The sequence below is a fragment of the Microbacterium testaceum StLB037 genome (assembly GCF_900104345.1).
GTDB classification, from domain to species: domain Bacteria; phylum Actinomycetota; class Actinomycetes; order Actinomycetales; family Microbacteriaceae; genus Microbacterium; species Microbacterium testaceum_A.
In genome coordinates, this window is record NZ_FNJN01000002.1 from 565,489 (window position 1) to 622,014 (window position 56,526).

A 56,526-nucleotide genomic window follows, 5' to 3' on the forward strand; every position below is an offset into this window, starting at 1 on the left:
GGAGGCCAGGGCGATGTCGACGCCCCGGGTCACGGCATCCGGAGCCGCCCGACGCAGCGCCCACGCCACGCCCAGGGGATAGCCCGCCCAGTCGAGGCCGCCGGCGGCGATCCGCGCATCGAGCTGCGAGAGCGGGACCTCGACCGCCGCGTCGGCGAACGTCGAGCGCACGCGGATCACGTCGTCGTCGCGCAGGGCAACGGCCGCCGCGGTGCGCTGGGCGATCGCGAAGGGGAAGACGAAGCCCTCGTTGTAGTCGGTGTGCTCGCCGATGAGGTTGGCGCGGCCGGGGGCCGACCAGACTCCGACCTCGGGGGCGTCGGTGAGGGTGGCGAGAAGGGCGCGGGCGTCGTCGACGGCGGTCATGCCGTCACCTCCGGAACGGTGTCGAGGGCGGCGCGCAGGCGTTCGGCCTGCGACTCGGGGGTCACGTCGCCGATCCAGGCGCCCATGGCGGCCTCGGATCCGGCGAGGTATTTCAGTTTGTCGGCGGCGCGACGCGGAGAGGTGATCTGCAGGTTGAGGCGCACGGCATCGCGGCCTCGTCCGACCGGCGCCTGGTGCCAGGCGGCGATGTAGGGCGTGGGGGTGTCGTACAGGGCGTCGATCCCCCGCAGCAGGCGCAGGTAGAACGGGGCGAGCTCGTCGCGCTCGGCGTCGGTCGTCTCGGCGAGGTCGGCGACGTGACGGTGCGGCAGCACGTGCACCTCGACGGGCCAGCGGGCGGCGAACGGGACGAACGCCGTCCAGTGCTCGCCCCGCAGGACGACGCGCTCGCCGGCCTGTTCGAACTCGAGGATGCGCTGGAACAGGTCGTTCGAGCTGCGCGCGATCGTGTCGAGCAGGCGGTGCGTGCGCGGGGTCACGTACGGGTAGGCGTAGATCTGCCCGTGCGGGTGGGGCAGGGTGACGCCGATCTCCTGCCCCCGGTTCTCGAAGGGGAACACCTGGCGGATGCCGGGAAGAGCCGACAGCGCCGCGGTGCGATCGGCCCAGGCCTCGATGACGGTGCGGGCGCGCGTGCGCGAGAGCGAACCGAACGACCCCTCGTGCTGGGGGCTGAAGCACACGACCTCGCAGCGGCCCACCGAGGTGCGGGTGCGGCCGAGGCCGAGGTGCTCGAGGTCGTCGTCGCTGCGGGGCGGGTCGACGGCGGCCGGGGCGTCGCCGATCGCCGCGTCGAGGGCGGGCCCGAACGAGGGCGACTTGTTTTCGAAGACCGCCACGTCGTAGAGCGAGGGGATCTCGGACGGGTTCGTCGGCGTCTGCGGCGAGAGCGGGTCGAGGTGCGCCGGGGGCAGGAACGCGCGGTTCTGACGATTGGATGCCACGGTGATCCAGTCGCCGGTCAGCACGTCCTGACGCATGGTGGCGGTGGCGGGACGCGGGTCGAGCGTGCGGGCGTCGATCGCGCGCTCGGCGCCGAGCGTGGTGCCGGGGTCGTCGAAGTACATCAGTTCGCGGCCGTCGGCCAGGTGCGTCGTCCGCTTGACGACGCCGGCGCCGAGGGGCACGACGGAGGAGCTGTCCGTGTTCACGATAACACGTTACATCCGGGGCGTGATATCGTCAACACGGAGGGGGCGTGATGCGCGTATCCATGGCCGATGTGGCCGAGAAGGCCGGCGTTTCGGCGCAGACGGTGTCGCGCGTCGCCAACGGCAGCCCCCGCGTCGACCCCGCCACCCGGGCGCGCGTCGAGAAGGCCATGGCCGACCTCGGCTACCGCATGCACCGGGCCGCCCGGGCCCTGCGCACCGGGCAGACGTCCACGATCGGCCTGGTCGTGTCGACCCTCGCCTCGGTCGGCAACTCCCGCATGCTGCAGGCGATCTCCGAGGCCGCCGCCGCCCGCGACTACGCGCTCGCCGTGGTGACCGTCGGAGAACGCGGCATCCGCGACGCCTTCGCCCGGCTCCGCTCGCAGGGCGTCGACGGCGCCGTCGTGCTGAACGAGGCGACCGAGCTCGCGCGCGACGCGGCGCCTCCCACCGATCTGCACCTCGTCGTGGTGGACTCTCCGCCGGACGAGCGCTTCTCGATCGTGCAGACCGACCACGCCGGGGGAGCGCGCGCCGCGACGGAGTATCTCCTCTCCCTCGGGCACTCGACGGTGCATCACATCGCCGGGCCCGCGCGCTCCTTCGCGGCGACCGAGCGCGAACGCGGTTGGCGCGAGGCCCTCGCCCACGCCGGAGCCGTGGCGCCCGAGCCGGTCCGGGGGGATTGGACCTCGGCATCCGGTCACTCGGCCGTCAGTGGTCTCGGCGGCGCCCGCGCGATCTTCGTGGCGAACGACCAGATGGCGCTCGGCGCCCTGCGCGCCCTCGCCGACGCGGGTCGGCGGGTGCCTGAAGACGTCGCCGTCGTCGGCTTCGACGACATCGTGGATGCCGCGGAGTTCCGCCCGCCGTTGACCACCGTGCGCCAGGACTTCGACGCGCTCGGCCGTCGCGCTGTGGCCGCCCTCGTCGCGGCGATCGAGGGTGGGGAGCCGATCGTCGAGTCGGTCCCCGCGGCGCTGGTGGTGCGCGCGAGCAGCGCCGCGCTCTGACCGGCAGGGTGGTATACCGAAGTCCTCGCTCGGGCTCGCCGTCGACTGACCACTCCGTCGGTCTCCTCCGCCCTCGCTGCCCGCGGCTCCGGCGCGGTTCGGCGCACCGTCCAAGACGTCCTCGCGCCGTCGCGCCTGGCGTCGACATCACGTGGTTTGGGGCGAATTCCGGCATTCGGGGCGGGAAACACACGCCCCGAACGACATAGTGCGCCCCAAACCGCGCCCTCGCCCCGCCTCCGAACCGCCCGCCGCCCCGCGGCATCCGGAAACGAAGAACGCCCGCGGATGCCGGAGCATCCGCGGGCGCCTCTCGTGGGGAGAGTCTGTTACTTCTTCACGGGGATCGACTGCGACTCGAGGGCGCCGATCGTGGCGTCCTGACCCTTCTGGAGGGCGTCGGCGAGGGTGCCGCTACCGCTCACCGCGGCCTTGAAACCGTCCGAGACGTCGGCGTAGGTCTTGGTCATGGTCGGACCCCAGGTGAAGTCAGGGGTGACCTCGGTGGCCGCCTTCGCGAAGACGTCGTAGATCTTCTGGCCGCCGTAGAAATCGACGCCCTTCGCGAGCGAGGGGAGCTTGAGACCCTCGGTCGTGGCCGGGTAGATGTTGGCCTCTTCGTTCAGGGCGGTGAGCGCCTCCTGCGACGTGTTCAGCCACAGCGCGAACTTCGTGGCCTCGTAGGCGTGCGTGCTGCCCTTGAGGACGGCGATCGACGAGCCGCCCCAGTTGCCCGAGACCGCGTCCCCGGCCTTCCACTGCGGGAGGTCGGCGACGGCCCAGCCGCCGGCGGTGTCGGGAGCGCCGCTCGAGATCGAGTTGGCACCCCAGACGGCGGAGTTCCACGTCCACACCTTGCTGGAGTTGTAGGCGTTGTTCCACTCGTCGGTCCACGCCGGGTACGTCGAGACGAGGTCCTGGTCGATGAGCGACTGCCAGTAGTCGGCGACCTTCTTCGAAGCGGGGTCGGTCAGCGAGACCGTCCAGCCGTCGGAGTCGTTGCCGAACCACTGTCCACCGGCCTGCCAGACGAAGCCGGCGAACTGGTTGATGTCGGACTGCGAGAAGTTCGTGATGTACCCGCCGAGTGCGCGGACCTTCTTGGCCGCCTCGGTGTACTCGTCCCACGTGGTGGGGATCGCGATCCCGTTCTTCTCGAACAGGTCCTTGCGGTAGAACAGCGCCATCGGGCCGATGTCCTGCGGGATGCCGTAGACGGCGTTGTCCTGGCCGAGGGTGGCCTGGTTCCACGCCCACCCGACGAACTGGTCCTTCGCGGCCATCACGTCGGCGCAGCCCGCGATGTTCTCGACGCAGTCCTGCACGAGGAAGTTGGGGAGGGCGTCGTACTCGATCTGGCCGAGGTCGGGCGCGTTGCCGGCCGCGATCTGGTTGAAGAAGTTCTGGTAGGTGCCGTTGTTGCCGTTGGGGCCGGTCTGCACCTTCACCTGGATGTCGGGGTTCGCCGAGTTCCACATGTCGACGACCTTCTCGATGCCCGGGATCCACGAGGTGAACTCGAGCGTGACGGGTCCGTCCGAGGGGGCGCAGTCGGCCGCGGCCGCGGCGCCCGAGCCGGCGCTGTCGCCGTTTCCGCCGCCGGCGCAACCGGCCAGCAGGAGAGCCGACAGGGCGACGCCCGCGGTCGCCGTGAGGATTCTGTTCTTCATGGAATGCCTTTCTCTGGGTGCCCGGGTGGGCCATTCCGCCCGGGGTGAGGGGCGGCCGGAGCCGCCGAGGGTTTACTTCAGGGCGCCGGTCCCGAGACCGTTGCGCCAGAAGCGCTGGAGGAGCAGGAAGATGACGATGAGGGGGATGACCGACAGCAGGGCGCCGATCAGCACGAGACCGCGGAGCTCCGGGATCTGGTTCAGCTGGTTGTTCCAGCCGTAGAGGCCGAACACCACCGGGAAGAGCTCTTCGCTGCGCAGCATGATCAGCGGCAGGAAGAAGTTGTTCCAGATCGCGACGAACTGGAAGAGGAACATCGTCACCAGGGCGGGGCTCATGAGGCGCAGGCTTACGGTGAAGAAGGTGCGGATCTCGCCCGCGCCGTCGAGACGACTGGCCTCGAGCAACTCGTCGGGCACCGACGAGGCGGCGAAGATGCGCGCCAGGTACACCCCGAACGGGCTGACCAACGACGGCAGGAACACGGCCCAGAAGGTGTTGGTGAGCTGCACCTGGCTGAAGATGAGGAACAGCGGCAGGGCCAGGGCGGTCGCGGGGACGAGCACGCCGCCGAGGACGACGTCGAAGATGATCTCGCGGCCCGGGAAGCGGTACTTCGCCAGCGCGTATCCGGCCATCGCCGCCAGCAGCGTCGCGACCGCGCCGCCGAGACCGGCGTAGAGCAGCGAGTTGCCGAGCCAGCGCAGGAAGATCCCGTCACGGTAGGCGAACAGGTCGCCGATGTTCGAGAACAGCCGCATGTCGGCGAACCACAGCGGGTTCGTGGTGAGGATGTCGCCGGTGCTCTTGCTCGAGGCCACCAGCAGCCACCACAGCGGCAGCAGGAAGTAGACCGTGAACACGGCCATGATGAGCATCGCCGAGGTGCGCGAGACCAGTGGCTCGCGGATGGCGCGCGAGCGCGGGGAGTCCGAGCGCGGAGCGCCGGAACGGCCGACGCGGGGGCGGGAGGTGGTGACGGCGCTCATGCGTTGCCCTTCTTCTGCATCCACTTCATGAACCCGAACGACAGCACGAAGGTGGTGACGGCGAGCACCACCGAGAAGGCCGCGGCGAGGTTGGAGTTGGGGATGGATGCCGTGGCGTAGACGGTCATGTTCGGGGTGAAGGTGCTGGTGACGGCCGAGCTGAACGAGCGGAACACCTGGGGTTCGGCGAGCAGCTGCAGGGTGCCGATGATCGAGAAGATCGCGGTCATGACGATCGCGGGCCGTACGAGGGGGATCTTGATGGACCACGCGATGCGGAACTGCCCCGCGCCGTCGAGGCGGGCCGCCTCGTAGATCTCGCTGGGGATCGACAGCAGCGACGAGTAGATGATCAGCATGTTGTAGCCGACGTAGACCCACGTCACGACGTTCGCGATCGACCACAGCACGAGGTCGGCACCGAGGAAGTCGACCTTCTCGGTGAGGGCGGTGAAGGGCGACAGGTTGGGCGAGAACAGCGAGCCCCACATGATCGCGGCGATGACGCCCGGAACGGCGTACGGGACGAAGAAGGCCAGCCGGAAGAAGCGCTTGCCCTTCAGCAGCGGCGAGTCCAGAAGCAGGGCGAACAACAGAGCGAGTCCGAGCATGATCGGCACCTGCACGACGCCGAATTCGAGCATGCGCAGCATCGAGGCCCAGAACGCCTCGTTCTGGAACACGAGCGCGTACTGCGAGAGCCCGCCGAAGACGAGCTCGGCTTTGCCGAATGTGCCTTCGCGCCGCACCACGAGCAGCGACTGCCCGATGGCGAAGATGATCGGCAGCACGTAGAAGAGAGCGAACAGGATGCCGAAGGGGGCGAGCAGGATCGCGATGGAGCCCTTGTGCAGCACGCGCGGGCGGCGGCGGGGGCGCGCGGCCCCGGTCGCGCTCGCGCGCTTCGTGCCCGTCGGGGCGGGGGCGGTGGTGGTCACGAGGCCTCCTCGATGATGCGGACGGCACCGCCGGCGACGGCGACCGAGCCGTCGATGGCTTCGCCGCTGATCGCGTCGCGGCCGTGCGCTGCGATCTCGACGGTGTCGGTGGTGTGGTTGATGACGAACAGGAACGCGCGCTCGGCGTCGGCGCGGCGGATCACCTCGACCCCGGGGCGGGTGTCGACGGTGCGGATGCCGGCGGCCTCGGCCGCACGGGCGAGCAGTGCGCGGTAGGCCGACGGTTCGGGGAGGGTCGCGAGGTACCAGGCCTCGCCGTCGCCCACCGCGCGGCGGGTGCGGGCGGGGAGTCCCGCGGCCGGGCCGTCGCCGAAGCGGGCGTCGACCTCGGCGTCGACGGTGCGCAGGCGCTCCGACCACACGGTGCCGGTCGAGCCGTCGTCGAGGGTGACCGACTGCGCCGGGCCGAGGGGCGAGAACTCCTCCGACACGATGCCGAGCAGGTCGCGGAACGCGCCGGGGTACCCGCCGAGACGGACGCGGTCGTCCTGGTCGACGATGCCGCTGGCGAAGGTGATCACGGCGGTGCCGCCGTCCTCGACGAAGCGCGCGATCGCGGCGGCGTCGGCGTCGCGCACGAGGTGCAGCGCGGGCACGATGACGAGGCGGTAGTCCGAGAGGTCGGCGGAGGCCGAGACGACGTCGGTGGAGATGCCGGCCGCGACCAGGGCGGCGTGCGCGGCGTGCACCTGGTCGAGGTAGCGCAGGTCTTCGCTGGGGCGCCCCTCGTTCTCGAGCGACCACCAGCTCTCCCAGTCGAACAGGACGGCGGCGTCCGACGCCACGCGCGTTCCGGCGACCGGCTGCAACGAACGCAGCGTCCGCCCGACCTCGAGCACGCTCCGCCACTGGGCGGTGTCGGTGCCCGCGTGGGGGAGCAGCGCCGAGTGGAACTTCTCGGCGCCCTGTGCCGACGCGCGCCACTGGAAGAAGCAGATGCCGTCGGCTCCGCGCGCCACGTGCGAGACGACGTTGCGCAGCAGCTCGCCCTCGCCCTTGGCGAGATTGTGCGGCTGCCAGTTGACCGCGCCCGTCGAGGTTTCCATGAGCAGCCAGGGTGTGCCGCTCGCCAGGCCGCGGGTGAGGTCGGCCGCGAACGACAGCTCGGCGAGCGGGTCGGGGAGGCGGCGGTCGAGGTAGTGGTCGTTGGCGATGACGTCCATCTCGCCGGCCCATGAGAAGTAGTCGAGAGCGCGGATGTGCGCCGTCACCATGAAGTTGGTGGTGACAGGGGCGGTGCTGCGCTCGCGGATCACGCGCGCCTCGGCGCGGTACAGCTCGAGCTGCTGGTCGGACGAGAAGCGCTGGAAGTCGAGCAGCTGTGCGGGGTTGCGCAGCGACAGTGCGGCCATCGGCGGGAGGATCTGGTCCCACGCGCTGTAGCGCTGGCTCCAGAACGAGGTGCCCCAGGCCGTGTTGAGGGCGGCCACCGTGCCGTAGCGGGCCTCGAGCCACTCGCGGAACGCGACCGCGCTGGCGTCGCAGTAGCAGAGGGCGTTGTGGCATCCGAGTTCGTTCGAGACGTGCCACATGGCCAGGGCGGGGTGATCGGCGTAGCGCTCGACCACGCGGCGGCTGAGCTCCGCGGCGTACCCGCGAAAGACGGGGGAGCTGGGGCAGTAGGCCTGTCGACCGCCTGGGAAGCGGCGTGTGCCGTCCTCGGCCACGGGGAGGATCTCGGGATGCCGCGTGGTCACCCAGGGCGCGGGGGAGGCGGTCGCGGTTCCCAGGTTGACCCGGATGCCGTGCGCGTGGGCGAGGTCCATGACCTCGTCGAGCTCGTCGAAGGTCCAGACGCCGGGGGCGGGGTTGATCCACGACCACCCGAAGATGTTGACGGCGACGAGTCCGACGCCCGCCTCGACCATGAGCCGCATGTCGTCGTCCCACACGGCGCGGTCCCACTGCTCGGGGTTGTAGTCGCAGCCGAAGACGAGACCTTCGCGGGTCAGGGCCGACAGAGCGTCGCCCGTGCGGGTCAGATCGGCCGGACGATCGCTTTCGCGATTGATCGGGGCCAGATGGTCGACGGCAAGCATCCGGGAGGCGCTCCTTTGCGGGATTCTGTGAACGTGCACACATTTGTCCGCCGGTTCTTCCCGACAGAATGTGTGAACGTGCACATAGTGACACGGCGTCGCGCGATCGTCAACTTCCGCGGCCCGATAGGGTGAGGAGCATGACGCCTCCTCCGCCCGGGCGCCGGCGTAGCACCGTGCACGACGTCGCCAAGGTCGCGGGGGTCTCGCGGGGTACCGTGAGCCGCGTCCTCAACGGCGGCTACGTGTCGGACCACGCCCGCGAGGCCATCCAGGCGGCCATTCGCGAGGTGGGCTACGTGCCCAACAACGCCGCACGAAACCTCGTGCGTCAGCGCACGCAGGCGGTCGGATTCATCGTGCACGAGCCGCACTCGCTGTTCCTCGAAGACCCCAACATCGGCGGAATCATGCTCGGGGCCAACACCGCCCTGTCGAACGCCGACTACCAGATGGTGTGCGTCGTGGTCGATACGGACCGCGACACCGAAAGGGTCGCGCGCTACCTCAGCGGTGGCTTCGTCGACGGGGCGGTCATCGTCTCGGCGAGACACCACGACCCGATCACCGATGTCGTCGAACGACTCGGGCTCCCCGTCGCCTACGTGGGCCACCCTCCCGGCATCCGTCGCCCCTGGGTCGGCATCGACAACCTCGGCGCCGCCCGGGCCATCACCGAACGCGTGCGCGCATCGGGACGCCGTCGCATCGGCATGATCGCCGCGGCTCTCGACCGCGACTCCGGCAGCGACCGGCTCGCGGGCTTCCGCGAGGCGCTCGGCGAGGACTTCGACGAGTCGCTGGTCGAGCCCGTGCCGCTCTACGCCTTCGCCGACGGCGAGGCGGGGATGCGACGCCTGCTCGAGCGCGCTCCCGACATCGACGCGGTGTTCGGAGCTTCGGATGCCGTGGCCGCCGGCGCCGTGCAGGCCCTTCGCGCGGCCGGTCGCCGTGTGCCCGACGACGTCGGCGTGGTCGGCTTCGACGACAGCGCGTGGGCGGTGCGCACCGACCCGCCGCTCACCACGATCGACCAGCCCGCAGAGGGGCTGGGTGCCGCGGCCGCCGAGGCCGTGCTGCTGCAGCTCTCGGGCGGGGTCGCCGATGCCGGCGGCATCCTGCTCGACGCCCCGATCGTCTGGCGCGCCTCGGTCTAGAGGCGCTCACCGTCGCCGCCGGTCGCGGTCGTCGGGTTCGGGGCGTGATCGTCCGTTTGGGGCGCGGAATTCCCCGCCCCAAACGCAAGAACCCGCCCCAAACCGCCCTCCGGGCCGGCGTCAGCGCTCCTCGCGCCATCCCTCGTCGAGGATCCGGAAGCCCGCCTCGATCGTGGCCTCGGAGTCGTCGTTCTCGAAGGCGAGGATCTGCAGTTGCAGCACCATCCGCGCGTACACGCGCACCGCGGCATCCGGTGTCTCACGCCCCGTGGTCTCGGCGATGGCCTGCGCGAGGGCGTCTTCGTGGCGGACCCACATGCGCGCGGCGTACTCGCGAAGCGCGGGGGTGTCGGAGATGAGTGCCATGAACCGCCGCCGGTTGTCGCCGGTCGGGTCGAAGGCCAGGCCGAAGAGTTCGCGGCGATAGAGGTCTCTCAGCGCCTGCGACACCGTGGTTCCGGGGGTGCGGTCGCGTACCGCGCCGACGAGCAGGTCGCGCTGGGCGTCGTCCTCGTCGAAGACGAGAGCTTCTTTCTGCGGGAAGTGCGCGAACACCGTGGTCGGTGACACGTCGGCGGCCTCGGCGACCTCGCGGATGCTGACCTCGTCGAAGCCACGCTCCACGAACAGGATCGTCGCCGCGTCCGAGATGGCCTTGCGGGTCGCCGCCTTCTTGCGCTCGCGGCGGCCGATCGTCTCGTTCATGACCGCCACGATACCGGATCGACTCAAAAACCGTCTTGACACCAAAACGGGTACGGGTACAGTTACGGCGTGACTTCACCTTCGCTTCCCCCTCAGTCGGGCCGACGCGCCTGGATCATGCTCGTCGTCATCACGACGCTCACCACCGCCGGCATGACCGTCGTGCTGCCCGTCCTGCCCTTCGTCGTGCTCCGTTACGTGTCGAACCCGGCCGACCTCGCCGTCTGGGTCGGCATCCTCGAGACCGTCAACGCGCTGTGCGCGTTCCTCGTCGCCCCCTTCCTCGGCCGCATCTCCGACCGCTTCGGTCGTCGACCGGTGATCATCGTCGCCGGATTCGGCGCCGCCCTCGGCTTTCTGCTCTTCGGTATCGGCGGGGCGATCTGGGTGCTGCTGCTCGGCCGCATCGTTCAGGGCGTCACCGCCGGCGACCTTCCCGCCCTCTTCGCCTACCTCGCCGACATCACCCCGCCCGACAAGCGCGCGCGTCGCTTCGGCGTGCTCGGCGCGACCGCCGGCATCGGCACGATGGTCGGCCCGGCCCTGGGCGGCACCCTCGCCGCGATCGACGTCGACCTCCCCGTCTTCGTCACCGCGGGCCTCGCGTTGACGGTCGCGATCCTCAGCATCTTCCTCCTGCCCGAGAGCCTCGCGCCCAGCAAGCGCATCACCTCGCTCGACCTGCGGGCCGTGCACCCGTTCGCGGTGTTCCGCGGGGTCTTCCGTCGGCCCGAGCTGCGCGGGATCATGATCGGCCTGGTCCTCGTGGGGCTGCCGTTCGGGTTCTTCGTCAACAACTTCAGCGTCCTCGCTCTCGACGCCATCTCGTGGACTCCCACCGCGATCGGCCTGCTCACCGCGTGCGTCGGCATCATCGACATCGCGATCCAGGGCGTTCTGCTCGGCTTCCTGCTGCCGCGTATCGGCGAGCGCGGCGTCGTGGTCAGCGGCATCGTCACCCAAGCGATCGGGCTCGTCGCCCTCGCCGGGGTCGCGTCGCTCCTCGCGCAGCCGTGGCTGTTCATCGTGGGCGCCCTGACGCTCGCGGCGGGCCAGGGCGCGGCTCAGGCGACCATGGACGGTCTGCTCTCCAACGCCGTCGGAGACGACGAGCAGGGCTGGATCGCCGGGGCCGCGCAATCCCTGAACGCCGGGGTCGGAACGGTCGCCCCGCTGGTTGCGGGCCTGCTCTACGCCCACGTCGCCCACGCAGCGCCCTACGTGCTGGGCGCTGCGCTCATGATCGCCGCCGCCGTGGTCATCGGCCGGACGCGCTTCTCCAGCCCCTCCCTGCGGACGAAGGCTCCGGATGCTGCGGAGCCCGTGCTCGCGCCGGAGTGACGCTTCCGAGCGGGGATGATTCCGGATGCCGTGAGCCGCGGCATCCGGAATCATCTACGCCGAAGGGCCCCAGGGCATCGGACGCTCGGGGTCACGCGAGCTGTCGTCGGGGATGTGGGGGAGCGCCTCGCCGCCCGCGCGGATGCAGAGCCAGCGCAGTTCGCGGTCGCTGTCGGGGAGAGCGCGCCAGGTGCGCCACACGTTCTGCCCGACGCGCACGACGCTGCCGGGGCCGACGTCGACGACGTCGTCGTCGAGGCCCATCTGACCGCGCCCCTCGAGGAACACGTACAGCTCCTCGACGCGGGTGTGCGTGTGCCAGTACCCGGCCTCCTCACCGGGGGCGAGGGCGTTCGCGGTCATGCCGATGAACTGCATCGTCAGCTCGTGGTCGACCACGCGGCGCCCGTCGCGCGAGCGGGCGGGGGCGAAGCCGCCGAAGTGGTCGCCCCAGGCGTCGAGCCCGCCGATTTGGGTGATCTCGTAGTCGCTCATCGGGTCTCGCTCTCGGGGTCGGTCAGTTGCCAGCCGTCGTCGGTGCGGCGGTAGATCGTGCGCAGGTGCCTGCGGTCGGGGGAGCCCTGCCAGAACTCCACGCGGTCGGCGACCAGGCGCCACAGCCCCCACTCGCCCGGGCCGATGCCGTCGCGAGCGGCGGCCGAGCGCGCGGCGAGATCCGCCGCCGACTCCTCAGCCGAGGCCTCCACCACGCGCCCGCGCACGCGAACGCTGCGCAGCACCGCCGGCCACCAGAAGGTCAGCGCCGCGGCGGGATGCGCGGCCAGCTGCGCCGCTTTCGCGGAGGCGCGTGGCCCGGCGAAAGCCCACCCGTCGGGCCCGAGGTCTTTGAGGATCAGCGTGCGGGCGTCCGGGACGCCGTGGGCATCGACCGTCGAGAGCGTGGCACCGTGCGCCTCGGCCACGCCGGCGTCGACGGCCTGCCGGATCCACCGTTCGAAGAGCTCCTCCGGCTGGTCGGGAAGGGGCTCGGCATCCGGGGTCGGTGGGGTGCCGGTGAGAGAGGGGAGCGAGCGGAGCCACGTGGCCATCGTCATGCCCCCATCCTGCTCCTCGTCGGGCGTGCTGCGCGCCGGCGGTGCCACGAGAACAGGACGCCGCAACGAGAACAGGCCGATCCGCGCGGGACCGGCCTGTTCTCGGCGCACGCGCCTGTTCTCGTGACGCGTTACTCCTCGAGCTGACCGAGCGACGGCTCCGCGACGAAGCGCGCGACCGGATCGACGGCGTGCTCCAGCTCGAGGACGACGATCTCGTTCGCCCCGGCACGCGTTGCGGGACCGGGCACGTACAGCGTGTTCTGAGGGACGTTGTTCCAGTAGCGGCCGAGGAAGAAGCCGTTGACGAAGGCGTATCCCTTGCCCCACGACGTGGTGTCGAGGAACAGGTCGACGGGGGCGTCGAGCTCGAACGACCCGCGCAGCAGAGCGCGCCCGACCGTGCCCGTGCCGCTTCCCACGGCGGTTTCGAGGGCGACGGGGGTCGCGGTCCACCCGGTGAGCGCCTCGCCGTTGAGCGTCACGGAGCCGACGAGACCCTTCGCCTCGCCGAGGCGGTCGGCGTAGTTCACCCGGCCCTGGTCCTCGACGAGGACGGTGAGCCGTGCGCCCGCGGGGATCGTGAGTGCGCGCTCGTGCAGAGCCCGCGACAGTCGACCCACCGGGGTGCCGTCCACGTGCACCCACGCGAGGTCGCGGATCTCGTCGAAGACGAGGGCCGCGGGCGCGGCGAACGCGGGGAGGTCGACGTCGTAGCGGACGAGGGGACCGAGGTGGGCGATCTGCTCGAAGCTCGGCGGGTCGTCGGCGATGGCGGCCGCGTTGAGGGGCGGCATCCAATCGCCCTCGCCCGAGAGGGCGACCTCGAGAGCGGGAGCCTCGGGCCGGGGGCCGGGAACCTGCTCGGGGACGGGGGCGTACTTGGCGATGACCTCGCGGAAGGCGTGGAACTTCGCCGTGGGGTGTCCCGATTCGTCGATCGGGGCGTCGTAGTCGTACGAGGTGACGATGGGGTCGTAGCGGCCCTTGTCGTTCGCGCCGTTCGTCGTGCCGAAGTTCGTCCCGCCGTGCACCATGTAGATGTTCACCGAGGCCCCGGCGGCGAGCAGCACGTCGAGGTCGTGGGCGGATGCCGCGGGGTCGGTCGTGTGGTGGATGCTGCCCCACCAGTCGAACCAGCCGTCCCAGAACTCGCTGCACATCAGCGGTCCGGTGGGCTGGTGCTCGCGGAGGGTCGCGAGCCGTTCCTCGGAGCGCGAACCGAACGAGCCGGTGAGGTGCAGCCCGGGAAGGCTGCCGGCCTCGAGCATCCACGGCATCGGCTGGTCGACGGTGGTCAGCGGCACCGTGATGCCGGCCTCCTCGGTCACGCGGACGAGCTCGCGCAGGTAGGTCTTGTCGGAGCCGTACGCGCCGTACTCGTTCTCGATCTGCACGAGCACGACGTTGCCGCCGCGGTCGATCTGGCGCGGGGCCACGATCTCGTACACGCGGCGGAGGTACTCCGACACCGCCTCGACGAACTGGGGTTCTGAGCGGCGGATGCCGATGCCCGGCGTCGAGGTCAGCCACACCGGCAGTCCGCCGTTGTGCCACTCCGCGCAGATGTAGGGGCCGGGTCGCACGATCGCGTGCAGGCCCTCGGCGGCGATGAGGTCGAGGAAGCGGCCCAGGTCGTTCCAGCCCGTGGCATCCCACTCACCGCGCACCGGCTCGTGCGCGTTCCACGCGACGTAGGTCTCGATGGTGTTGAGGCCCATCGCCTTCGCCGTGCGGATGCGGTCGGCCCAGTGCTCGGGGTGGATGCGGAAGTAGTGCAGGGTGCCGGAGATGACCTGGTGGGGCTTCCCATCGAGCAGGAAGTCGGTCTCGCCGATGGAGAAAGTCGTCACGATGTCTTTCGGTATCAGTCGTTGAGGCGCGCGGTCAGGCGCACCCACGCGAGGGCGGGGAGGGTGAAGCGCAGGATGCCGTCGGAGCCGGCCTCGACCGCGAGGGCAGCCGGTGCGACGGGCTCGCCGTCGGCGGAGTTCGTGGTGTGTCGATCTCCGCCCTCGGGGACGGTGACGATCACGGCCTCGACGTCGGAGACGCGGCCGAGGTCCAGCTCGACCGGGGTCGCCGACTCGAGGTCGCGGTGGGCGAGGAACACCGAGACGATGTCGCCGTCCACGGTCGCGACCGTGTCGACGGCGTCGACGCGCCCGTGGCGAGCGGTGTCGATCGTGGCACCCTCGACGCGGGGGACGACGACGCGACCGGATGCCGCCTTCGCGGTGAGGGCGAAGGGGTGGAAGGTGGTCTGGCGCCAGGCGACCCCGCCACCGGGCTCGGTGCGGATGGGGGCGATGACGTTCACCAGCTGGGCGAGGTTGGCCATCGACACGCGGTCGGAGCGGCGGATGAGAGTGATGAGGAGGGATCCGACGACGACCGCGTCCGTGACGGTGTAGTCGTCCTCGATCAGGCGCGGCGCGATGGGCCAGTCGCCCGTGAAGACGCGCGGCTTGTCGACCTCGTTCCACCGCGTCTGGTTCCAGACGTTCCACTCGTCGACGCTGATGCCGACCGGACGTCCGTCCGGGGTTGTCGCCCCGACCTCGTCGATGATGTCGGCGACCTCGCCGATGTAGCGATCGAGGGCCGCGCCGCTGGCGAGGAAGCTCGCGGGGTCGGCGGGGTCCTCCTCGTAGTACGCGTGCACGGAGATGTGGTCGATCAGGCCGGCGGTGTGACGGAGCACCGTGCGCTCCCACGCGCCGAAGGTCGGCATCTCGTGGTTCGAGCTGCCCGCGGCCACGAGCTCGACCGTCGGGTCGATGAAGCGCATCATGCGCGCCGTTTCGGCCGAGAGGCGACCGTACTCGTCGGCGGTCTTGTGGCCGATCTGCCAGGGACCGTCCATCTCGTTGCCCAGGCACCACAGGCGGATGCCGAAGGGGTCTTCCCGGCCGTTCTCACGCCGGCGATCGCTCAGGGCGGTGCCCGAGGGGTGGTTCGCGTACTCGAGCAGGTCGGCCGCCTCGGCGACGCCGCGCGTGCCGAGGTTCACAGCCTCCATGACCTCGAGGCCCGCGGCATCCGCCCATTCGGCGAACTCGTGCAGACCCACCTGATTGGTCTCGGTGCTGTGCCAGGCGGCATCCAGCCGGACCGGACGCTGCGAGCGAGCGCCCACGCCGTCCTCCCAGCGGTAGCCCGACACGAAGTTGCCGCCGGGATAGCGCACGACGGTGGCGCCCAGTTCGCGAACGAGCTCGAGCACGTCGGCGCGGAAACCCTCGGTGTCCGCGGTGTCGTGGCCGGGAGAGTGGATGCCGTCGTACACGCAACGGCCCATGTGCTCGACGAACGAGCCGAACAGGCGGCGGGGGACGGCGGCTCCGACCGCGGTGCGGTCGACGACGATGCGGGTGGGGGAGGTCATTCGGGTCTCTCCTGGCGAGGGAATGGAAGGGGCGGGCCGCATGCGTGCACGCGACCCGCCCCGGGAACTTCTTACTTGTTGACCGAGAAGCCCTGGTCGTTGCCGTACTGGACGAGCTGGTCCTGCCACGCGGTCAGGCCCGCGTTGAGGTCGCTCTTCTTCGAGTAGGCCTGGCCCACGGTGTCGCCGTAGATGCTGTTGGCGTACACCTGGAACGGCAGGTAGCTCCAGCCCTCGCGGACCTCGCTCGAGGCCTGCGTGAGGACCTGGTTGATCTGCTGGCCGCCGAAGTAGTCCGACTTCTTGTCGACGAAGGCGGGGTCGCTCAGCTGAGCGGTGGTGGAGGGGAATCCACCCGACTCGGCGAAGATCTTCAGGCTCTCGTCATCGTTGTTGAGCCACTTGAGGAAGCCGGCCGCGAGGGCGGGGTTCTTGCTCTGCTTGGTCACGGCCTGGCCACCGCCGCCGTTCTCGGCCGTCACGGCCTTGCCGTCGTAGGTGGGGATGGGGGCCACGGCCCACTTGCCCGAGCCGTCCTTCACCGAGGACTCCAGCACGCCGGGCATCCAGGCGCCGATGACGAGCGAGGCGATCGAGCCGTCACCGAGGCCCTTGAACCACTCGTCGCTCCAGCTGGGGGTGTCCGAGAGCAGGCCGCCCTCGATGAGACGGTTCCAGTTGTCGGCGAACTTCTTCGAACCGCTGTCCTGCAGGTCGATGGTGACGTCGGTGCCCGAGGTCTTGAACGGGGTGCCGCCGGCCTGCCAGATCATGCTGGTGGTGAAGCCGGAGTCGCCGGTGTCGGCGGTGATGTACTTGGTCGGGTCGGCGGCGTGCAGCTTCTCGGCCGCGGCGACGTACTCGTCCCACGTGGTCGGAACGGCGATGCCGAACTGGTCGAAGACCGACTTGTTGTAGAACAGGGCCATGGGGCCCGAGTCCTGCGGCAGGCCGTAGAGCTTGCCGTCGAAGTTGACCGAGCCCCAGGGGCCGGTCGCGTAGTCGCCCTTGAGATCGGCGAACCCGTACGACGACAGGTCGAGCAGCGAGTCCGAGAGGGCGAACTGCGGGAAGGCGTAGTACTCGATCTGGACGACGTCGGGGGCACCCGAGCCCGCCTTGATGGCGTTCTGGAGCTTGGTGTACTCCTCGGTGTTGGTGCCGGCGTTGACGTAGTTGACCTTGACCTTGGGGTACTTGGCCTCGAACGCCTTGACCTGGGCCTCGGCCGAGGGGGTCCAGGACCAGTACGTGATCTCGCCGCCGGCCTCGAGGGCCTTCTCGATGTCGTCGGCCGATCCGCCGGCGGCGCCGCCGGCGTTACCGCCCGAGCACGCGGTCAGGGCGCCCACCGTCAGGGCGGTGGCGGCGACGGCGAAGACGGCCCGCCGAGCGGCGGTGCTCTTGCGCATGAATGTCATCGGTTCCTTCACTTCGTTGTTGTGGAGTCGGGGCGGGAGCCCCGGGGTGTTGTGGTTTCCGGGGCAGGACGCTCCGGTTGTGCGGTGTTGCGGGTTTCCGGGGCGATGCCCCGGTCAGGGGGAGCTCGGGTGGATCACTCCTTGACGCTGCCGGCGGTCAGACCCGACTGCCAGAAGCGCTGGAGCAGCAGGAACGCGGCGACGATCGGGATGATCGAGAGCAGCGATCCGGTGATCACGAGGTTGTAGATGGGCTGCGCGGCGACACCGGTCGCCTGCGCGTTCCACTGGTTGAGGCCGACGGTGAGCGGGTACCACGCGGGGTCGCTCAGCATGATCAGCGGGAGGAAGTAGTTGTTCCAGGTCGCCACCACCGCGAACAGCAGCACCGTGACGATGCCGGGCGTGAGCAGGCGGATCGAGATGGTGAAGAAGGTGCGGAATTCTCCGGCCCCGTCCATGCGGGCGGCCTCGAGCAGCTCGGTGGGGATGGCGTCGGTCGCGTAGACCCAGATCAGGTAGAGGCCGAACGGGCTGATGAGCGACGGGATGATGATCGCCCAGGGGGTGTTGGTGATCCCGAGCTGGCTGAACAGCAGGAAGGTCGGCACGGCGAGGGCGGTACCGGGGACGGCGATCGCACCGAGCACGACGGCGAACACCGCCTTGCGGCCGCGGAAGTTGTACTTCGCCAGGCCGTAGCCCGCGAGCGTGGCGAGGAGCGTCGCTCCGCCGGCGCCGACGACGACGTAGAGCAGCGTGTTGCCGAGCCAGCGCAGGAAGATCCCGTCGCGGTAGGTCAGGGTCTGCGCGATGTTGTCGAACAGCGCGAAGCTGTTGCCCGGCCCGAGGCCGAAGGTGCTGAACAGGTCGGGCTGGGTCTTGGTGGCGTTGATGACCAGCCACGCGAGGGGCACGAGCGTGTACAGCAGGTACAGCGCCATCACGATGGTGAGGACGACCGATTTCTTGCTGTGCGTGGGCGAGGTGCGCGCGAAGCGGCGGCGGGCGCCCTGTCGTTCGGTGGTCACGGCGACGGTGTCGGTACGGGGTGCGGTCGCGGTGGTCATCGCGCCTCCTGACGGGAGCCGCGCAGCTGCACGACGTAAGCGATGACGGCGGTGATGACGCCCATGATGATGGCGATCGTGGCCGCGTAGTTGTACTGCTGGCCGGCGAACGAGAGGTTGTACGCGTACATGTTCGGCGTGAAGAACGTCGAGATCACGTTGGGCGCGAGCGGCTTGAGGATGTTCGGCTCGTTGAAGAGCTGGAAGCTGCCGATGATCGAGAAGATGGTCGCGATGACGACCGCGCCGCGCACGGCCGGGATCTTGATCGAGAAGATCGTGCGCCAGGCGCCCGCTCCGTCGATGGATGCCGCTTCGTACAGCTCGTTGGGGATGGTCTTCAACGAGGAGTAGAAGATCAGCATGTTGTAGCCCACGAACTGCCACGTGACGATGTTGCCGATCGACAGCAGCATCCATTCGGGCAGGAAGGGCTGCACGAACTGTCCGCCCAACAGGTCGTTGAGGTTGCGCGTCAGGCCGAACTGGTCGCCGTAGATGTAGCCCCACATCAGCACGGCCACGACGGCGGGCACCGCGTAGGGGAGGAAGATCACCATGCGGTAGAAACCGGCCGCGTGAAGCCGTGCGCTGTCGATCGCGAGGGCGGCGCCGAGGGCCAGCAGCAACATGATCGGCACCTGCACGACGAGGAAGATCAGGACGCGCCCGAAGCCGTCCCAGAACTTCGCGTCGCCGAAGGCCGCGATGTAGTTGTCGAGACCGACGAAGGCGTTGCCGCCGATGAGCTGGTCGCGGAACAGGCTCAGGTAGACCGAGTACGCCAGCGGCGCCAGGAACACGAGGGCGAAGACGAGGGCGAACGGGGCGACGAACAGCCAGCCGCGGTCTTCGATTCGGGAGCGCCGCTTGCGCTGGGGGGTGCGCAGGGCGGGCGGGGGTGCCGCAGTGGTCGTCATCGTCCGGTGCCTCTTCGTTGGTGCGCATTTCGGTCGGGTTGGCCGAGATGTTGACGTAAACATAACTCGACCCCGCTAGTGTGTCAACGTCAACATCCCAAGGGGGCATGCATGAGCGAGACGACGACGACGTCGACCGCGATTCCGACGCGCGAGCGTCGACGCGAGGTGTCGATGGCCGACGTGGCCGCGGCCGCGGGGGTGTCGGGACAGACCGTCTCGCGCGTCGCCAATGGTCGCACGAACGTCGACCCCGACACTCGCCAGCGGGTGCTCGACGCGATGTCCACGCTGGGGTACCGCCCGAACAGTGCCGCGCGGGCGCTGCGGTCGGGGCGCTTCCGCAGCATCGGCGTCATCATGTTCTCGCTGAGCTCGTACGGCAACACGCGCACCCTCGATGCGCTCGCGTCGGTGGCCGCGGCATCCGGATACTCCATCACCCTCATCACCGTGCAGTCGGCCTCTCAGTCCGACGTGTCGGGCGCGTTCCTGCGCCTTCACGAGCACGCGGTCGACGGGATCGTCATCCTCATCGAGACGCATCGACTCGGCGAGAACGAACTCTCTCTGCCGACGGGGCTGCCGGTCGTCGTCGTGGACTCGAGTGCCGACTACCCCTACGCCGTCGTCGACAACGACCAGGCCCAGGGGGCGCGTCTGGCCACCGAGCACCTCCTCGACCTCGGCCACGAGACCGTGTGGCACCTGTCGGGTCCGCCCGAGTCATTCGCCGCGGAGCGGCGGCGCGACGCGTGGCGCTCGGCGCTCGAGGACCGCGGATGCCGTGTGCCCGAGGTGCAGATCGGCGACTGGACCGCCGACTCCGGGCACCGGATCGGTCAGGCGCTCGCCCAGGATCCGGCCGTGACCGCGGTCTTCGCCGCGAACGACCAGATGGCCCTCGGGGTGATCCGCGCGCTGCACGAGGCGGGTCGCGTCGTGCCCCGCGACGTCAGTGTCGTGGGCTTCGACGACATGCCCGAGGCGGCGAACTTCTGGCCGCCGCTCACCACCGTGCGCCAGCGCTTCGAGCGCGTCGGCGAAGAGGCGATGAGCGCCCTGATCGCCGACATCGAGGGCGAGGGCGGCGAGCACGCCCGCACCCTCGTTCCGACCTCCCTCGTCGTTCGCGCCAGCTCTGCGCCGCGCCTCTGAGTCGCGCGCGGGCGCGCGCCGCGCGGGCGGCGAGCCCGCACCCTCGTGCCGTGCGTCGCAGTCGTCGGTGCCGGCTCCGCGTCGCGCACCGCCGTCGTTCGCACCGGCTCTGAGTCGCGCGCCGCGTGAGCGGCGTCACATTCTGGGGAAACGTTGCGGCAATCCATAGTGCTCCCTTAGGCTCGGTGTTGACGTCAACATGTTGACGTCAACATCCCCACCTGAGGTCGCACCGCTGCGGCCGGATCGGAATGACGATGAAGTCAGCTCGACTGTTGTCGATGACCTGCGCCGTGGCCCTCGCCGCCGGCGCGATCACCGCCACGGCCGCCGTGGCCCCCGCGCCCGCCGAGGCGGCGACCGCCGCCCCCGTGCGCATCACCCCCAACCCCGCCACCGCCTCCGAGAAGCCGTTCGAGGGGTGGGGCACGAGCCTCGTCTGGTTCGCCAACGCGACCGGGAACTACCCCGCCGACGTCCGACAGAAGCTGTTCGACGCCGTGTTCGGCGAAGACGGGCTCAACCTCAACATCGCGCGGTACAACATCGGCGGAGGCAACGCCTCCGACGTGCCGTCGTACCTGCGCCCCGGCGGAGCGGTCCCCGGCTTCTGGAACCCCGATCTCCCGGCGACGGACGCCAACGGCGCGATCACCTCGAACTACGCCGACCGCGCGCGCTACAAGGCGGCCTGGAATCCCGACGACCCGAACGCGTACGACTTCTCGAAGGACTCCGCCCAGCGCTGGTGGCTCGACGCCCTCAAGGACAAGGTCACCCACTGGGAGGCCTTCAGCAACTCCCCGCCCTACTTCCTCACCCAGAGCGGGTACGCCTCCGGAGGCATCAACAACGCTACGAGCGAGCAGCTCGCGCCAGCCGACATGGACAAGTTCGCCGGCTACCTCGTGAACGTCGTCGACGAGCTCGAGAAGAAGCACGGCATCACCTTCGACACGATCGACCCGTTCAACGAGCCGAACACGAACTACTGGCAGACCCAGATCCCCAACGGCGCGACTTGGCCGACGGGCGGTCGCCAGGAGGGCGCTCACATCGGGCCCCAGGCGCAGGATGCCATGGTCAAGGCGCTCGCCGCCCGCCTCGCGCAGCCGAGCACCACCACCGACGCCGTCATCTCGGCGATGGATGAGACCAACCCCGGCATCTTTGCCACCAACTGGAACGCGTGGTCGGCTCAGTCCAAGAGCCTGGTCGACCAGCTGAACGTCCACACCTACGGCACCGACGGCCGGCAGGTCGTGCGCGACATCGCCAAGGCCGCGGACAAGCCGCTGTGGATGAGCGAGGTCGAGGGCAACTGGACCGCCCAGAACAAGGGCTTCGTCACCGACGACATCGAGAACGGCATCGGCATGGCCCAGCACATCGTGGGCGACCTGCGCGAGCTCGAACCCGACGCGTGGGTGTTCTGGCAGCCGGTCGAAGACCTCTACAACATGGAGAAGGTCGAGAAGCTCAACTGGGGCAGCGTCTTCATCGACTTCGACTGCAACGCCCAGGGGATGTCCGAGCGGCGCCTGAAGGACGGCGACGCCGACCCCTCGTGCCAGGTGCTGACGAACGAGAAGTTCAACACGGTGCGCAACTTCACCCACTACATCGCGCCCGGCGACCACCTCATGGCGACCGACAATGCCCAGTCGACCGCGGCGATCGACGAAGACGGTCAGGGCGCGACGATCGTGCACGTCAACTCCGAGGCCTCGGCCCGCACCGTGCAGATCGACCTGCGCGACTTCGGTACCGTCGCACCCGGGGCGACCGTGACCCCGATCGTCACGACCCAGTCGACGGCCGACGCGCCGACGCTCAACGCGCTCGCGAAGGGGCAGCCGGTCGCGGTGGACGCGGCATCCCGAACCGCGACGCTCACCATCCCCGCCAAATCCGTCGTGACGTTCGAGATCGACGGTGTGTCGGGAGTGTCCCCCGACGCGGCGGCCTTCCGGGACGGACAGACCGTTCAGCTCTCCGGCCTGCAGAGCGGACTCGCGCTCGACGGCGCCTCGACGCTCGCCGTGCGCACCGCCGCGACGACCACCGACGCGGCTCGCGCCCAGTCGTGGACCGTTCGCACGATCGACGGGGCAGGCACGAACCGCCACCGCTTCACGCTTCAGAACGGGTCGGGGAAGTTCCTCGCCTCGAACGGCACCAACACCGCCCTGGTGGATGCCGACCCGGCCGCGGCCGCGACGAATCCGGCGTTGCAATGGATGGCCTCGACGACCGACGGCACCTACTACTCCCTGTTGAACGTCGCGAGCGAACGCGTGCTCGACGTCAACGGGGCGAGCACCACCCCCGGTGCGTCCGTGGGCCTGTGGACCTCCAACGGCGGGGGGAACCAGCAGTGGCGCATCGCCGGCACCGCGGTCATCGGCGCCGAGCCGGTCTCGGCGGCGACCGCCGTGGGCGTGAGCCCCACCCTGCCCGGCACCGTCACCCTGCGTTACGCCGGACGGACGCTCCGCAGCGCCGCGGTGACCTGGCAGACGGACGGCGTGGACTTCTCGCGCCTGGGCACCGTCCAGGTGCGCGGCACCGGTACCGACCTGTTCGGGGCGCCCTTCGAGGCGACCGCGACGGTCGAGGTGGGTCCGTACACGGCCACGCGCCCGGCATCCGTCACCGTTCCCGCCGGGAGCGCGCTCGACGTGGTGAAGAGCCAAGCCGACGGCAGCGTCCAGGCCGAGCTCAGCCCCTCGGGCTCCGGATTCTGGGTGCCCGTGCAGTGGGCCTGGGACGGACTGACCGATGCGGCGTTCGCCGCGACGGGAACCGTCACCGTCACGGGCGTCGCGACGGGACCGAGTGGGGAGAAGCTCGACGCGCGACTGACGGTCATCGTCACCGCGGCGTCGGAGCGCAACGTTGCCCCGCAGAGCCAGCCGTCGGCGACCTTCACCGAGAGTTCGCAGTACGGCGTCGCCAACACGATCAACGGCAGCTCCACCGACAAGGGCTGGTCGAACTGGCGGTCGGGGACGAAGAACGACCAGGACACCCTGAGCTACGTGCTGAAGCAGCGCGAGACGCTGACGCACGTCGCGGTGCAGTTCTACCGTGACGGCAACACGCTGAGCTGGCCCACGACGATGCGCGTGGACCGTCGGGTCAGCGGCGGCTCGTGGATCGAGGGCGACCTGGTTCCGGTCCCCACGCCCTCGAGCGGTGCGCCCCGGGTCGACGTCCCGGTCGTCGGTGCCGCCGACGAGGTCCGCGTGGTCATGAACGCCCGGTCGCAGACCCACATGATCGTGTCGGAGGTCGAGATCTTCGCCGCAGCCCCGGCTCCGGCCGGCATCGCCGACCTCGCCCGCTTGACGGTGGGCGATGAGCCGGTCGCAGGGTTCGCCGCGGACACGCTCGACTACACCGTCAGCTCGACCGGCGCGGCGTGGCCGACGCTGCACGCTCTGGCGGTCGACGAGGACGCGAGCGTCGTCGTGACCCAGCCCGGCGCCTCCGCGGGCGCCGCCACCGCCCGTGCGGCAGCCGTCGCCGCGGCGGACAACGTCGGGACCGTGCAGGTCACGGCCCCCGACGGCACCTCGCGCACCTACTCGGTGACCGTGGATCGCGTCGTCGGCGTGACCTCTGTCGCTCTGACGGGTGAGGCCCGCGTGGGCTCCACCCTGCGGGCGGCCGCCGTGACCGACCCGGCCGATGCCGGAACGGCGTTCGTGTGGATGCGCGACGGGGTCGCCATCGACGGCGCCACCGCCGACGGGTACGCGCTGACCGCGGCCGACGAGGGTCGACAGATCACCGTCCAGGTGACGGCGACGGCGGCCGGCTTCACTGAGGGTCGTGCCGTGTCGTCGGCGGTCGTTCCCACGGCTGCCGTCACGGACCCCGGCTCCGGCGGTGGCTCGGGCACTCCGGGCGCGGGAGCGGGCTCCGGATCGGGAGGATCGGGTGCCGGAGGCGGCGCCGGGTCACCGGCGGGCTCCGCGAACAACGCCGCAGGGTCCTCGACGGCGAACGGTCGCGACCTGGCGACCACCGGTCAGAACACCGAGGGGGTGGCCGGGCTGGCCGTCGGTGCCCTCCTGCTGCTCCTGCTCGGTGCGGGTGCGGTCGTGCTGCGCCGCCGCTCTCGCGCGTGACCCTCTGAACCCGAAGGCCGTGACGGCCGCCTCCCCGCGACCGTCACGGCCTTCGGCATTCCCGGGTGGCGGGGTGGCGGCATCCCTCCCCCTCGGCGCACATCCGTGCAACCCCGACCTTCTTGACCCGCGGGCGAGAGAAGATTGACCGTCCGCAACGATCCCCACTGAGGAGACCCATGCACGTCAACGCCTACGCGGCGTCGTCCGCGACCTCACCCCTCGAACCCACGACCATCGAGCGCCGCGACGTCGGCCCGAAGGACGTCCTGATCGACATCGCCTACGCCGGCATCTGCCACTCCGACATCCACACCATCCGCGGCGAGTGGGGCGACGTGCCCTACCCCCTGACCGTCGGCCACGAGATCGTCGGTACGGTCGCCGAGGTCGGTTCCGAGGTCACCAGCCACAAGGTCGGCGACCGCGTCGGCGTCGGCTGCATGGTCAACTCGTGCCGCGAGTGCGAGAACTGCCTCGCGGGCGAGGAGCAGTACTGCGAGAAGGGCAACATCGGCACGTACGGCGCCAAGGACGTCGACGGCACGATCACCCAGGGCGGCTACAGCGAGAAGATTGTCGTCGACGAGCACTTCGTGCTGCGCGTTCCCGAGTCGATCCCCTACGAGAAGGCCGCGCCGCTGCTGTGCGCCGGCATCACGACGTACTCGCCGTTGAGCCACTGGAACGCCGGCCCCGGCAAGAAGGTCGCCGTCGTCGGCCTCGGAGGACTCGGCCACATGGCCGTCAAGATCGCCCACGCCATGGGCGCCGAGGTCACCGTGCTCTCGCAGACGCTCAGCAAGAAGGACGACGGCCTGAAGATGGGCGCCGACCACTACTACGCGACGAAGGATGACGAGACCCTCGAGAAGCTCAAGAAGAACTTCGACCTCATCATCAACACCGTCAGCGCTCCGCTCGACCTCAAGCAGTACCTGGGCCTTCTCGCCCTGAACGGCACGATGGTCAACGTCGGCGCCCCGCCGGAGCCCCTGCCCATCCAGGTCTTCACTCTGTTCACCAACCGTCGTTCCTTCGCGGGTTCGTCGATCGGCGGCATTCGCGAGACCCAGGAGATGCTCGACTTCTGCGCCGAGAACGGCATCGCGCCCGAGACCGAGCTCATCTCGGCCGACCAGATCAACGAGGCCTACGAGCGCGTGCTGAAGAGCGACGTGCGCTACCGCTTCGTGATCGACGCGAAGACCTTCGCCCCCGCCTGATCCCGGCTTCGGCCCCGGATGCCACGGCCCCGACGTTCCACGGAGCGTCGGGGCCGCGGCGTTCCCGGCTCTCCTCCCGCCCCGACGTTCCGCCGAGCGTTCGGGGTCGCCACATCCTCCGCCCTTCCCCCTCCCCTGCCCCGATAAACGCTATTCCTCCGCGTAAACGCGGTGTCGCAGCGTGTCTCGTGAGGAACCGCGTTTATCGGCATGGGTGGGGCCGTGGCCACCGCCGCGGCGCCCCGCACCGCCGCGGCGCCTCCGCTTCGCCGCGGCGCCCCGCTCTGCCGGACCCGTGCGCTGCGCAAACCCCGGACACGCGAAAGCGGCGCCGCCCCGAGGGACGACGCCGCTGACGAACCGTGCGGATCAGGCCTGGCCGAGCGCCGCCGAGACGACCGCCCGCGCCTCTTCCTGCACCTCGCGCAGGTGGTCCTCGCCGCGGAGCGACTCGGCGTACAGCTTGTAGACGTCCTCCGTGCCCGAGGGGCGTGCGGCGAACCACGCCGACTCCGTCTGCACCTTCAGCCCGCCGATCGCGGCGCCGTTGCCCGGCGCGTGCGAGAGCTTCGCGGTGATGGACTCACCGGCGAGCTCGGTAGCCGACACGGCATCCGGAGACAGCTTCGACAGCGCCGACTTCTGCGCGGGCGACGCGGGCGCATCGACCCGCTGGTACGCGGACGATCCGAACTGCTGCTCGAGCTCGGCGTAGCGCTGCGAGGGGGTCTTGCCGGTGACGGCGAGGATCTCGGCGGCCAGCAGGCAGAGCAGGATGCCGTCCTTGTCGGTCGTCCACACCGTGCCGTCCTTGCGCAGGAACGACGCACCCGCCGACTCCTCGCCGCCGAACGCGACGGAGCCGTCGAGCAGGCCGGGGACGAACCACTTGAACCCGACGGGCACTTCGAGCAGCGTCTTGCCGAGGGCGTCGGCCACGCGGTCGATGATCATCGACGACACGAGCGTCTTGCCCACGGCGGCGTCGGCCGGCCAGTTCGGGCGGTGCGAGAACAGGTAGTCGATGGCGACCGCGAGGTAGTGGTTCGGGTTCATCAGGCCCGCGTCGGGGGTGACGATGCCGTGGCGGTCGGCATCGGCGTCGTTGCCGGTGAGGATGTCGTACTCGTCGCGCGCGGCGACGAGCGACGCCATGGCCGAGGGCGAGGAGGGGTCCATGCGGATCTTCTCGTCCCAGTCGAGCGTCATGAACTTCCACGTCGGGTCGACCTCGGGGTTCACGACGGTGAGGTCGAGGCCGTAGACCTCGGCGATGAGCGCCCAGTACTCCACCGATGCCCCGCCCAACGGGTCGGCGCCGATGCGGACGCCGGCGCTCTTGATGGCGTCGACGTCGATGATGGATGCCAGATCCCTGACGTACGCGTCGCGGAAGTCGTACTGGCCCAGGCCGTCGAGGTCGATGTCGGCGTGCCGCGTGCGATGCACGCCCTCGAGCTCCGCGGCGATGAGCTCGTTCGCGCGGTCGGCGATCCAGCCCGTCGCGTCGGTGTCGGCGGGTCCGCCGTGCGGGGGGTTGTACTTGAAGCCGCCGTCGCGCGGCGGGTTGTGCGAGGGCGTGACGACGATCCCGTCGGCGCGGCCGGGGTCGGAGGCCGCGAGGTCGCGGTTGTACGTGAGGATCGCGTGGCTGAGCGCGGGGGTCGGCACCCACGCGTCGCGGGAGTCGACGCGCACGTCGACGCCGTTGGCGACCAGCACCTCGATCGCGCTGCGTTCGGCCGGCAGCGACAGCCCGTGGGTGTCGCGACCGAGGAACAGCGGACCGGTGATCCCCTGCGCTGCGCGGTAGTCGACGATCGCCTGGGTCGTGGCGAGGATGTGGTCTTCGTTGAAGCTGGTGCTCAGCGACGAACCGCGGTGACCGCTGGTGCCGAAGGCGACGCGCTGCTCGGGCACCGCGGCATCCGGCTTGCGGTCGTAATACGCCGCGATCAGTTCGTCGATGTCGATGAGATCGGATGCCTCTGCGGGCTGCCCTGCGCGACTGCTCATGCGCCCAGTCTGCCCGCTCCCTCCGACATGCGCACACGCTGTGACGCATTCTGAGAGAATCCGTGGTCGCGTCGCGGGCGGTCGCCGGTCGATGCGGTCCGCAACGGTGGCGCGGGCCCGCTGTCGCGGCATCCGGAATCTTCCCCCAGGTCTAGGCTGGACGCCGTGCTGCCCGACACAGAGACCGTGCCCGCCCGCCGTACCTATAGCTACCTGGGCCCGGCCGGCACGTTCACCGAGGCGGCCTTGGCGCAGGTGCCTGAGGCGCGCGATCAGATCTGGCGTCCCGTGCGCAATGTCGGCGAAGCGCTCGCCGACGTCGTCGAGGGGCGGTCGGATGCCGCGATGATCGCCATCGAGAACTCCGTCGACGGCGGCGTCTCGACCGCGCAGGATGCCCTGGCGACCGTGCCGGGCCTGCGCATCGTGGGCGAATACCTCGTGCCGGTGAACTTCGTGCTCGTCGGTCGCCCCGGAGCCACCCTCGCCGACGTCTCGCTCGTCGCCGCCCACCCGGTCGCCTACGGGCAGTGCCTTGGATGGCTCAGCAAGAACCTCCCCGCCCACGCGCACCTCCCCGCCGAGAGCAACGTCGCGAGCGCGCTGGGCGTGCTCGACGGGACGAGTGCGGCGGATGCCGCGGTGGCGGCCCCCGGCATCGTCGCCCACCACGACGTCTCGGTGCTGGCCGAGAACATCGGCGACAACCCCAACGCGGTGACGCGTTTCGTTCTCGTCAGCCGCACGGTCGCTCCGGCTCCGCCCACCGGTGCCGACAAGACCTCGCTCATCGTCGAGCTGCCCGAGGACCACCCGGGTGCCCTGCTCGAACTACTCGAGCAGTTCGCCACGCGCGGGATCAACCTGAGCCTGTTGGCATCCCGCCCCATCGGCGACGCCCTCGGCCGGTACCGCTTCGTGATCGACGCCGACGGTCACGTGCTCGACGAGCGCATGGCCGACGCCCTGCTGGGGCTCCGCCGGTTCAGCCCGAAGGTCATCTTCTTGGGGTCGTACGCCCGCGCCGATCGCGCGATCGTGCGCTACCCGCAGCGCTACAGTGACGACGTGTTCGTCGAGGCGCGCGACTGGCTGCGCGGCCTGCTGAGTGGTGAGCCCGAGGCCTGACCCGTCGCCAGGCCCCTGTGTTCGTCGACGGGCCTAGAGCCCGCGTCGGTGACCGGGGGCCCCGAGAGGCCTCGCCGCCCCGCGCGCCCTAGGTCCCCGAGCTCGTCGACGGGACCAAGACCCGCGTCGGTGACCGGCGAACTCGACAGGCTCAGCCGCACCGACAGCCGCGGCGACGCCGCCGAGCGTCAGGCCGCGACGGTCGCCGGAGCCGCAATCAGCTCGAGGGTCTGCACGCGGCCTTCGGAGGTCTCGCCGTCGTAGGCTCCCGCCACCGGCGACACCATGATCTCGTCGACGCCGTGCTGTGCGGCGAACGCGCTCAACTGCGCGCGCACGTCGTCGCCGGTGCCCACGAACCACTTCTGCCGGGTCGAGGCCATGATCGATTCGGCCATCGCGTCGAACGGCTCGGCCTTCGCCTGCTCGACCGTCTCGAGCGGCACCATGGGGCGGTTCGTGCGCAGGCGCGCCATCATGCGCAGCTGCGGCAGCGCGCGGTCCTCGGCCTCTTCGGCGGTCGGCGCGGCGACGACGTTGGCGGTGACGAACGTGCGCGGGCCCTCACCCGACTCGTTGGGAACGAACTGGTCGCGGTACACCCCGAGTGCGTGGGTGAGCCCCTCGCCCGAGAAGTGGTTCGCGAAGACGTAGGGCAGGCCGAAGCTGGCCGCGAGCTGCGCCGAGTAGTCGCTCGAGCCGAGAAGCCAGACCTGGGGCATCCCGGATGCCGCGGGCGTCGCCTTCACCTGGTACTCGGTGCCCGAGGTGAAGCGCACCGTCGCCCCATCGGGCGAGGTGAGCGCCATGATGTCGGTCACGTGATCGGGGAAGCGGGAGACGTCGCTCGTGGTGCCCGAGCGGTTCAGCAGCTGGGTGATGACCGGGTCGCTGCCGGGGGCACGGCCGATGCCGAGGTCGATGCGGCCGGGGGCCAGGGCCTCGAGGGCGGCGAACTGCTCGGCCACGATGAGGGGGGAGTGGTTGGGCAGCATCACGCCGCCCGATCCGACGCGGATGCGCGAGGTGCGGGCAGCCGCGGCGGCGATCAGCACGGGGGGCGTGGTCGACGCGACCGAGGGCATGTTGTGGTGCTCGGCGAACCAGTACCGGCGATACCCGAGGCGGTCGGCGCGCTCGACCAGGTCGAGGGCGGCGCTCACCGCCTGTGCGCTGTTCTGTCCGCTGCGGACGGGGACGAGATCGAGAACAGAGAGGGAGGGCATGGCGTCGTTCACCCCGAGAAGAACGCCCGATCGATCCCCGCTATTCCTCTCCGGGCGTCGCGGCGGACCGCGAGGGGTGCAGGGCGAAGCGGCATCCATCATCAGCGTTCTCTCAGGAAAACGGCGTGACGAATGCGCCGCCCACCGCGTCTCACCTTTGACATCGCGGGACACACGGTCCCGGAACGACGGAAGGAAGCGAACATGGCCGAGAACACCACCACCGCCACGACCACCCCCGCCACGAAGGACGGCGGCTCGACCGTCATCGTCGACGCCGTCGTCGCCAAGGTCGCCGGCATCGCCGCGGCCGAGGTTCCCGGTGTCCACGCCCTCGGCGGCGGAGCAGCCCGCGTCATCGGCAACATCCGCCAGGCCGTGGGAGCCAAGGACCACGCGCAGGGCGTGAGCGTTGAGGTCGGCGAGACCGAGGTCGCCGCCGACATCTGGATCCAGGTCGACTACCCCGAGCAGCTGCAGCGGGTGGCGTCGAACGTCCGCGCGGCCGTGCACCAGGCCATCACCGAGCTCGTGGGCATGAAGGTCGCCGAGATCAACGTGACTGTGGTCGACGTCTTCATCCCGGGTGACGACGAGGACGACGCCGACGAGCAGCGCGTCAACTGACAACCGGCTCGAGAGGGGCGCCGCCGCGAGGTGGCGCCCCTCTCGCATACCCGGATGCCGACCCCTCCGGTAATCCGTGGAAACCGGTGCCGCGTCTACCTAGGCTGACGAGCAGGGGGGATCACATGGCATGGATCAATCCGACCTCGGTCGGCGCACTGGCACTCATCGGGGTCGCGGTGATGGGATTCGTCCCGACGTCGGCGGGCGTGAGCAACGGCGTCGACCTGCCGTGCCGGGCGGTTTTCGCGCCCGTCGCAGGCGTGGACCTGACGGACGGTCTCACCGCCGACCAGCGCACGGCGGTCGACTCATGGCTCGCGTCGCGCTCGTCCGACTCCGTGACGACCGATGAGGTGGTTCAGGCGGGGGCTCAGGTGTCGGCCGTGTGCGGCGAAGCTCAGCGCACGCGGTCGGTGTGGATGATCCTCACCGCGGTTTTCGGCGTCGCCATCGCCTTCGGGCTGCGCGGGTGGGGACCCTCCGATGACGAGCAACCCGACGCGACCGGCGAAGGCGCGCACGGGACAGAGCCCCCGACGGGGTGACCTTCAGCCCCCGTGGCGCACGTGGGAGTACGCGTCGAGCGCGCGCTTGCGCGTCTCGCCGAGGTCGACCATCGGCTCGGGCGGGTTCTCGCCGAGGTACTCGGGCGCCCACTCCTTGATGTAGGCGTCGTGCGGGTCGAACTTCTTGCGCTGCGTGTCGGGGTTGAACACGCGGAAGTAGGGAGCGGCATCCGCGCCGCTTCCCGCGACCCACTGCCAGTTGAAGGGGTTGCTCGCGGCATCCGCGTCGACGAGGCAGTCCCAGAACCACTGCTCGCCGTGGCGCCAGTCGATGAGCAGGTTCTTGATGAGGAACGATGCTGTGACCATGCGCACGCGGTTGTGCATGACGCCGGTGTGCCAGAGCTGGCGCATGCCGGCGTCGACCACGGCCACGCCCGTCTTGCCCTGCTGCCAGGTCTCGAGGTGCGATCGGTTCAGCTTCGGCCAGGGGAAGGCGTCGAAGGTGCGACGCCAGTTCACCGTCGCGATGTCGGGGGAGTGGTAGGTCACGTGCCAGGCGAACTCGCGCCACACGATCTCCGAGAGGAACCCGCTCGCGCTCTGCGCGTGCTGGCCCGATCCCCGGTGCTCGAGGGTGTCGTGCCACACCTGATAGGGGCTGAGCTCGCCCCAGCGCAGGCGCGGCGACAGGTTGGAGGTGGCACCGCCCGCGAACTCGTCGCGGTACTTCGAGTAGTCGCCCAGGTCGTCGTCGAGGAACTCCTTCAAACGTGCCTTCGCGGCGGGCTCTCCGGGCTCCCACGTCTCGCGCAGGCCTCCGGCCCAGTCGGGCTTCGTGGGCAACAGGCCCCACGAGCCGAGGTCGTCACCGTCGACACTGCCGTCGAAGCCGGGGATCTTCCGTGCTTCCGGCATCGGCGGGCGCGGGGCCGGGAGCTTCTGCACGGCCCGGGCGAAGGGGCTGTACACGCCGTACGGCTTGTCGCTCTGCGTGCGCACCGTCCACGGTTCGTAGAGCAGGTTGGCGGCGAACGATGCGACGGTCACGCCGTCGTCACGCAGCTTCTCCTTGATGCCGGCGTCGATCTCGCGCTCCGCACCGCCGTAGCGCCGGTTCCAGAACACCGCTCCGGCGCCCACCTCCGCGACCACCGAGGGAATGACGTCGGCCGCTCGGCCCCGCCGGAGCACGAGTCGGCCGCCCCGCTCCTCGAGGCGTTCACCGAGGGAGGCCAGCGACCCGTGCAACCACCACCGGGCCGCCCCGCCGATCGAGCGGACGCCTTCCGACTCCTCATCGAGGAGGTACAGCGCCACGATCGGCTCCTCGCGGTCGAGCGCCGCGCGCAGCGCCGGGTTGTCGGTGAGTCGAAGGTCGTCGCGAAACCACACGACGGAGGGCGATGGCATCCCTCGACGCTATCCACCTCGGCATCCGTGATTCCGGGCTTGACACCCGGTGCGCGCCCGGCCTGGCCGCGCTCGGCGAAACCGCACGTGTTTGCCGAGACCGCATTCGTTCGGCGCCGGACGCCTGCGTCCTCGACGAAAGGATGCGTTCTCGATGGACGGCGGCCGGTGCCGACGCCGTCAGAGAGACGAGGTGTCGTGCCCCTTCGGCAGCGCAACCGAGAGCCCGCCGGGGACGATGCGCGTGTACACGCGCGTCGCTTCGCCGAATTCGTCGCCGTCCAGCTCGATCGGCTGCGCGGGCGCGGTCGCCAACTCGATGCCCGTACCCCGCAGGTAGCGCACCGACGAGTCCTTACGGCGCTCGAGCACGCGTCGACCGGCGCGGAACTTCCGCAGCACCGAGTTGTCCCACACGATCTTGCGCCAGACGCCCAACCAGCCGAGCACGCCGCTGGGCTGCAGCACGGCCACGTCGAGGCTGCCGTCGGCGATGGAGGCGTCGGGGATCAGCGCGACGCCGCCCTGCAGGGCGCCGCAGTTCGCGAACAGCACGCTGTGCACCTTCGCCGAGTGCAGGCGGTGCCCGTCCAGCTGGTACATGACGCGGAAGGGTTTGGCCGAGACGAGCGAGCGCGCCGCTCCGTCGACATAAGCGACCCAACCGACCTGCTTCTTCAGGTCGTCACGGGTGTTCTGGATCATCGCGGCATCCAGACCGATGCCCGCCATGACCGAGAACCCGTGCTCTTCGATCTCGCCGCTGGCGCGGCGGATGCGTGCAATCCCGGTGTCGATGGAGAGCACGTCGCCCTCGAAGGTCGAGCGGATCATCGCGTCGCTGTCGGTGAGGGGCAGATTCAGGTTGCGGGCGAGCAAGTTGCCCGTCCCGCTCGGGATGATCGTCAGGGGCACACCCGTCGAGGTCAGAGCCTCGGCGACGGCACGGACGGTGCCGTCGCCGCCCGCCACGAGCACGGCGTCGACCTTCTCGTCGAGGGCTGCGCGGGTGGCGTCGTCGCCCAGGTCGTCGACCGTCGTCTCGTAGAACAACGGCTCGGCCCAGTCGGCTGCGGCCGAGAGCTCCGCCACGCGGGCGCGCAGCGTGTCGGGGTCGACCTTGACGGGGTTGTAGACGAGGGCGGCCCGCTTCTTCTCGGTCGTCTCGGCGTCGATCGGCGCTTCTTCGCCCTCGGCGTCGACGCGCTGCGTCTTGCCGGGCATCTCCGCCGACGAGTCCGGCTCGACGTCCTCCGGCTGGCGAATGGTGTCGTCGGGTTCTGCGGCGTCCTTCGGGTGAGGGACGTCCTTGCGCGGGCGGTCACCGACGTCCTCGCCCAGCCGCGCCGCGTGGAAGTGGTCGTCAGAGCCCCCGGCCGCGGCGGCATCCGCCCTCACCTCGGCGGGAGCATCGGCGGGGACGGTTTCGGGAGCGTCCGCGTCGTCACGCGGCTCGTCAGGGGCGGCCATGGCATCCACCATAGGACCGCGGTCGATCCCGTCACTCGTCTTCGAGGCGGGCTTGACGGAGGGATGCCGAAGCCGCATTCGCCGCGAGCGGAGCCCGTCCTTCCGCCTTCCGGCGCACGCCGCGCGTGCTCGCGACAGCGCAGGACACGTGCCGCCTCGACCGTAGGATGGACGCGTGATCGACCTGACTCTGCTGCGTGAAGATCCCGAGCTCGTGAAGCGCTCCCAGATCGCCCGCGGGGAGTCGCCGGATTCGGTGGACGACGCCCTCGCCGCCGACCGCGACCGCCGCGCGGCCATCACCGCCTTCGAAGAGCTCCGTGCCGCGCAGAACGCGCACGGTAAGCGCGTCGCGCAGGCGCTGAAAGAAGAGAAGGCCGCTCTCGTCGCCGAGGCGAAGCAGCTCAGCGAGCAGGTCAAGGCCGCGCAGCACGCCGCGACCGAGGCCGAGGCGGTAGCCGAGGCGGCCCTGGCGAAGATCGAGAACATCGTCATCGACGGTGTCCCGTCGGGGGGCGAAGAGAACTTCGTCACGCTGCGCACCCACGGCGACGTCCCGACCTACGACTTCACCCCGCGCGACCACCTCGAGATCGGCGAGCTGCTCGGGGCGATCGACATGGAACGCGGCACGAAGGTCTCGGGCAGCCGCTTCTACTTCCTCACCGGCATCGGCGCGCGCCTCGAGCTCGCGCTCATGACCCTGGCCCTCGACCGCGCGCTGCAGGCGGGCTTCACCCCGATGATCCCGCCGACGCTCGTGCGTCCCGAGGTCATGCGCGGCACCGGCTTCCTCGGCCAGCACGCCGACGAGGTCTACCACTTGCCGAAAGAAGACCTCTACCTGGTCGGCACGAGCGAGGTGCCCCTCGCCGGCTACCACATGGACGAGATCCTCGACTTCGAGCGCGGCGCCAAGCGCTACGCCGGGTGGTCCACCTGCTACCGCAGCGAGGCGGGCTCCTACGGCAAGGACACCCGCGGCATCATCCGCGTGCACCAGTTCAACAAGCTCGAGATGTTCGTCTACACCGACCCGGCCGACGCCGAGGCCGAGCACGACCGTCTCGTCGCGATGCAGGAGCAGATGCTGCAGGACCTCGGCCTCGCCTACCGCGTGATCGACGTGGCCGCCGGCGACCTGGGGTCCAGCGCCGCACGCAAGTTCGACATCGAGGCCTGGGTGCCCACGCAGGATGCCTACCGCGAGCTGACCAGCACCTCGAACTGCACGACGTACCAGGCGCGCCGCCTCGAGACCCGCTTCCGTCCCGCCGACGGCGGCAAGACCCAGCCGGTCGCGACCCTCAACGGCACACTCGCCACCACCCGGTGGATCGTGGCGCTTCTCGAGACGCACCAGCGCGCCGACGGTTCGGTCACGGTCCCCGAGGTCTTGCGGCCGTACCTGGGCGGGCTCGAGGTCATGGAGCCCATCGCGTGAGCGACGAGGCCGCCCTCCCCGACACCGGTGCCGTTGAGAGCGCGCCGAAGCAGGAGGCGGCCGATCTGGTCGCCGATCTCGCCGACGCTCCTCAGCTCGGGCGCCTGCTCATCGCCCTCGACATCGACGGGACGGTGCTCCTCGAGGACGACACCTTGAGCCCCGGGGTCGTCGAGGCGATCGCGCACGCGCACCGCGCGGGTCACGAGGTCATGCTCGCCACCGGTCGCAGCTGGGACAGCACCCACACGATCATGGACCGCCTCGGCATCCGTCCCGAGTACGCCGTCTGCTCGAACGGCGCCATCGTGATGCGCCGGGTGGGGGGAGCGGATGCCACCGAGTACGAGCGCGCGCACGTCGAGACGTTCGACCCCAGTGAGGTGCTGACGCTGTTGGGCGAGCACCTGTCGGGTGCGCACTTCCTGGTGGAGCTGCCCGACGGTACGCGCAAGTTCACCGACTACCTCGACGACTGGAACCTCGAGAAGGCGCATAAGGTGACCTTCGCCGAGCTGTCCGCCGAGCCGGTGTGCCGTGTGGTGGTCGTCGCGCCCGAGCAGACCGATCAGGACTTCCTCGAACTCGTCGAGCGGATCGGGCTGACCCAGGTGTCGTACGCCATCGGGTGGACGGCGTGGCTCGACATCGCGCCGCAGGGCGTCGACAAGTCGACCGCGCTCGAGCTCGTGCGCGGGTGGCTGGGCATCGCCCCCGAGCGCGTCCTGGTCATGGGTGACGGTCGCAACGACATCGAGATGATGCAGTGGGCCGTCCGCAACGGCGGGCGGGCGATCGCGATGCACCAGGGTCCTCCCGAGGTGCATGTCGCCGCGGGCGAGGTCGGCCTTTCGGTGACCGAAGGCGGCGTGGCCGCGATCCTGCGCGCGCTCTGACCCGCTGCAGGATCGGCGGCCCGAGAGGATCGGCGGCCCGAGGCGTCAGACCCGCGCGGACCCGCCCGCCACGTGCGCGGCGCGGTCGGCGAGGTACGCGGTGCGAGCCACGACGGTCATCGGGCGACGGGCGGCGCGGCTATCGGCCAGGCGGGCCGCTTCCCACGCGAGGAGTCCGACCGGCGGCAACAGGAGCAGCGCGGCGACCCACGTCGCCTTGAGGCCGGGGGACGCCTGGGGGTCGCGGACGGCGACGATCGTGGCGAAGACGGATGCCGCGTAGACGAGCGCGAAGACGGCGAGAACGATCTGCGCTGACAGTGTGGTGACGAGCATGGTGACCTCCTCAACTCGGACGCCCCGACGGGTCGTGGGTGCGATGTTCTCGGTCTACGCCGGGCGCGAGCGCGCGGCAATCCCTCCGCCGAGGAGCGCAGGAAGTCCATAGCTGGGGCGTGGCCGACGCTCAGACCCTTTCGCGCGCCCAGGCCTGCCGCACGGCCGCACGCAGGGTGCGCGTGTCGGAGCGATCGAGCTCCCGACGGCTCCTCGGCATCCCGGTGGCGTTGAAGGACAACTACAACACCGCCGACATGCCCACCACCGCCGGCTGCGGCTGCTGGAGCGGCAACCAGACCTCGAGCGACGCGACGATGGTCACGGGGCTCCGCGCCGACGGAGCCGTCATCGTGGCGAAGGCCTCGATGGACGAGTTCGCGATCAACCTGTCGTCGCAGTGGTCGGCGTTCCAGCCCGACGGCACCGCGCTGACCGTGTCGAGCCCGTACGACACGACCCAGACCTCGGGCGGATCGAGCGGCGGCACGGGAGCCGCGATCGCGGCGAACCTCGCCGGCATCGGCTTCGGCACCGACACCGGCGGGTCGATCCGCATCCCCTCGACCTACAACCAGCTCGTGGGCGTACGCCCGACGGTCGGTCTCGCCAGTCGCGACGGCATCGTGCCCCTCGCCCTCTCGCAGGACACCGGTGGTCCGATCGCCCGTTCGGTCCAGGATGCCGCGATCGCCCTCGACGCGGTCGTCGGCGAAGACGCGGGTGACCCGGTCACCGCACGCCAGGCCGGAAAGGTCCCCGAGACGTACACGTCGTACCTCGACGGGGAGTCGTTGAAGGGTAAGAAGATCGGCTACATCGCGTCGATGCTCGGAACGAACCCCACCACCCAGCGTCTCTTCGCCCAGGCGAAGGCGGCCATGGAGGCACGGGGTGCGACCGTGGTCGCCGTCACCGCACCCGACGGGTTCTCGGCGATCGTGGGCGAGGGGAGCGGCAGTGGTCCCGAGTTCAACCACGACCTGCAGAACTACATCACCGCCTACCTCGACCCGACGGTGAGCGCGCGCAGTCTGCTCGCCATTTCGCAGTCGCCGAACATCGTGCCGGGCCGCGCGAGCAACCCGTACGGTCAGCGCGCCGCCGTCACCGAGTCGACCTATCAGGCATGGGCCGGTCCGCAGGGCTCGCACACCCTGCAGCTCGCGAAGGGCAAGCAGATCATGACCGCGTTCATGGACGACCAGAAGCTGGATGCCGTCGTCTACCCGACCGGCAACCCTTACGGCACCATCGGCACGAACATGCGTCTGAGCCCGAACACGGGTCTGCCCGCCGTCACGGTGCCGATGGGCCAGGGGCTCTCGACCGAGGCGTCGACCGGGGGAGTGAACCTCGAGTTCCTCGGCCGCGACTTCGCCGAGGGTCCCCTTCTGGGCCTCGCCTACGGCTTCGAGCAGGCGACCCACGCCCGCACGACGCCCGCGGCCTACGGCCCGCTGGGCTGAGCGATGAGGCGGTCCCGGGCGCTCGCTCGCCCGGGGCCGCCTCGCGCGGGTCCTGTCGTGCGACCTCGAGTTCGCGGCTCGGTAGACTCGGGTCGTTCGGGAGGGTTGTCCGAGCGGCCGATGGACCTGGTCTTGAAAACCAGTGGGCAGCAATGTCCCGTGGGTTCGAATCCCACACCCTCCGCAACGACGAAGCGGGCCCCGCAGGGGTCCGCTTCGTCGTTATCACCGGCTGAGCGGGATGAGAACGTCGTTGGGCCCACGCCGCGCGACTCGTCGACCCGGGTCGTCTCGATCACGCACCGTCGGGACGCCTCCCGCACCTGACCCGCGCCGAAACGCCCGATCTTCACGGGATTCACAGATCCTGATCCCTAGTATTACTGCGACCTCCGGCCGTGCCGCGGGTCGACGTGCTGCCGGGCCGGTGGCATCCGTCTCGAAAGGACCCGAGTGAGCAAGACCTCCACCCCGCGCGGTCAGCGGACCGTCGCGCGCCACGGGCGACTCACCTCGCCGGGCCCCCTCGCGCAGCTGTTCCGCGGCGTGGCGATCGCCCTCGCCGTCCTCCTCGTGTCGGGTGGTGCGGTCCTCGCGTACGCCGCGGTCGACCTCACTCAGAGCTTCACCGCGGACGCGGTCGAGCTCAAGGGTCAGCCGGCGGTCCCGCCGGACCTCGGCGAGCTCAAGGGCGGCGTCAACATGCTCCTCGTCGGCACCGACGAGTGCGAGCCCAGCTTCGCCCAGCTCTTCGGCGATCGCTGCACCGGTGCCGACTCCGAGGGCAGCCTCAACGACGTCAACATGCTGGTCCACATCTCCGACGCGCCCCGCCGGGTCACGGTCATCTCGTTCCCGCGCGACCTGATGGTGCCGATCCCCTCGTGCACCGACAAGGACGGCAACGAGACCTCGGCGATGAGCAAGCAGCAGATCAACTCCGCGTTCTCGTACGGTGGCCTCTCGTGCGTCGTGCAGACGGTCTCGGAGCTCAGCGGCCTCGAGATTCCCTTCGCCGCCAAGGTCAGCTTCGGCGGGGTGATCAACATCACCGACGCGATCGGCGGTGTCGATGTCTGCATCGCGAACGGGATCAAGGACCGCTACACCGGCATCGACTGGCCCGCCGGCATGCGCACGGTGCAGGGTCTCGACGCCCTGCAGTTCCTCCGCACCCGTCACGGCGTCGGCGACGGCGGCGACCTGGGGCGCATCTCGAACCAGCAGCAGTACATGTCGCGTCTGGCCAACAAGCTGAAGAGCCAGGACGTGCTGTCGAACCCCGCGACGCTCTACAAGCTCGCCTCCACCGCTCTGCGCAACGTCGACCCGTCGACCTCGCTGACGAACCCGCTGACGCTGGTGCAGATCGCCTCCGCGGTCAAGGACGTGCCGTTCAACGAGATCGTGTTCATCCAGTACCCGACGTACACCGATCCCTCGAACCCCAACCGCGTCGTGCCCGACCGTACCGACGCCGACACGCTGTGGGCGGCCCTCGCCGCGAACCAGCCGCTGGAGCTCTCTGGCAACCTCAGCGACGGCAACGGCGTGGTCGCCGACCAGAACGCCACCCCGGCGCCCACGCAGGCTCCCGCGCCGGTCGACACCGCCAGCCCCGCGCCCACCCAGACGGCCCAGGCCTCCCCGGCCCCGACGTCGGACGCGATCCAGCTGCCGAGCGGCATCGCCGGGCAGACCGCCGCACAGGCGACCTGTTCGAACGGAAACGTCCGCGGTTGACCCTCGCCGCCCGGCATCTCGGACGTGGTTCGAATGCCGGGCGGCATCCGGTTAGTATGGACCGGTGTGTTCGCGCCGCAGGGCGTCGATCACCTGGAGACGTCGCATAGTCAGGCCTAGTGCACCACCCTGCTAAGGTGGAGTCCCCGTAAGGGGACCGAGGGTTCAAATCCCTCCGTCTCCGCAGAAAAAGCCCCGGTTCGCCGGGGCTTTTCTGGTTCCTGCCGACGGCGCCCGCGGGGTGCCGCGAGCGCCGTCGGGTGGCGGTCAGGAGCGGATGAACGCCAGGATGTCCGGGTTGATCACGTCGGCGTGCGTGGTGAGCATGCCGTGGGGGTAGCCCTCGTAGATCTTCAACGTCGCGTTCGACAGCAGCTCGGCCTGCTTGAGGGCGGCGGCCTGGTAGGGCACGACCTGGTCGTCGTCCCCCTGCAGTACGAGCACGGGCACCGAGATCGCTTTCAGATCCTCGGTCTGGTCGGTCTCGGAGAACGCCTTGATGCCGGCGTAGTGGGCGAGGGCGCTGCCGGTCATGCCCTGGCGCCACCAGTTGTCGATCACCCGCTGTTGCACCTCGACGCCCTCGCGGTTGAACCCGTAGAAGGGTCCGGATGCCACATCCTCGAAGAACTGCGCGCGGTTGGCGGCGAGGGCGTCGCGGAACCCGTCGAACACCGACATCGGGAGACCCTCGGGGTTTTCGTCAGTCTGCAGCATCAGGGGCGGAACGGCCGCGACGAGCACGGCTTTGGCGACCCGGCCCTGGGGCTCGCCGTACTTCGCGACGTAGCGGGCGACCTGTCCGCCACCGGTGGAGTGGCCGACGTGGACGGCGTTGCGCAGGTCGAGGTGCTCGACGACAGCGTTCACGTCGCTCGCGTAATGATCCATGTCGTGACCGGTGCCGATCTGCGACGAGCGACCGTGGCCGCGTCGGTCGGTCGCGATCACGCGATAGCCCTCGTTGAGGAAGTAGAGCAGTTGCGCGTCCCAGTCGTCGGATGACAGGGGCCACCCGTGATGGAACACGATGGGCTGAGCGTCGTGATCGCCCCAGTCCTTGAAGAAGATCTCCGCGCCGTCGTCCGTCGTGACGTACCCCATGAGTGAACCTTTCATGTTCTGCTGCTCGGCGGTAAGTGGAGCGAGCACATCTGGGAGCGCTCACACAACAGCATGAAACCCTCCTCGTCGCCCCGTGTCCAGCACGAGTGCGAAGTGTTCAGCCGAGATGCACCTCGAAGGCACGCGAGTCGTGAACGGATCATCGGTCACGGCGCCGCGGGATCGTCGTCACCGGCCGGGTGGTCAGCCCTGCCGCTCGAACACCATCGTGGCCTGAATCCGGTCGCCGCCGCCGAAGCCGGTGCTCCCCGATGAGGCGGTCGTGATCGTGTGCAGGCGGTAACCGAGCGCGGCTTGGCGGTTGATGACATTCTCGAGTTCGGTCAGGTTGCCTGAGCCCGTGCCGAAGAACTTCTCCCTCAGCACCACCTGGAGCACGACGTAACTGAACCCGTCCTGGGCGGGACGCGGCTGCGCGCCCGAGACGGCGTCGGCCTGCGCCCGTTCGATGAAGCCCGCGACGCCCGGTTGCGGGGCGGCCGGCTCCTGGAACTGCTCGGTCCACCGCTGCCCGTCCCACCAGCGCATGCGCCCGGAACCGTCGTCGTACCACCCTGCCCGCGCGTCGCTCATCGACCGCCCCCTGTTCGTCGCTCCGGACCCCACGGCCGGGTGCCGCTGCGCTCGAGTATCTCGGAGCCCGATGCTCCGCTGCAACGCGCGGGTCAGGCGCGGTGCATCTCCACCGCACTCACGCCCGAGAGCCCCAACCAGGAGCGGCCGTCGGGACCGTCGACCACGGTGAGGAGCACGGCCTCGCACCCGCGGCACCGCGCGACGGCCCCCATCGCCGAGGCGTAGACGGCCGCCGTCGCGAGCAGTCCCGTCAGCCCGCAGTGGGTGCATCGAACTCCGGATGCCGTGGCGTCCCAGCCGAGCAGATCGTCGAGGCGACCGGCGAGGGCATTGCCGTCGAAAAGCGTCATCAGGAGCCTCCGAATCGCTCGGTGCGGATGCGGGTGGATGAGTGACCCGCCTCGATGAGCCAGCCGGCGACCGCCTCGACGAACGGGGTCGGTCCGCAGACGAAGACGCGCGGCTGCTGATCGGCGGGGATGACCGCGGCGCGCAGGCCCTCGGCGGTCAGTCGTGCGGGTGCCCGATCCGCGTCGGCCGGAGCTCGGCGCGTGTAGACGAGGTCGAGGGTGAAGCGGTCGTCGACGAGGGTGGCGAGCTCGTCGGCGAAGAACACGTCGTCTGGCGAGCGGACGGAGTACAGCAGTCGGAAGGGGGTCTCGTCGGCGCTCGCCGCGCGCGCGGAGGCCATGGCGAAGAGCGGGACGACCCCGGAGCCACCCGCGATCAGCTGCACCGGAGCGGGGTCGTCGGACGGCGTCCACACGAAGAACGCCCCGAGCGGCCCGTGCACCTCGATCCGGTCGCCCTCGCGCAGATCGTGGACGAGGAACGGCGAGACCTCCCCGTCGGGCACCTCGTCGACGGCGAGCACGATGCGCGTGCCCGGGCCCGCCGATGCGATCGAGTACGACCGGCTCGCCTGGTAGCCGTCGGGTGCGGTGAGGCGCACGTCGAGGTGCGAACCCGCCTCGTTGCCCGGCCACGTGGGCACATCGAGCTCGATGCGTCGGGCGGTCGCGGTCTCGGGGCGCGAGGCGACGACCGTCGCGGTGTGCCAGGCCGCGGTGCGCGCGGTCACCCGTACCGTTCCTCGCGCCAGGGGTCGCCGTGCAGGTGGTAACCGTTCTGCTCCCAGAAGCCCGGCTTGTCGGCGGGCATCGTGATGAGCCCCTGCACCCACTTCGCGCTCTTCCAGAAGTACAGGTGCGGCACCAGTAGGCGGGCAGGTCCCCCGTGCTCGGGCGTCAAAGGCGCCCCGTCGGCCTCGAAGGCGATCCAGCTCTTGCCCCCGAGCAGATCGTCGACGGCGATGTTGGTCGTGTACCCGCCGAACGAGTGCACCATCGCGAAGCGGTGAGAGGTGTCGACCTCGGCGAAGAGACGATCGAGAGAGACGCCGCGCCACGGCATGTCGAGCTTCGTCCAGTGCGTGACGCAGTGGATGTCGACGGTGACGTCCTCGACCCCGAGGGCCTCGAGCTCTGCCCGCGTCCAGCGGTGCACGCCGTTCTCGGTGCCGATCGCGAACTCCCAGCCGTCGTCGTCGACGCGGGGTGTCGGGCCGGCCGACAGCACGGGCCAGTCCCCGACGAGCGTCTGACCGGGAGGGAGCCGGGGGTCGCGCTCGCGTCGTCGTCCCGAGAATCCGCGTGTGATGAACGACATGGGTCTCCTCTGCGGTGGCGGTGGCTTCACCCTAGCCACGGTCGCGTGGCGGCGACAGGGCGCCGAGTGCCGGGGTCTGCCGACGCAGGACGACGCGTGCGCGATGCGACCTCTCGTCGCCGGAACACCTCCCATGGCCATCCGGCCCGGCGCCACCCCGTCGGCCACAGCCCCGCGCCCCGATAGGGTCGTGCCTGCGGTGCGCACCTCGCGCGCCCTCGCACCCCGGGAGAATCGCATGTCCGTCGGACTCCTCGCCGTCGTCGATGACATCCTCAGCGCCGCGATGCGCGCGAGTGCCAAGACGGCCGGAGTCGTCATCGACGACGCCGCCGTCACTCCGCAGTACGTGCAGGGGCTGACGCCCGCGCGCGAGCTGCCCGTGGTCTGGAAGATCGCGCTGGGCAGCATCATCAACAAGTACGTGATCATCATCCCGATCGCGTTGCTGCTCACGACGTTCGCCCCGTGGGTGCTTCCCTACCTGCTCATCATCGGCGGCGGGTTCCTGTGCTTCGAGGGGGCCGAGAAGGTGCTCGAGTGGTTTGGCGTGCACCACGAAGACGCCGAGTCCGACGAGCCGCGCGACGAGAAGAAGCTCGTGCTGGGGGCCGTGCGCACCGACCTCATCCTCAGCACCGAGATCATGCTCATCGCCCTCTCGAGCCTCGACCCGAACTTCGGAATCTGGATGACGCTGGGGGCGCTGCTCATCATCGGTCTGGCCATGACGGTGGTCGTCTACGGCGCGGTCGCGCTCCTGGTCAAAATCGACGACATCGGCCTGCGCTTCATGAAGAGCGAGTCGCGGGGCGTCCGCCGCTTCGGGGCCCGGGTCGTGGCATCCATGCCCGCCGTCTTCCGCGTGATCAGCGTGATCGGCACGGTCGCCATGCTGTGGGTCGGGGGGCACCTGGTGCTGCAGAACCTCGCCGACACCCTCTGGTCGGGGCCGTTCGACCTCGTGCACGTCGTGACCCACGCGATCGAGGCCGCGGGACCGGTCGTCGAGTGGATCGTCGAGACGGCCATGTCGGCGGTGTTCGGGCTGATCCTGGGGCTGATCATCGTGGGCGTGGTGACGGGTATCTCGCGACTGACGCGCCGCGGCGCGGCCGCGCACTGACGCTTAGGCGTGGGCGCTCGAGAAGCGCTCGCGCAGCTCGGCTTTGATCACCTTGCCCGACGCCGTGCGGGGGAGGGCACCGACGATCACGACGTCCTTCGGCAGCTTGTAGCGGGCCACCTGGCCGTCGAGGTGGGCGCGGACGGCGGCGGTGTCGACCTGCGCCCCGGGGGCGATGGTGACCACCGCGAGGGGCACCTCTCCCCAGCGATCGTCCGGGATGCCGATGACCGCGACCCCCGTGATGCCTGGGAGGTCCGCGATGAGCGACTCGACCTCGGCGGGGTAGATGTTCTCGCCACCCGAGATGATCATGTCCTTCGACCGACCGCACACGTACAGGTAACCGTCGGCGTCGAGGTAGCCGAGGTCGCCGGAGCGGAACCAGCCGTCGTCGGTCGTGGCAGCGCGGGTGGCGTCGTCGAGCCCGTGGTACCCGGCGAACACGTTCGGCCCACTGATCTGGATCTCGCCGACCTCTCCGGACGGGACCGGCAGCCCCTGCTCGTCGACCACGCGCACCTCGGTGAAGAAGTGCGGCAGCCCGACGCTGCCCTGCTTCGACCTCGTCATGTGCGAGCCCAGAGAGGTGGCGCCGGGGGAGGTCTCGGTCATGCCGTATCCCTGCGAGAACGACAATCCGCGGGCCTCCCACGCGCTCAGGATGCGGTCGGGAACGGCGGAGCCGCCGCAGGTGAGGGTGCGCAGACTCGAGACGTCCGACTCGCTCCACGCGGGATGGTCGGCCATCAGCTGGAAGGTCGTGGGGACGCCCGAGATCATCGTCACCCGGTGGCGTTCGACGAGGTCGAGAGCGCGCCCCGCTTCGAAGCCCTTCTCGAGCACGAGGGTCGCGCCTTTCAAGACCACCGGGAGGGCTCCCATCCCCAGGGACGCCACGTGGAACAGGGGCGAGATCATCAGCGCGACGTCGTCGGAGACCACGTCGTAGTCGATGACGGTGTTGACCGCGACCGAGGTGAGGTTGTCGTGCGTCAGCACGGCACCCTTCGGCCGCCCGGTGGTCCCCGAGGTGTAGACGATCGCAGCCGGGGTGGCGGGGTCGGCGACCGCGAGCGCGGGCGCCGGGCCCGCGGCATCCAGGAGGCGGGACAGGCCCGGCTCTCCGTTCCGACCGGACGCGCCGGTGCGGATGCGCGGCGGCGTCTGCTCGGGCGACGGCAACGCGTCGAGGCGATCGTCGAACGCGGGATCGTGCACGAGGGCGCGCGCGCCGCTGTCACGGAGGACGTGAGCGATCTCAGGACCCGCGAGTCGGGTATTGACCGGCACGAAGACCGCGCCGATCCGCGTCGCGCCGAACAGCGCGATCAAGAAGTCGGGGCTGTTCTCGCCCAGGTACGCGACGGCGTCTCCGGCGCCGATCCCCCGCGAGGCGAGGACGGCCGAGAACGCCTCCGCGGCATCCGCGAGCTGGGCGTAGGTCAGGTGCTGGTTCTCGCCGTAGACGACGGCGGCCTTGTCGGGGGAGCGGAGACGCCGGCGGGGGAGCCAGGCTCCGAGACCTTGGGTTCTCATGCGCGATCTCTTCGTCGAGGGTGCGGGATGGAGAAGGGAGGGGTCGGGCCCCTCCCCTTCAGGCGTAGAAGCGGTAGAGGCCGCGCGCGACCACGGCGGGCTTGCCGCCGCCGTCGACCTGGATCGTCTGGTCGACGGTGAGCTGGTAGCCGCCGGCGATCTCGGTGACCTCGGCGATGACGGCGTTCATGCGCACGCGGGCTCCGACCTTCACCGGTGAGATGAACCGCACCTTGTCGAGGCCGTAATTGACCTTCGTGGTCACGCCGGTGACGTCGAGCAGCTCGGTCCAGAACGTCACCGCGAGCGAAAGACTCAAGAATCCGTGGGCGATGGCGCCGCCGAAGGGGCCGTCCTTCGCGCGCTCGGGATCGGTGTGAATCCACTGGTGGTCGTCGGTGGCGTCGGCGAAGAGGTTCACGCGGTCCTGCGTGACCTCGAGCCACTCCGACCAGCCGAGATCGGTGCCGGCGAGGCCGGCGATGTCGTCGTACGAGACGGTGGTGCTCATGAGTGCTCCTTGGAGGGGGTGGTCAGGCCGAGCAGCCGCGCGGCGTTGTCGCGGACAATGCCGGGCATGACCTCGGGCTTGAGGGTGGTCTGCTCGACGTCGCGCAGCCAGCGGTCGGGCGTGAGCAGCGGGAAGTCGGATCCGAAGAGGACGCGGTCCCGCAGGAACGAGTTCGCGGCGCGAACGAGCTGCGCGGGGAAGTACTTCGGGCTCCAGCCCGACAGGTCGATCCAGGTGTTGTGCTTGTGCGTGGCCACCGAGATCGCTTCGTCTTGCCACGGCACCGAGGGGTGGGCCATGATGATCTGCAGGTCACCGAAGTCGGCTGCGACGCCGTCGAGCAGCATGGGGTTCGACAGTCCCAGGCGCAGACCTCGGCCGCCCTTCATTCCCGCGCCGATGCCCGTCTGTCCCGTGTGGAACAGGGCGACGACCCCCGCCGTCTGCAGCGTCTCGTACAGCGGGTAGTGCCGCTCGTCGCTCGGGTCGAATCTCTGCACGGTGGGGTGGAACTTGAACCCCCGCACGCCGGACTCCTCGATGAGGCGCTGAGCGCGCTCCACGGCATCCGCGCGGTTCGGGTCGACGGAGCCGAACGGGATGAGCACGTCGTTGTGGCGAGCCGCGCCCGCGGCGATGTCGGCGCTCGAGAGGGGCGGGTGGTCGAGGTTGCCCTCGGCATCGACCGTGAAGACCACCGCGGCCATCGAGCGCTCGCGGTAGTACGCCGCGATGCTGTCGAGGTCGGGTCGCGCGGCGTCTGTCGCGAAGTAGCGACTCGCGGCCGCGGCGAGATCATCGGGAAGCGAGGAGTGCCCGTGCCCGTCGACCTCGACGTGCACGTGCACGTCGATCGCCGTCAGTGCCCCGACGTCGATGGCGGGTTCGTAGTGGGCCACGGTCGTCACGCGGTGGCAACGGGGCGCTGGAGCTCGACGGGGAGGGCCGGGAAGCGCTCGCCTACGCTCTGCAGGTCGCCGACGGCCTCGGCGAAGCCCGCGGCGAGGGCTTCGGCGGTCCAGCCGCCGTCGCGATAGACGGTGGCGACGGGCTCGGGGTGCGACCACAGCTGCAGGCGGTCACCGCCGATGCCGATCGCCTGGCCGCTCACCCCGGCTGCCGCGTCGGAGGCGAGGAAGGCGATGAGCCCCGCGACATCGTCCGAGGTGCCGAAACCCAGGTCGCGTCGGAAGAAGGCGGGCATGGGCTCTCCCGCTGCCTCCGCCTCGACGGCCGCGGCGAAGTAGGGCACCGTCGCGGTCATGGCGGTGGCGGCGACGGGGATGACCGCGTTGACGGCGATCCCGGCCTTCTTGAGTTCGAGGGCCCAGGTGCGCACCATGCCGACGATTCCGGCCTTGGCCGCCGCGTAGTTCGTCTGGCCGAAGTTGCCGCGCTGACCGGTGGGCGAGCCGATGCAGATGATCCGCCCGGCGATCTCGTTCTGCCGCATGTAGGTCGCCGCGGCGCGCACCGTGGTGAAGGTCCCTCGCAGGTGCACGCCGATCACCGTGTCGAAGTCGTCGTCGCTCATCTTCCACAGCACGGTGTCGCGCAGGACGCCGGCGTTGGTGACGAGGATGTCGAGTCGGCCGTAGGCGTCGACGGCGGCGGCGACGAGGGCGTCGGCGGTCTCGGTGGGTCCGACCGGCGCGACCACTGCGACCGCCTGGCCGCCCGCATCGACGATGGTCTTCACCGCGGCGTCGGCGGTGGCGGCGTCCACGTCGTTGATGACGACGGCCGCCCCCTGGCGGGCGAGCTCCTGGGCGTAGGCGAGGCCTAGGCCGCGGCCCGAACCGGTGACGATGGCGACTTTGCCGGTGAGCGTCATGGTGACTCCTTCGATCGGTGACATCGTGGCATCCAATCGTTGAAAATGTCAATGATTGTTCATCGCTACACTTGCGGCATGACCTCCGTGGCCCCCGACGATCCCTCGGGCTCGTCGCGCCTGGAGCACTCGCCCCTCGCCGACGACCTCGGCTTCCTCCTCGCGCGGGCCTCGGCCGTATCGCAGGCGGCGGCCAACGAGGCCCTCGCCGCGCACGAGCTCAAGGTGCGCTCCTACTCCGTCCTCGCGCTCGCGGTGACCGGCGGTCGGCCCTCGCAGCGTGAGCTCGCCGCCTTCCTGCGCCTGGATCCGAGTCAGGTGGTCGCCCTCATCGACGATCTCGAGCGTCGCGGTCTCGTCACGCGCGAGCCCGACCCGCGGGATCGGCGGGCCAACGTCGTGGCCGCCACGCTCGCCGGGCGTTCGCTCTACCGGCGCGCGCAGGCCGACGTCGAGGCGGGCGAACGTCGCGCTCACGCGGGGCTCTCGAGCGCCGACCGCGCCGAGTTGGCGCGCCTGCTGCGGGTGGTCGCCTTCCCCGGCGGGGAGTGACGACGCCACTTGCGACGCATCCGAGCCGCCCCGCGCCCCGGGGCGACGCCATGCCCGACGCTCAGTCGCGCGGGTGCAGACGGTCGAGCAGGTCGAGGCCGTGGCGCGCCCAGGCGATCTCGCCCTCGGCGCGGTCGAGGAATCCCTCGTAGGTGAACACCTTGAACGCCACCACCGCGTCGGGGTCGTGGCGGGTGTCGGTTTCGAGCCGGCGCGCGAGGATCGGGTGGGAGCGCCTCCGGATGGCATCCAGCTGGGACTGCCATTGTGCGCGGCGCAGCTCGTACTGGGCGATGTGCTCGTGCAGGTGTCGGCGGGCGACGTCGGGATCGGCCCACTCGAAGTACGCGGCGCGCAGGTGCGCGGGGTCGCGTTCCCGCGCGTATTCGATGGGTTCCTCCATCCACGCCCGAAAGGCGTCGACCCCCTCGTCGGTGACGGTGTACTGCGTCTTCGTGGAGCTCGCCCCCCACGGGACCGCCTCGTCGCGCAGCAGCCCGTCGGCGACCATGCGCTTGAGCTCGGGGTAGATCTGCGAGTCGGGCGCGTGCCAGACGTGCCCGACCGACACGTGGAAGGCCTTGGCCAGGTCGTAACCGGTCATGGGGTGCGCGGTCAAGACGGCCAGCAGGGCGTACCGCAGGCTCATCGGCGACTCCTCGGGGTGCTTGCGGATGCTCGGCATCCACCGTATCTTCTCGGCTATAACTATCCCTATAGTGAGTGGACGAGGGAGTTCCGATGCAACAGACCGTGGCCGCCAAGCTGCTCGACCACCCGCGCAACGCCTGGTACGTCGCCGCGTGGGATCACGAGGTCGGACGCAAGAAGATCCTTTCGCGCACGGTCGCGGGCCGGCCCTTGGCGCTCTATCGGACCGAGGACGGTCGAGCCGTCGCCCTCGCCGACGCGTGCTGGCATCGCCTCGCACCGCTGTCGCAGGGCGCTCTGGTCGGCCCCGAAGACATCCGCTGCCCGTACCACGGCATCACCTACGACGCCCGGGGCCGCTGCACCTCGATGCCCGCGCAGGAGACGATCAACCCGAGCGCCATCGTCCCCTCGTTCCCGGTCGTCGACCGATATCGCTACGTGTGGGTGTGGGTGGGCGACCCGGCGCTGGCCGACCCCGACCTCATCCCCGACATGCACCAGATGACGGATGCCGCCTGGACCGGCGACGGCCTGACGATCCACGCCCCGTGCAACTACCAGCTCGTCCTCGACAACCTGATGGACCTCACCCACGAGGAGTTCGTGCACTCGAGCAGCATCGGCCAGAAGGAGCTCAGCGAGAGCGAGTTCGTCACCAGCCACACCGACACCACGGTGACGGTCGAGCGCTGGATGCACGACATCGAGGCCCCGCCTTTCTGGCTGAAGAACATGAGAGACAAGTTCCCCGGCTTCGAGGGGCGCGTCGACCGCTGGCAGATCATCCACTTCGAGGCGCCGTCCACCATCTGCATCGACGTCGGCGTCGCCAAGGCCGGCACGGGTGCGCCCGAGGGCGACCGGTCGCAGGGGGTCAACGGCTACGTGATGAACACCATCACGCCCGAGACCGCGCGTTCGAGCCACTACTTCTGGTCGTTCCAGCGCAACTACCGCCTCGACAGCCAGCTCATCACGACGCAACTGCGCGACGGCGTGCACGGGGTGTTCGGAGAAGACGAGGCGATGCTCGCCGCGCAGCGGGCCGCGATCGACGCCAATCCCGATTACGAGTTCTACAGCCTGAACATCGACGCGGGCGGCATGTGGGTGCGCCGGATCCTCGAGCGGATGCTGCTCGCCGAGGGTCGCGATCACGCCCCGGCACCGCGTGCGGGCGCGCAGGTGGTGCACTGAGGTGGCGGTCTCGCGCACCGAGGTCTGGCAGTACGGCACCGTCGCGGCATCCCGTGCCCTCACGCCCGAGATCCGCCGCATCGAGATCGACGTCGACCAGCCCGCGCCGGTGAGTCCCGGCGCACACGTCGACGTGCGTCTGACCATCGCGGGTGAGCGCGACCGCCGGTCGTACTCGATCGTGGATGCCACGGACGGCGGCCGCCGCATCGCCCTGAGCGTTTACACGTCGCCGGTGAGCCGCGGGGGCGCGGCGGTGATGAACGCCCTCACGCCGGGGGACCGGCTGGAGCTGACCCAGCCGCTGAACGACTTCCCGCTCCGGCCCGGCGCCGACCGCTACGTGCTGATCGCCGGCGGCGTGGGCATCACCGCGATGGTGGGCATGGCCGCGCGTCTGCGCGACCGGCGGGCCGACTACCGGCTGCTCTACGCCGGTCGTAGTCGACCGCTGATGGCCTACGTCGACGACCTGCGCGAGGCGCACGGCGAGCGACTGCGGTTGCACGTGCGCGACGAGGGCACGTCGCTGTCGATCCCCGACCTCGTCGACGGCATCGCGGTGGGGACGGAGGTGTACGTCTGCGGGCCGATCCGCCTGATGGATGCCATCCGGCGGGAGTGGATGACGCAGGGGCGCCCCATCGCGGATCTTCGCATGGAGACCTTCGGCAACAGCGGCTGGTTCGAGGCGCAGGAGTTCGTCGTCCGCGTGCCGGCGAGCGGCATCGAGGCGCGCGTCCGTCCGAATCAGTCGATGCTCGAGGCTCTCGAAGGCGCCGGCGCCGACATGATGTGGGACTGCCGCAAGGGGGAGTGCGGTCTCTGCGAGGTCCGCGTCGTCGGCCTCGCGGGCGACATCGACCACCGGGACGTGTTCTACAGCGAGCGCCAGAAGGACGCCCGCTCGAAGATGTGCTGCTGCGTCTCGCGCGTCGTCGCACGGGACGGCGGCTCCGCCGTGGTGGAGATCGTCACGAGCTGAGGGCCGTGTGGCGCGCCGTCGAGATGGCGGGCGCTGCGCGAGACGACGACGAATCGTGGATCGCCCCGCGCCTCGCGGGTGATCTGGGCGCGTGACCCCGTGCGTCAGTCGTCGAGGCGCGAGTGCTCGCCGAGGCGGTGCCAGGCGCGGTTGTGGTACACCAGCGCGGCTCCGGATTCGCCGGGCTCGAGGTCGCGTTCGACGTCGACCTGCAGGGCTTGAGCGGCGATGACCGTGGAGCCGCCGGCATCCATTCTGCTGACGACCTTGCACCGGAGCCACGCGCGCACGCCGTGGTAGACCGGCTCGCCGGTGGGCAGGCGCGACCACGTCGAGGTGTCGGCGAAGCGATCGAGGCCGCTGGTGGCCCCCGCCCGAGCGAGCGAGATGTCCTCCGCGTCGAGCAGGTGCACCACGATCGTGTCCGCCGCGATGATCGTGGGCGTCGCCGACGACAGCGCGGAGACCGAGAAGATCAGCAGCGGCGGGTCGGCGCTCACCGACGACACCGACGAGGCGGTGAGGGCGACGGGGCCGTTCTCGCCGAACGCGGTGATCACGGCGATGCCGCCGGGGTGGCCGCGGAAGGCCCTCTTGAAGTCGTCCGCCGAGACGGAGGTGCCGATGGCGGGGGTGCTCTCGGGGGCGCCGTGCGGAAGCGAAGTCATGAATACGACGGTAGGCGCTCGCGCGGTGCGAAGGCTCTGCTGGCGCAACACGGCGAAACGCTCTGAGCGATCACGTCCGTGGTGATCTCCTCCGTGTGAGGCTTCACATTTATCAATCCGTGATCATTCGAGCGCCCGAATTACTTGACACGACGCGTTCTGTGAGCGCTAACATTCACACACGGCTCACCCGAGGGGCTGCATCACATGACCGGCATCGGAGCCGGCGAAACGAGGAGGTTTCATCATGAAGGCGAACAAGATCATCGCGGGCATCGCGCTCGTCGGCGCGATCGCGTTCACGGCCACCGGCTGCGCCGGAGCGGGCGGCGGCGGAAACGCCGGCGGCGGCAGCGGCGACAAGATCACGGTCGGCTTCGCCCAGACCGGTTCCGAGAGCGGATGGCGCAGCGCCAACACCGAGTCGATGAAGGAGGCGTTCAGCGAGGCCAACGGCTTCAACCTCGTCTTCAACGCGGCCGACAACAAGCCCGAGGCGCAGATCGCCGCCGTCCGCAGCTTCATCAACCAGGGCGTGGACGCGATCGTCCTCGCACCCATCGTGAGCGACGGCTGGGACGACGTCCTCAAGGAAGCCAAGGACGCCAACATCCCCGTCATCCTCGAGGACCGCACGGTCTCTGCATCCGAGGACCTCTACGCCAGCTGGATCGGCCTCGACTTCAAGAAGGAGGGCGAGACCGCCGGCAAGTGGGTCGCCGACAACTTCGGCACGACGCCCACCAACATGGTCGTCCTCGAGGGCACCACCGGTTCGTCCGCCGCCACCGACCGCGCCACCGGCTTCAACGACGCGATCAAGGGCACCGACATCAAGGTCCTCGACTCGCAGACCGGCAACTTCACCCGCGCCGACGGCAAGACGGTCATGGAGGGCTTCCTCCAGAAGTACGGCTCGCAGATCAACCTGCTCTTCGCCCACAACGACGACATGGGCCTCGGCGCCCTCGAGGCGATCAAGGCCGCCGGCCTTAAGCCCGGCACCGACATCAAGATCGTCACGATCGACGCGGTGAAGGACGGCATGACCGCCCTCTCGAACGGCGAGTTCAACTACATCGTCGAGTGCAACCCGCTCCTCGGTGAGAAGACCGCCGAGGTCGTCAAGAAGGTCGTCGCCGGCGAGTCCGTCGACAAGAGCTACATCGTCGAGGACCAGGCGTTCGACCAGGAGCAGGCCAAGAAGGTCCTGGACAGCCGCCCCTACTGATCCGCAGGGATCCGTCGCCGACTCCCCTCGGCGACACCCCGTCCGATCGCCTCGGCATCGACGGAACATCCTCCCCGGCGTGCGGGGTCGGTATCCACCGGCCCCGCACGCTCCCGATCCGAGAAAGCGATCGACAATGACATCCGAACGGGCCGCCGCGACGACCTCCGAACGGGCAGCCGTGGTGGAGATGCGCGGCATCAGCATCCAGTTCCCCGGCGTGAAGGCGCTCGACGGCGTCGACTTCACCCTCTACGCCGGCGAAGTCCACTCCCTCATGGGAGAGAACGGCGCCGGAAAGTCCACTCTCATCAAGGCCCTGACCGGCGTCTACGGGATCGACGACGGCGTCATCCGCGTCGAAGGGACCGAGCGACAGTTCCGGGCCACCGCCGATGCCCAGGCCGCGGGAATCGCCACCGTCTATCAAGAGGTCAACCTCTGCCAGAACCTCACCGTCGGTGAGAACGTCATGCTCGGCAACGAGATCCGACGCGCCGGCATGGTCGACTGGAAGGCCACGCACGCCGCGGCCGCCACCTACCTCGCCGAGCTGGGCGTGCACATCGACACCCGATCGATCCTCGCCAGCCACTCGATCGCCGTGCAGCAGCTGGTCGCGATCAGCCGTGCCATGGTGGTCGACACGAAGGTGCTCGTGCTCGACGAACCCACCTCGAGCCTCGACCGCGGCGAGGTCGAGCAGCTGTTCGGCGTGGTCCGCGATCTGCGCGACCGCGGCGTGGCCATCCTCTTCGTCTCGCACTTCCTGGACCAGATCTACGAGATCTCCGACCGCCTCACGGTGCTGCGCAACGGCACCCTGGTGGGGGAGTACCCCGTGGCGGAACTGGGTCGCGAACAGCTCGTGGCGAAGATGATCGGCCGCGAGCTCGGAGAGCTGGATGCCATCTCGGCCAGCGCCGAACGCCCGATCGACCGCACCGGAACGCCGGTGCTGCGCACCCTCTCGCTCGGGCGGAAGAACGCCCTCGAGCCCGTGGACCTCGACGTCTACCCGGGCGAGGTCGTGGGGTTGGCCGGGCTCCTGGGTTCCGGCCGCACCGAGCTCGCCCGCCTCATCGCCGGTGCGGATCGTCCCGACGACGGCACCGTCCAGGTGTCGGGCTCCGGGGCGCGCACAGGGTCGCCGCGGCACGCTCTCGACCGCGGCATCGCGTTCTCGTCGGAGGACCGTCGCGCCGAGGGCATCGTGGGCGACCTGACCGTCGCCGAGAACATCGTGCTCGGCATCCAGGCGCGCCGCGGCGCCCTGCGCAAGATCAGCGCCGCCGAGAAGCAGGCCGTCGTCGAGGAGTACATCACGGCCCTCGGCGTGCGCCCCGCCGACCCCAACGCCCTCATCCGCAACCTCTCGGGCGGCAATCAGCAGAAGGTGCTCCTGGCGCGCTGGCTGGCGACCGCTCCCGAGCTGCTCATCCTCGACGAGCCCACGCGCGGCATCGACGTCGGCGCGAAGGCCGACATCCAGCGCAAGGTCGCCGAGCTCGCCGAGAAGGGCCTCGCGGTCATCTTCATCTCGTCCGAGCTCGAAGAAGTGCTGCGCCTCGCGCAGCGCGTGGCCGTTCTGCGCGACCGTCGTAAGATCGGCGAACTGGCCACCCGCGACGTCGACCTCGACGCGCTCGTGGCCTACATCGCCGAGGGGCAGCCCGAATCGGCCGCAGCCGCGTCACACACCGCACCCGAGACACTGTCGTCCGATCGGGAGAAGATCGCATGAAGAAATTCCTCACCCACCGCCTCGTGTGGCCGATCGCGGCTCTGCTCGCGCTCATCGCCATCAACACGATCTCGCGGCCGTCCTTCCTCAGCATCACCATGCAGAACGGTCAGTTCTACGGGTCGCTGATCGACATCCTGCGCAACAGCGCGCCGCTCATGCTCGTCGCCCTCGGCATGACCCTGGTCATCGCCACCCGGGGCATCGACCTCTCGGTCGGCGCGATCATGGCCGTCTCGGGTGCCGTCGCCCTCACGGTCATCGAGGCCTCGCCCGACCCCGGCAACCTCGGCGTCGTGTTCACGGCGATCGCCGCGGCCGTCGGCGTGGCCCTGCTCCTCGGAGTCTGGAACGGTTTCCTCGTGTCGGTGCTCGGCATCCAACCGATCATCGCCACGCTCGTGCTGATGCTCGCCGGTCGCGGCGTGGCCCTCCTCATCACGGGCGGCTTCATCACCACCATCAACAGCGATCCCTACAAGTTCATCGCCGGCGGATACGTCCTGGGGCTCCCCTTCGCGTTCTTCGTCGCGATCTTCGCGGTGATCGTGGTCGGCGTGCTCGAGCGTCGAACGGCCCTCGGCATGCTGACCGAGGCGGTGGGCATCAATCCCGAGGCCAGCCGACTCGCGGGAGTCCGTTCGCGCGGCATCATCTGGGGCGCCTACATCGCGAGCGGCGCTCTCGCCGGGATCGCGGGCATCCTCTACAGCTCGAACATCATGGCCGCCGACGCGAACGCGGCGGGTCTGTACATCGAACTGGATGCCATCCTCGCGGTCGTTCTGGGCGGAACCTCCCTCGCGGGCGGCAAGTTCAGTCTCGCCGGCACGGTCGTGGGCGTCTTCACGATCCAGACGCTGAAAAGCACCATCACGTTCCTCGGCGTCCCCCCGGCGGTCAGCCCCGTGTTCATGGCCGCGGCCGTGCTCATCGTCGTGCTGCTGCAGTCGCGTCGCTTCCGCGCGTACTTCCACACGGCGGGGCGCAGTGCTCTCCGTCCGATCACCCGACGTCCTGACGCAAAGGTGCTGTCCTGATGGCCACTCT

The 56,526-nt window shown here is 69.9% G+C and carries 51 protein-coding genes and 2 tRNA genes (2 of these 53 cut by a window edge); 23 read left to right on the top strand and 30 right to left on the bottom strand.

What is annotated here, in order from left to right:
* Window positions 1-366 carry the start of a galactokinase gene (galK, locus tag BLS25_RS05915; RefSeq protein ID WP_056224379.1) on the bottom strand. The gene continues 798 nt to the left of window position 1, outside the view, so the window shows 366 of its 1,164 coding nt (coding positions 1-366); it begins with the start codon at window positions 364-366; the stop codon falls past the left edge of the window.
* Window positions 363-1,454, bottom strand: coding sequence for a galactose-1-phosphate uridylyltransferase (gene galT, locus BLS25_RS05920; protein WP_256335548.1), 1,092 nt, complete (start codon window positions 1,452-1,454; stop codon window positions 363-365). Before galT ends, galK begins: the two co-directional genes overlap by 4 nt.
* A 134-nt stretch (window positions 1,455-1,588) precedes the next feature.
* Here galT and BLS25_RS05925 point away from each other — a divergent pair, with 134 nt between their 5' ends.
* Window positions 1,589-2,554 (top strand): LacI family DNA-binding transcriptional regulator, encoded by a 966-nt coding sequence (locus BLS25_RS05925; protein ID WP_143017835.1) that lies wholly within the window; start codon window positions 1,589-1,591, stop codon window positions 2,552-2,554.
* Between the two features lie 329 nt (window positions 2,555-2,883).
* Here the strand turns inward: BLS25_RS05925 and BLS25_RS05930 are convergent, their stop codons facing one another.
* From BLS25_RS05930 to BLS25_RS05945, 4 genes are all read right to left on the bottom strand, one after another.
* Window positions 2,884-4,224, bottom strand: a complete 1,341-nt coding sequence (locus BLS25_RS05930) for an ABC transporter substrate-binding protein (protein WP_074694757.1) — start codon at window positions 4,222-4,224, stop codon at window positions 2,884-2,886.
* A 72-nt stretch (window positions 4,225-4,296) separates the two neighbouring features.
* Entirely contained in the window at window positions 4,297-5,214 is a 918-nt protein-coding gene (locus BLS25_RS05935) for a carbohydrate ABC transporter permease (protein WP_056224371.1), read from the bottom strand.
* A complete protein-coding gene (locus BLS25_RS05940) occupies window positions 5,211-6,152 on the bottom strand; it encodes a carbohydrate ABC transporter permease (protein ID WP_074694758.1) in 942 nt (313 codons plus the stop codon). The genes BLS25_RS05935 and BLS25_RS05940 overlap by 4 nt, the downstream gene beginning before the upstream one ends.
* Entirely contained in the window at window positions 6,149-8,212 is a 2,064-nt protein-coding gene (locus tag BLS25_RS05945; RefSeq protein WP_081349698.1) for a beta-galactosidase, read from the bottom strand. Before BLS25_RS05945 ends, BLS25_RS05940 begins: the two co-directional genes overlap by 4 nt.
* Window positions 8,213-8,352: 140 nt before the next feature.
* On the opposite strand from BLS25_RS05945, the gene BLS25_RS05950 reads away from it, so the two are divergent.
* Window positions 8,353-9,369 (top strand): LacI family DNA-binding transcriptional regulator, encoded by a 1,017-nt coding sequence (locus tag BLS25_RS05950; protein ID WP_056224366.1) that lies wholly within the window; start codon window positions 8,353-8,355, stop codon window positions 9,367-9,369.
* A gap of 120 nt (window positions 9,370-9,489) precedes the next feature.
* On the opposite strand, the gene BLS25_RS05955 is transcribed toward BLS25_RS05950, so the two are convergent.
* The gene (locus BLS25_RS05955; RefSeq protein WP_056228012.1) at window positions 9,490-10,074 is read right to left on the bottom strand and encodes a TetR/AcrR family transcriptional regulator; all 585 of its coding nucleotides are present in this window, start codon (window positions 10,072-10,074) and stop codon (window positions 9,490-9,492) included.
* Between the two features lie 69 nt (window positions 10,075-10,143).
* Here BLS25_RS05955 and BLS25_RS05960 point away from each other — a divergent pair, with 69 nt between their 5' ends.
* Entirely contained in the window at window positions 10,144-11,415 is a 1,272-nt protein-coding gene (locus tag BLS25_RS05960; protein WP_256335544.1) for an MFS transporter, read from the top strand.
* Window positions 11,416-11,469: 54 nt separating this feature from the next.
* Here BLS25_RS05960 and BLS25_RS05965 read toward each other — a convergent pair whose 3' ends face one another.
* The 7 genes from BLS25_RS05965 to BLS25_RS05995 form a co-directional block, all read right to left on the bottom strand.
* Window positions 11,470-11,910 (bottom strand): cupin domain-containing protein, encoded by a 441-nt coding sequence (locus BLS25_RS05965; protein WP_074694760.1) that lies wholly within the window; start codon window positions 11,908-11,910, stop codon window positions 11,470-11,472.
* On the bottom strand, window positions 11,907-12,470 hold the full coding sequence (locus BLS25_RS05970; RefSeq protein ID WP_074694761.1) for a pyridoxamine 5'-phosphate oxidase family protein: 564 nt from the start codon (window positions 12,468-12,470) through the stop codon (window positions 11,907-11,909). Before BLS25_RS05970 ends, BLS25_RS05965 begins: the two co-directional genes overlap by 4 nt.
* Before the next feature lie 131 nt (window positions 12,471-12,601).
* The gene (locus tag BLS25_RS05975) at window positions 12,602-14,323 is read right to left on the bottom strand and encodes a glycoside hydrolase family 35 protein (protein ID WP_074694762.1); all 1,722 of its coding nucleotides are present in this window, start codon (window positions 14,321-14,323) and stop codon (window positions 12,602-12,604) included.
* Between the two features lie 14 nt (window positions 14,324-14,337).
* A complete protein-coding gene (locus BLS25_RS05980; protein ID WP_074694763.1) occupies window positions 14,338-15,858 on the bottom strand; it encodes an alpha-N-arabinofuranosidase in 1,521 nt (506 codons plus the stop codon).
* Between the two features lie 71 nt (window positions 15,859-15,929).
* Window positions 15,930-17,270: an ABC transporter substrate-binding protein gene (locus BLS25_RS05985; protein WP_056228009.1), complete on the bottom strand. Its 1,341-nt coding sequence runs from the start codon at window positions 17,268-17,270 to the stop codon at window positions 15,930-15,932.
* 143 nt (window positions 17,271-17,413) lie between these two features.
* Window positions 17,414-18,349, bottom strand: a complete 936-nt coding sequence (locus BLS25_RS05990; protein WP_371129311.1) for a carbohydrate ABC transporter permease — start codon at window positions 18,347-18,349, stop codon at window positions 17,414-17,416.
* Complete coding sequence (locus BLS25_RS05995) at window positions 18,346-19,269, bottom strand: carbohydrate ABC transporter permease (RefSeq protein WP_056224355.1); 924 nt, start codon at window positions 19,267-19,269, stop codon at window positions 18,346-18,348. Before BLS25_RS05995 ends, BLS25_RS05990 begins: the two co-directional genes overlap by 4 nt.
* Window positions 19,270-19,380: 111 nt before the next feature.
* Between BLS25_RS05995 and BLS25_RS06000 the strand changes: the two genes are divergently transcribed.
* The 3 genes from BLS25_RS06000 (at window position 19,381) to BLS25_RS06010 (ending at window position 25,789) form a co-directional block, all read left to right on the top strand.
* On the top strand, window positions 19,381-20,427 hold the full coding sequence (locus BLS25_RS06000) for a LacI family DNA-binding transcriptional regulator (RefSeq protein WP_056224350.1): 1,047 nt from the start codon (window positions 19,381-19,383) through the stop codon (window positions 20,425-20,427).
* A 281-nt stretch (window positions 20,428-20,708) separates the two neighbouring features.
* Window positions 20,709-24,563 carry an RICIN domain-containing protein gene (locus BLS25_RS06005; RefSeq protein ID WP_256335545.1) on the top strand — a complete coding sequence of 1,285 codons (3,855 nt, stop codon included), beginning with the start codon at window positions 20,709-20,711 and terminating at the stop codon, window positions 24,561-24,563.
* Window positions 24,564-24,742: 179 nt separating this feature from the next.
* The gene (locus tag BLS25_RS06010) at window positions 24,743-25,789 is read left to right on the top strand and encodes an NAD(P)-dependent alcohol dehydrogenase (RefSeq protein WP_074694764.1); all 1,047 of its coding nucleotides are present in this window, start codon (window positions 24,743-24,745) and stop codon (window positions 25,787-25,789) included.
* Window positions 25,790-26,158: 369 nt separating this feature from the next.
* On the opposite strand, the gene pgm is transcribed toward BLS25_RS06010, so the two are convergent.
* A complete protein-coding gene (gene pgm / locus BLS25_RS06015; protein ID WP_074694765.1) occupies window positions 26,159-27,805 on the bottom strand; it encodes a phosphoglucomutase (alpha-D-glucose-1,6-bisphosphate-dependent) in 1,647 nt (548 codons plus the stop codon).
* A gap of 165 nt (window positions 27,806-27,970) precedes the next feature.
* On the opposite strand from pgm, the gene pheA reads away from it, so the two are divergent.
* Window positions 27,971-28,933: a prephenate dehydratase gene (pheA, locus tag BLS25_RS06020; RefSeq protein ID WP_056224342.1), complete on the top strand. Its 963-nt coding sequence runs from the start codon at window positions 27,971-27,973 to the stop codon at window positions 28,931-28,933.
* 188 nt (window positions 28,934-29,121) lie between these two features.
* On the opposite strand, the gene BLS25_RS06025 is transcribed toward pheA, so the two are convergent.
* The gene (locus BLS25_RS06025; protein ID WP_176786316.1) at window positions 29,122-30,159 is read right to left on the bottom strand and encodes an LLM class flavin-dependent oxidoreductase; all 1,038 of its coding nucleotides are present in this window, start codon (window positions 30,157-30,159) and stop codon (window positions 29,122-29,124) included.
* Between the two features lie 204 nt (window positions 30,160-30,363).
* On the opposite strand from BLS25_RS06025, the gene BLS25_RS06030 reads away from it, so the two are divergent.
* Complete coding sequence (locus BLS25_RS06030) at window positions 30,364-30,786, top strand: Asp23/Gls24 family envelope stress response protein (protein ID WP_074694767.1); 423 nt, start codon at window positions 30,364-30,366, stop codon at window positions 30,784-30,786.
* A gap of 125 nt (window positions 30,787-30,911) precedes the next feature.
* Complete coding sequence (locus tag BLS25_RS06035; RefSeq protein WP_074694768.1) at window positions 30,912-31,334, top strand: hypothetical protein; 423 nt, start codon at window positions 30,912-30,914, stop codon at window positions 31,332-31,334.
* A 3-nt stretch (window positions 31,335-31,337) separates the two neighbouring features.
* On the opposite strand, the gene BLS25_RS06040 is transcribed toward BLS25_RS06035, so the two are convergent.
* Together BLS25_RS06040 and BLS25_RS06045 are read right to left on the bottom strand one after the other, a co-directional pair.
* Window positions 31,338-32,708 carry a cryptochrome/photolyase family protein gene (locus BLS25_RS06040; protein WP_074694769.1) on the bottom strand — a complete coding sequence of 457 codons (1,371 nt, stop codon included), beginning with the start codon at window positions 32,706-32,708 and terminating at the stop codon, window positions 31,338-31,340.
* Between the two features lie 180 nt (window positions 32,709-32,888).
* The gene (locus BLS25_RS06045; RefSeq protein WP_081349699.1) at window positions 32,889-34,178 is read right to left on the bottom strand and encodes a diacylglycerol/lipid kinase family protein; all 1,290 of its coding nucleotides are present in this window, start codon (window positions 34,176-34,178) and stop codon (window positions 32,889-32,891) included.
* Window positions 34,179-34,353: 175 nt separating this feature from the next.
* Here BLS25_RS06045 and serS point away from each other — a divergent pair, with 175 nt between their 5' ends.
* Window positions 34,354-35,622: a serine--tRNA ligase gene (serS, locus tag BLS25_RS06050; protein ID WP_074694770.1), complete on the top strand. Its 1,269-nt coding sequence runs from the start codon at window positions 34,354-34,356 to the stop codon at window positions 35,620-35,622.
* A complete protein-coding gene (locus BLS25_RS06055; protein ID WP_081349700.1) occupies window positions 35,619-36,518 on the top strand; it encodes an HAD family hydrolase in 900 nt (299 codons plus the stop codon). The genes serS and BLS25_RS06055 overlap by 4 nt, the downstream gene beginning before the upstream one ends.
* A gap of 45 nt (window positions 36,519-36,563) precedes the next feature.
* Here BLS25_RS06055 and BLS25_RS06060 read toward each other — a convergent pair whose 3' ends face one another.
* The gene (locus BLS25_RS06060; RefSeq protein ID WP_074694771.1) at window positions 36,564-36,854 is read right to left on the bottom strand and encodes a PLDc N-terminal domain-containing protein; all 291 of its coding nucleotides are present in this window, start codon (window positions 36,852-36,854) and stop codon (window positions 36,564-36,566) included.
* Window positions 36,855-36,973: 119 nt separating this feature from the next.
* Here BLS25_RS06060 and BLS25_RS06065 point away from each other — a divergent pair, with 119 nt between their 5' ends.
* The 4 genes from BLS25_RS06065 to BLS25_RS06080 all read left to right on the top strand — a co-directional run bounded on the left by BLS25_RS06065 (window position 36,974) and on the right by BLS25_RS06080 (window position 40,250).
* Window positions 36,974-38,323, top strand: a complete 1,350-nt coding sequence (locus tag BLS25_RS06065) for an amidase family protein (RefSeq protein WP_074694772.1) — start codon at window positions 36,974-36,976, stop codon at window positions 38,321-38,323.
* A 99-nt stretch (window positions 38,324-38,422) separates the two neighbouring features.
* Window positions 38,423-38,507, top strand: a tRNA-Ser gene (locus BLS25_RS06070).
* A 269-nt stretch (window positions 38,508-38,776) separates the two neighbouring features.
* Entirely contained in the window at window positions 38,777-40,066 is a 1,290-nt protein-coding gene (locus BLS25_RS06075; RefSeq protein ID WP_074694773.1) for an LCP family glycopolymer transferase, read from the top strand.
* Between the two features lie 95 nt (window positions 40,067-40,161).
* A tRNA-Ser gene (locus BLS25_RS06080) sits at window positions 40,162-40,250 on the top strand.
* Window positions 40,251-40,333: 83 nt separating this feature from the next.
* On the opposite strand, the gene BLS25_RS06085 is transcribed toward BLS25_RS06080, so the two are convergent.
* The 5 genes from BLS25_RS06085 to BLS25_RS06105 form a co-directional block, all read right to left on the bottom strand.
* Complete coding sequence (locus BLS25_RS06085; RefSeq protein WP_074694774.1) at window positions 40,334-41,170, bottom strand: alpha/beta fold hydrolase; 837 nt, start codon at window positions 41,168-41,170, stop codon at window positions 40,334-40,336.
* Window positions 41,171-41,374: 204 nt separating this feature from the next.
* Complete coding sequence (locus BLS25_RS06090) at window positions 41,375-41,764, bottom strand: DUF2510 domain-containing protein (protein ID WP_074694775.1); 390 nt, start codon at window positions 41,762-41,764, stop codon at window positions 41,375-41,377.
* Between the two features lie 92 nt (window positions 41,765-41,856).
* Complete coding sequence (locus BLS25_RS06095) at window positions 41,857-42,117, bottom strand: DUF6510 family protein (RefSeq protein WP_074694776.1); 261 nt, start codon at window positions 42,115-42,117, stop codon at window positions 41,857-41,859.
* Entirely contained in the window at window positions 42,117-42,848 is a 732-nt protein-coding gene (locus BLS25_RS06100; RefSeq protein ID WP_074694777.1) for an FAD-binding oxidoreductase, read from the bottom strand. Before BLS25_RS06100 ends, BLS25_RS06095 begins: the two co-directional genes overlap by 1 nt.
* On the bottom strand, window positions 42,845-43,435 hold the full coding sequence (locus BLS25_RS06105) for a molybdopterin-dependent oxidoreductase (RefSeq protein WP_074694778.1): 591 nt from the start codon (window positions 43,433-43,435) through the stop codon (window positions 42,845-42,847). The genes BLS25_RS06100 and BLS25_RS06105 overlap by 4 nt, the downstream gene beginning before the upstream one ends.
* 238 nt (window positions 43,436-43,673) lie before the next feature.
* On the opposite strand from BLS25_RS06105, the gene BLS25_RS06110 reads away from it, so the two are divergent.
* A complete protein-coding gene (locus BLS25_RS06110; RefSeq protein ID WP_074694779.1) occupies window positions 43,674-44,561 on the top strand; it encodes a DUF808 domain-containing protein in 888 nt (295 codons plus the stop codon).
* Window positions 44,562-44,564: 3 nt separating this feature from the next.
* On the opposite strand, the gene BLS25_RS06115 is transcribed toward BLS25_RS06110, so the two are convergent.
* From BLS25_RS06115 to BLS25_RS06130, 4 genes are read right to left on the bottom strand one after another with little or no spacing between them, the layout of a single operon-like run.
* Entirely contained in the window at window positions 44,565-46,100 is a 1,536-nt protein-coding gene (locus BLS25_RS06115) for an acyl-CoA synthetase (protein ID WP_074694780.1), read from the bottom strand.
* A 58-nt stretch (window positions 46,101-46,158) separates the two neighbouring features.
* Window positions 46,159-46,611 (bottom strand): MaoC family dehydratase, encoded by a 453-nt coding sequence (locus BLS25_RS06120; RefSeq protein ID WP_074694781.1) that lies wholly within the window; start codon window positions 46,609-46,611, stop codon window positions 46,159-46,161.
* A complete protein-coding gene (locus tag BLS25_RS06125; protein ID WP_074694836.1) occupies window positions 46,608-47,510 on the bottom strand; it encodes an amidohydrolase family protein in 903 nt (300 codons plus the stop codon). The genes BLS25_RS06120 and BLS25_RS06125 overlap by 4 nt, the downstream gene beginning before the upstream one ends.
* Before the next feature lie 5 nt (window positions 47,511-47,515).
* Window positions 47,516-48,445: an SDR family oxidoreductase gene (locus BLS25_RS06130; protein ID WP_074694837.1), complete on the bottom strand. Its 930-nt coding sequence runs from the start codon at window positions 48,443-48,445 to the stop codon at window positions 47,516-47,518.
* A 78-nt stretch (window positions 48,446-48,523) separates the two neighbouring features.
* Here BLS25_RS06130 and BLS25_RS06135 point away from each other — a divergent pair, with 78 nt between their 5' ends.
* Window positions 48,524-48,997, top strand: coding sequence for a MarR family winged helix-turn-helix transcriptional regulator (locus BLS25_RS06135; RefSeq protein ID WP_074694782.1), 474 nt, complete (start codon window positions 48,524-48,526; stop codon window positions 48,995-48,997).
* A 61-nt stretch (window positions 48,998-49,058) separates the two neighbouring features.
* Here BLS25_RS06135 and BLS25_RS06140 read toward each other — a convergent pair whose 3' ends face one another.
* A complete protein-coding gene (locus BLS25_RS06140) occupies window positions 49,059-49,682 on the bottom strand; it encodes a PadR family transcriptional regulator (RefSeq protein WP_371129312.1) in 624 nt (207 codons plus the stop codon).
* Between the two features lie 56 nt (window positions 49,683-49,738).
* Here BLS25_RS06140 and BLS25_RS06145 point away from each other — a divergent pair, with 56 nt between their 5' ends.
* Entirely contained in the window at window positions 49,739-50,848 is a 1,110-nt protein-coding gene (locus BLS25_RS06145; protein WP_074694783.1) for an aromatic ring-hydroxylating dioxygenase subunit alpha, read from the top strand.
* Window position 50,849: 1 nt separating this feature from the next.
* The gene (locus tag BLS25_RS06150) at window positions 50,850-51,833 is read left to right on the top strand and encodes a PDR/VanB family oxidoreductase (RefSeq protein ID WP_074694784.1); all 984 of its coding nucleotides are present in this window, start codon (window positions 50,850-50,852) and stop codon (window positions 51,831-51,833) included.
* 104 nt (window positions 51,834-51,937) lie between these two features.
* Here the strand turns inward: BLS25_RS06150 and BLS25_RS06155 are convergent, their stop codons facing one another.
* Window positions 51,938-52,501 (bottom strand): flavin reductase family protein, encoded by a 564-nt coding sequence (locus BLS25_RS06155; protein ID WP_056224308.1) that lies wholly within the window; start codon window positions 52,499-52,501, stop codon window positions 51,938-51,940.
* Window positions 52,502-52,748: 247 nt separating this feature from the next.
* On the opposite strand from BLS25_RS06155, the gene BLS25_RS06160 reads away from it, so the two are divergent.
* The 4 genes from BLS25_RS06160 to BLS25_RS06175 form a co-directional block, all read left to right on the top strand.
* Entirely contained in the window at window positions 52,749-53,732 is a 984-nt protein-coding gene (locus tag BLS25_RS06160) for an ABC transporter substrate-binding protein (RefSeq protein WP_056224306.1), read from the top strand.
* A 136-nt stretch (window positions 53,733-53,868) separates the two neighbouring features.
* On the top strand, window positions 53,869-55,476 hold the full coding sequence (locus tag BLS25_RS06165; protein WP_056224304.1) for a sugar ABC transporter ATP-binding protein: 1,608 nt from the start codon (window positions 53,869-53,871) through the stop codon (window positions 55,474-55,476).
* Entirely contained in the window at window positions 55,473-56,516 is a 1,044-nt protein-coding gene (locus BLS25_RS06170) for an ABC transporter permease (RefSeq protein WP_056224302.1), read from the top strand. Before BLS25_RS06165 ends, BLS25_RS06170 begins: the two co-directional genes overlap by 4 nt.
* Window positions 56,516-56,526, top strand: partial view of an ABC transporter permease subunit gene (locus BLS25_RS06175; RefSeq protein ID WP_074694785.1) — the 5' end (the start) only. Its footprint extends 1,009 nt past the window's final position; 11 of the gene's 1,020 nt are visible here — the first part of the coding sequence; its start codon is at window positions 56,516-56,518; its stop codon lies off the right edge, out of view. The genes BLS25_RS06170 and BLS25_RS06175 overlap by 1 nt, the downstream gene beginning before the upstream one ends.

Bases quoted from the DNA above. Each gene is read 5' to 3' on its own strand.
- BLS25_RS06110 (WP_074694779.1), top strand. From the start codon at position 43,674: ATGTCCGTCGGACTCCTCGCCGTCGTCGATGACATCCTCAGCGCCGCG.
- BLS25_RS06005 (WP_256335545.1), top strand. From the start codon at position 20,709: ATGACCTGCGCCGTGGCCCTCGCCGCCGGCGCGATCACCGCCACGGCC.
- BLS25_RS06135 (WP_074694782.1), top strand. From the start codon at position 48,524: ATGACCTCCGTGGCCCCCGACGATCCCTCGGGCTCGTCGCGCCTGGAG.
- BLS25_RS06145 (WP_074694783.1), top strand. From the start codon at position 49,739: ATGCAACAGACCGTGGCCGCCAAGCTGCTCGACCACCCGCGCAACGCC.
- BLS25_RS05945 (WP_081349698.1), bottom strand. From the start codon at position 8,212: ATGCTTGCCGTCGACCATCTGGCCCCGATCAATCGCGAAAGCGATCGT.
- BLS25_RS06160 (WP_056224306.1), top strand. From the start codon at position 52,749: ATGAAGGCGAACAAGATCATCGCGGGCATCGCGCTCGTCGGCGCGATC.
- pgm (WP_074694765.1), bottom strand. From the start codon at position 27,805: ATGAGCAGTCGCGCAGGGCAGCCCGCAGAGGCATCCGATCTCATCGAC.
- BLS25_RS06105 (WP_074694778.1), bottom strand. From the start codon at position 43,435: ATGTCGTTCATCACACGCGGATTCTCGGGACGACGACGCGAGCGCGAC.
- BLS25_RS06120 (WP_074694781.1), bottom strand. From the start codon at position 46,611: ATGAGCACCACCGTCTCGTACGACGACATCGCCGGCCTCGCCGGCACC.
- BLS25_RS06035 (WP_074694768.1), top strand. From the start codon at position 30,912: ATGGCATGGATCAATCCGACCTCGGTCGGCGCACTGGCACTCATCGGG.
- BLS25_RS05950 (WP_056224366.1), top strand. From the start codon at position 8,353: ATGACGCCTCCTCCGCCCGGGCGCCGGCGTAGCACCGTGCACGACGTC.
- BLS25_RS06095 (WP_074694776.1), bottom strand. From the start codon at position 42,117: ATGACGCTTTTCGACGGCAATGCCCTCGCCGGTCGCCTCGACGATCTG.
- BLS25_RS05935 (WP_056224371.1), bottom strand. From the start codon at position 5,214: ATGAGCGCCGTCACCACCTCCCGCCCCCGCGTCGGCCGTTCCGGCGCT.
- BLS25_RS05970 (WP_074694761.1), bottom strand. From the start codon at position 12,470: ATGACGATGGCCACGTGGCTCCGCTCGCTCCCCTCTCTCACCGGCACC.
- BLS25_RS05965 (WP_074694760.1), bottom strand. From the start codon at position 11,910: ATGAGCGACTACGAGATCACCCAAATCGGCGGGCTCGACGCCTGGGGC.
- BLS25_RS06060 (WP_074694771.1), bottom strand. From the start codon at position 36,854: ATGCTCGTCACCACACTGTCAGCGCAGATCGTTCTCGCCGTCTTCGCG.
- BLS25_RS05930 (WP_074694757.1), bottom strand. From the start codon at position 4,224: ATGAAGAACAGAATCCTCACGGCGACCGCGGGCGTCGCCCTGTCGGCT.
- BLS25_RS06170 (WP_056224302.1), top strand. From the start codon at position 55,473: ATGAAGAAATTCCTCACCCACCGCCTCGTGTGGCCGATCGCGGCTCTG.
- BLS25_RS06030 (WP_074694767.1), top strand. From the start codon at position 30,364: ATGGCCGAGAACACCACCACCGCCACGACCACCCCCGCCACGAAGGAC.
- BLS25_RS06040 (WP_074694769.1), bottom strand. From the start codon at position 32,708: ATGCCATCGCCCTCCGTCGTGTGGTTTCGCGACGACCTTCGACTCACC.
- BLS25_RS06130 (WP_074694837.1), bottom strand. From the start codon at position 48,445: ATGACGCTCACCGGCAAAGTCGCCATCGTCACCGGTTCGGGCCGCGGC.
- BLS25_RS06045 (WP_081349699.1), bottom strand. From the start codon at position 34,178: ATGGCCGCCCCTGACGAGCCGCGTGACGACGCGGACGCTCCCGAAACC.
- BLS25_RS05995 (WP_056224355.1), bottom strand. From the start codon at position 19,269: ATGACGACCACTGCGGCACCCCCGCCCGCCCTGCGCACCCCCCAGCGC.
- galT (WP_256335548.1), bottom strand. From the start codon at position 1,454: ATGTACTTCGACGACCCCGGCACCACGCTCGGCGCCGAGCGCGCGATC.
- BLS25_RS06090 (WP_074694775.1), bottom strand. From the start codon at position 41,764: ATGAGCGACGCGCGGGCAGGGTGGTACGACGACGGTTCCGGGCGCATG.
- BLS25_RS05990 (WP_371129311.1), bottom strand. From the start codon at position 18,349: ATGACCACCGCGACCGCACCCCGTACCGACACCGTCGCCGTGACCACC.
- BLS25_RS06010 (WP_074694764.1), top strand. From the start codon at position 24,743: ATGCACGTCAACGCCTACGCGGCGTCGTCCGCGACCTCACCCCTCGAA.
- BLS25_RS06000 (WP_056224350.1), top strand. From the start codon at position 19,381: ATGAGCGAGACGACGACGACGTCGACCGCGATTCCGACGCGCGAGCGT.
- BLS25_RS05955 (WP_056228012.1), bottom strand. From the start codon at position 10,074: ATGAACGAGACGATCGGCCGCCGCGAGCGCAAGAAGGCGGCGACCCGC.
- BLS25_RS06115 (WP_074694780.1), bottom strand. From the start codon at position 46,100: ATGAGAACCCAAGGTCTCGGAGCCTGGCTCCCCCGCCGGCGTCTCCGC.
- BLS25_RS05985 (WP_056228009.1), bottom strand. From the start codon at position 17,270: ATGCGCAAGAGCACCGCCGCTCGGCGGGCCGTCTTCGCCGTCGCCGCC.
- BLS25_RS06165 (WP_056224304.1), top strand. From the start codon at position 53,869: ATGACATCCGAACGGGCCGCCGCGACGACCTCCGAACGGGCAGCCGTG.
- BLS25_RS06155 (WP_056224308.1), bottom strand. From the start codon at position 52,501: ATGACTTCGCTTCCGCACGGCGCCCCCGAGAGCACCCCCGCCATCGGC.
- BLS25_RS06140 (WP_371129312.1), bottom strand. From the start codon at position 49,682: ATGCCGAGCATCCGCAAGCACCCCGAGGAGTCGCCGATGAGCCTGCGG.
- BLS25_RS06085 (WP_074694774.1), bottom strand. From the start codon at position 41,170: ATGGGGTACGTCACGACGGACGACGGCGCGGAGATCTTCTTCAAGGAC.
- BLS25_RS05980 (WP_074694763.1), bottom strand. From the start codon at position 15,858: ATGACCTCCCCCACCCGCATCGTCGTCGACCGCACCGCGGTCGGAGCC.
- BLS25_RS05925 (WP_143017835.1), top strand. From the start codon at position 1,589: ATGCGCGTATCCATGGCCGATGTGGCCGAGAAGGCCGGCGTTTCGGCG.
- BLS25_RS06025 (WP_176786316.1), bottom strand. From the start codon at position 30,159: ATGCCCTCCCTCTCTGTTCTCGATCTCGTCCCCGTCCGCAGCGGACAG.